This is a genomic window from Streptomyces sp. NPDC017246 (assembly GCF_044331325.1).
Taxonomy (GTDB): domain Bacteria; phylum Actinomycetota; class Actinomycetes; order Streptomycetales; family Streptomycetaceae; genus Streptomyces.
Genome location: NZ_JBIRMW010000010.1, coordinates 1 through 57,671, shown reverse-complemented (window position 1 = coordinate 57,671; position 57,671 = coordinate 1). Strand labels below are relative to the sequence as shown.

The following is a 57,671-nucleotide window of genomic DNA, read 5'->3' as shown; positions in this document are numbered from 1 at the left end:
CTCAAGGAATATCTCCACCGCCAGGAGTTCTGGCCCGAAGCCATCACCGCGCTGACTCCCGCCCTCGAAGTGGCCCGGCGCCAGAACAACCGCCTCGAAGAGGGCCGTTGTCTACGTCACCTCGGGAGCATCCACGGCTACCTCGGCCATCAGGAGCAAGCCCTTCACCACCTGCGACGCGCCACCACGATCTTCGAGGAACTCGACGCGACCGGTGAACAGGCCCGAGCCCACTACGTCATGGCGTGTGCGCTGTTCCTGTTCGGCCGGGTCCAGGAGGCCGTGACGTTCTCCGAACGGGGACTGGAGCTGTCCCGGGAGACAGGTGAGGAGTTGTGGTTGGCCGAGTGCCTCGTGGAGCTCGCCTGGTTCCACTCCAACCTGGGGCAGCTCGAGAAGAGCCTTCTGTACAACGAGGAAGGCATCGCCTTGTTCCGACGCCTCGGCGCGCCGTGGCAGCTGGCCCAGGCATGGGACATCCTGGGCCACAACCTCCGCATGCTCGGCCGTTACGAGGAATCGGTGGCCACCTACCAGCGGGCGACACGGGCGTTCGAGGAGCTGGGCGACCACAGGAACGCCATCGGCACACTGATGCGGCTGGGCGACACCCGGTTGGCCCAGGGCGACCGGGAAGGCGCGCGGGCGGACTGGGTCCACGCCCTCGGCAGCGCCGACGAGCGTGCCATGTCCCACAGCGCCCAGCAGGTCCGTGACCGGCTCACCGCCCTGGACCTGGACGCGGACCCCACACCCACCGTGCCGGAGAGAGCGGCAGGCAGCCATAGCCATAAGCTCCCGGTTCCGAGAAGTGGAAATCCTGCGGCCTAGGACTCCGAGGGAAACGGTTCAGCGGGTGGTCACCCGCCCACGTATCCACTGAGCTCCAGCGGGAGCGCACCTCTTCTCACCTGCGGGACCGGAACACGGGCCGGAAGCCGGTCGACTCGTCGTCGTGCACGCACAGAACGCCGGTGGAGCACTGACCCGGTGGCACCATGTGGTGGCTGTGGCTCTCGTCCCGATCCATCGGACGGTACGGTCGGTCCGGTTCCGGACCGCGCCGGGTCGACGGATCCGCGGGATGCGCAGCGTCGAGTTTCCGACATCGGGAGGGCCGAGCGAACGAGTGTGGCCCGCGGCCGGACAATGGACAGTCCCCCCGAAGACGGCGCCCCGTCACCGTCGAACGGTGACGGGGCGCGTGCGGGGCGCCGTCCGGCCGGTGAGAGGCCGGCCTCCGCCCTTACTTCGCGAGGAAGGCGAGGAGGGCGTCGGTGACCTCCTCGGCGTGCGTCCACAGCAGGCCGTGCGGGGCGCCCTCGACGACGACGTAGTCGGCCTGCGGGAGCGCCTTGTGGAAGAGCTCGCCGGTGGCTTCGATGGGCAGGATGCGGTCGGCGGTGCCGTGCAGGATCAGCGCCGGCACGTCGACCTTCCGGATGTCGGCGCGGAAGTCGGTGGTCCACGTGGAGACGCAGGCCAGTGAGGCGTACCAGGAGGCGCCGGCGGCCACGTTCCAGCTGTTGCGGACGGCCTCCTCGCTGATCCGGGTGCCGAGGTTCTCGTCCAGGTTGTAGAAGTCCTGGTAGAACGCGCTGAAGTAGGCGTACCGGTCGGCGGTGACGGCCTGCTTGATGCCCTCGAAGACGCTCCCGTCGACACCCTCGGGGTTGTCGTCGGTCTTGAGCAGGAAGGGCTCAAGCGAGGCGAGGAAGGCAGCCTTGGCGACCCGGGCGGAGCCGTAGGTGCCGATATAGCGACCGACTTCGCCGGTTCCCATGGAGAAGCCGACGAGGACGGCGTCGTGGAGGTCGAGGGCCTCCAGGACGGTGTTCAGGTCGGCGGCGAAGGTGTCGTAGTCGTAGCCGGTGGTGGGCTGGCTGGAGCGGCCGAATCCGCGCCGGTCGTAGGTGATGACCCGGTAGCCGGCCTCCAGCAGGGCCGCGGCCTGCTTCTCCCAGGAGTGGCCGTCGAGCGGGTAGCCGTGGATCAGCACGACCGGCTGCCCGGTGCCGTGGTCCTCGTAGTAGAGGTCGATGGTGGTGGAGTTCTCCTGGCCGACGGTGATGAACGGCATGGTTGTTGCTGCCTCTCGATGTGGGTTGTGGTGCGAGGTGGTGGCTCGGGTGCGGTGGCCGGTCCGTACCGGCATCGACCTGGGGTTTCCGGCGTCGACACCGCGCTCACCTCGTCACCCTGGAAACGGTGACGGGGTGAGCGCGGTTCACGGTCTGGCAGAAAAGGGACTACCTACGCGGCCGGAAGGCAGGGGGCTCGGTGACCTGCTGGGCACGGATCCGCAGCAGGCCGTGCGGGGGCGTACTCGACCGGGTGTTCGGCCTGCGGGAGCGCCCGTCGGAACGGCTCCCCTGCCTGGATCGGCAGGTCCGGTCAGCGGACCGTACGGACCGCCTTCTCCACGATGCGCGCGACGGCGTCGGGACGCGAGACGGACACCGCGTGCGAGGCGTCGATCTCGGTCGTGCGGGCGTGTGCCCGAGCCGACATGAAGCGCTGGGCCGCCACGGGGATGTTCCGGTCCTCGGTGGTGACCAGCGACCAGGAGGGAATCGTCCTCCAGGCGGCACGGGTGGAGTTCTCCTCCAGCGCGGCGGCCGCGATCGGACGCTGCCCGGTGGCCATGAGCCGCGCCTTGTCCGCGGGGACGTCCGCGGCGAACTGCTGGTGGAACTTGTCCGGCTTGATGAAGACGTCAGCTCCGGAGGCTCCGTCGGGAAGCGTGTAGTTCACCGGGGCGATGACCTGGCCGAGGGTGCTGCCGGGAAACTTGTTCGTCAGCCCCAGCGAGTTCTCGCCCGTGTCGGGCAGGAACGCGGCGATGTAGACGAGAGCCTTGACCTTTCCCTCCAGGCCCGTGGCGGCCTGGCTGATGACGGTGCCTCCGTAGGAATGGCCGACCAGGACCACCGGGCCGTCGATGTGCTCGACGACGCTGCGCAGGTAGGCGGCGTCGGTGGCCGGTCCGCGCAGCGGGTTGGCGGCGGCCACCACCGGGTAGCCGGCCCGCTGTAGCCGCTCGACGACCCCGTCCCAGCTGGAGGCGTCGGCGAACGCCCCGTGCTCCAGCACGATCGTCGGCCGGACCGGCTGACGGGGCGTCGCGCCGGCCGTGCCGGGCAGGGTTATGGTCGTGACGGAAAGGCCCACGGCCGCGACGCCGAGCAGGGTGACCAGACGGGCGGGCCTGGTCGGTCGGGGGATACGCATCTTCGATGTCCTTCTGTATGAGGGCTGTCGCCTGGATGGGGCGGGGTCGGCAAGGCGAACCCGGCTCCGACGAGGGACACGGCACAGCGTCAAGCTGCAGTCGATTGGGTTGTGTACAGATGAAATTGGCGTGAAGGCCCCGTCCTGACTGATCGGACGGTGGCGGCCCTGGGGCCTGAACGGTCCTGTCGGCTGCCGCCACAACCGCCGACAGGACTGACGTCCGGTCAGGGCTCTCATGCGCCCGGACGTCACTGCTTCCTACGAGCGATCCCGCACCGCGGTTCACCGACGGGGGTGGCCTCGGCACCTGTTCCGGCAGGTCGGCCGGGCCGACCCTCGGACACGCCCAGCCCGCTTTCGCCCGGGCCGCCGCACTCCGGGTGGGACGGGCACGGGACGGAGGCTTCGGGCGCCGGGGGTCAACGGGTGACGTCGAGCGTGGCCGCACGGGGGCACGGACTTCGAGCCGCCGGCCCTGGCGGCCACCAGTACCGACCCATTCCAGGTGCCGTCCGCCAGGTCGGCCGATTCCTGCCGCGTCACCTTCACCGACGACCGGCTCCTGCCTCTCACACTGCTCGGCGCCCAGGCCGCCGTGTGGCCGGGACGCACTGATACGCGGGAACGCTCCGGCGGAATCCGCACTTCTCGTGGCGATTCCCGTCGCCGGGACGGTGACGGCAGCGCTCTGCCTGCACCGTTCGAACCGGTAACCGCCCTCGTCCTGACCATCGACGCGACACGTTCACCACCGTGCTGTGCGTGACCGCCCTCGGCTCCTGGCAGGCCCTGTACGGCCTCACCCTGGATGGGTTCAGCAGCCGCGACGGACTCGAACTCGTCCTCCGGGGGGCCGGAGTGTCGCTCCGCCCCCCGGAGAGGGCGGTGACTACTTCTCGAGCCTCTCGTACACCTCGACGGCTGTTATCAGATGGCCGACGGCGTTGGGGTGGGCGGATCCAGACGTCCGCGGCAGCAGCGGGGCGATCCACTGCTCGGACGGGGGCCGGCACATGTCGTGGCCCCGGAACACCGAAGAGGTGTCGACGAACTCGGCCTGCCTCAGGAGAGCCGACATCTCCAACATCAGGTTCAGCCGGTTCGTGGTCTGGTGGAGCCAGGTGACGTCACCCTTGGCCAGCGGCACCGAGGAACCGCAGGCACTCCCGTCGACAGGGAACGGGTTGGGGTACCCCACCACGACGACACGCGCTCGGGGGCTGCGCCGCTTGATGTCGGTGAGCATGTCGGGCAGACGCGTGCTCAGCCTCGCGAAGCCCGCATCGACCTCCTTGGCCGCCACGTCCCGGCAGGGAGTTCCCTCCCGGGTGATGAGACCGGCCAGGACGCATCTGGTGAGCACGTCGGAGAAGCCGAGGTCGTTGCCGCCGAGCGTGACGGTCACCAGGTCGGTGTCCTGGGTGAGGACATTGACCTGGGGTGCGGCCGACCCCTCCTGATTCCACAACGAGCGCGTGGTCGCTCCGCCGCACGTGACGTCCTTGAAGTCGGAGGGCTTGTACGTCTCGGCGATCCACGCCGGGTAGCTGCCCGTGGAGCGCATGCATTTCGTGTCCGTCTGCCCAGGCAGGCCCGTTCCTGCGGCGTAGGAGTCGCCGAGGGCAACGTAGTGCCTGACGGATCCCTGCCCGGAGACACCGGCCTCGGTGGCCGACGCGGCCCCGGAGGCCAGCAGCGAGGCGGCGAGGGCGGCAGTCGTGGCCACCCCTCTGCGAATCTTCGAGTACGGGTGAGAACGGGCCATGAAGTCCCCTTGAGGTGGAAGGAGGCCACACGAGTCGGCGGCCGGTCCTTGGGCACGCGACGCGTACGGACGTGTCTCTCGCCTCTACGACCGCGGCACGCACCGGGTTCAGGTCCTGCAGATGCCGGCGCCTTCACGATCCGCTTCGGTTCGCACCGGCGGTAGGAGCTGTTTCTGTCCGAGCTCGGCGAGCCATCGCTTCACCGGGTTCGGACGGGACGACGCCGTCGGCGCGAGATGCCAAAGGGCGTCCGGAAGTCCGGTGTGTCCTCACGCGACAACCGGTTGGTTCTCGGCGACCGCGCAGAACATCATGCGCGCCGAACTGACCCCCACGCCGCGAACGTGCCGGCCGGGCCCCACTCTTCGGAAGCGGGACCCCTGAACGCTGTCGGTGCCGCGGAACACCTCCCGGGCGGAAGCGACGACATGCCGAGAGGGGCGGCAGGGGTCGGCAAGCGGCGCGACAAGGAGACGACAAGGTTTGGCAAAGGGGTCCCGCCGAGTGTTGTGCCACTCCCCCACGCAAGCGGGAGAGGACGCCACGGAACACTTGAACAGAATTGGGCACCACCCATGAACGGAATCATGGAGGCGGGGACTGCCGTCCTCGCTCCGACTCGGGCGCATGCCCGGCACGTCGTTTCGGACACCGACTGCGACGCCTTCATACGAGACATCTACGAGCAGTACGGCCCTCTGCTCGTCCGGTACGCCGCGCGGCTGCTGGACGGTGACTGGCACAAGGCGGAGGACATCCTCCAGGAGACCGCGGCGCGTGCCTGGAAGCACGCCCGGCTCTTGAGGGCCCGCGGCGAACACGTGCGGCCGTGGCTGTTCACCGTGGCCAGGAACCTGGTCATCGACCACCACCGGGCCCGGCGAATCCGGCCAATGGATCTGATGGCGGTCGAGGACCTGGACACCTCCTGGGACGGCACGGAATCCACGATCACCTCCCATGCGGTGCTGGAGGCACTACGGGAGCTGAAGGACCAGCATCGGACCGTCATCTGCCTCATGTACTACCTGGAATGCAGCGTGGCCCAGGCGGCCGAGCACCTCGGCATCCCGCAGGGCACCGTCAAGAGCCGTGCCTTCTACGCCGTGCGGGCACTGCGCAATGCCTTGGAGAGGCAGGGCGTACTCGGCATGTAGACACGGCACGGATGGACGATGCCGGCTTGTTCCTCCGCGGTCCGCGCCGCGGCCATCAGGCGTGCCGGCCGCGTGCTGCGTCCGGGGGTAGGACGTGTTGTGCCCCGGTTGCGACGGCACCAGGAGCACCACCGCCATGGGTCGTCTACGCGTGACCCAGGTGCGGCTTCAGCCACACCACCCCGAAGCGGGGCTACTCAAGAGGCAGCCGGCCGGGCGGGACACGGGTCCGGAGGTCTCTGCGGATCGGCGGCTCGGCCGTCCTCCTGGCGCGGCCGGCCGCCGTGCAACACGCGTTCAGCCTTGTCAGGTCCTGTTCTCCGCCTGGAACATCCAGCTCTGCTTCTCCAGTTCAGCCGTCAGTCCGATGAGGAGATCCTGGCTCACCGCGTCCACCGGACCAGTCTCCTCGATTCGTTCCCGCACCCCCCTGATGACCGCGGAGAACATACGCACCAGGGTGTCGACAGCGTCGCCGTCCTTCGTCCAGCCTGACGGGAAGGCAGGCACACCGCTGGTGCCCGCGATGGTGACCGCCCGTCCATCCGGACTCACTCCCAGCGCAGCCGCGCGTTCGGCCACTGTGTCCGCGTGGTCGCGTGCGATCGTGGCAACCTCGTCGAGCTGAACGTGGACTGATCGAAAACGCGGGCCGTACAGATTCCAGTGCGCCTGCTTGGCCACCAAGGACAGGTCGAGCAGGTCGACCAGGGTCGCTTGGAGGGCCGCGCCGGCGATTTCGCGGGCGCCTTCCGGCAGTGGACTGTTGATCATCATCATGGGTCTGCGGTCCTTCGGGAGTGGCGTTGGCATCCTGGCAAGGAGGCCGACGGGTTGGCCGTCTAGATGAACACCGGCCGTCACACGCACCCGCCTGGAGCGCCGACGGCCTCGACGCTGTGGACGGTGGCAGGCGCCGAGGGGTTCAGCTCCTCCGGGTACGAGATGCCTCTGATCGCATGCGCCCGGAGCGGCGGAGCAGCCACCTCCCCGCGCATGAGCACTCCGCGTTGCTCACCGCGACCCAGAAGCTTGGGGTACATCAGCGCGTTCGGCACGGCCGAGAGTGCACCGGCACCACATCGCCGCCGCCACGGCCCTCCCCACTTCACCATCACAGCCCAGGGCCGGAGACGCGATTTCCTCGTCCTGCAGGAAAGGGACCGCACCGATCACATCCCCCACGAAGAAGGAGCTCGCGGATGCAGCGAAGCATTCCTGGGTCGGGATTCCCCGGTACGACCACTCCCGCAGCGAACGCCTGAGAATCTGCGTCAGCGGCCGGTTGCAGCACAGGGCGGCGAGTGGGCCGATACGGCCGCACGCCCCCTTGACTGATACATCGGGCCTGTGCGACGGGCGTCAGATGCCCAGGGTGTCAAACGAGCGTCACTGCGAACATGGGCCGCGAGCCGGGCTCTCGCTCCCGCGTCCAGGAGTCCCCGAGGCGGTGTGGACCGGCTCGGGGAGCTCCGCTCGCTCCAGTGGACCGAACCGAACGGACGGGCCGACGGAGGGACCAAGGACGCCCCCGTCGGGTTTCGGCCACTGGGCGACGATGCGCGCAGGCATGAGCAGGACAGCGCATCGCGCCCCAGGCAGCTCCCACGGATCGAACTCGCTCTGCTCGTGTACTTCGCCGGCGGCGACCAATGCCGGTACGCCGCCTGGAAGGGAACCGCGCTCGAAGCCTCCGTGGAGTCCGTGGTGGCCAAGGGCGGCGGATCGGGCGGAGGCAGCACGGGCCATCACATCAAAAGCCCCCTCGTGTACGACGCGTGCTTCCGCCGCGGATCTCCTCGATGGCCCTGTTCATGGACGCGGGCACGACGGCGCCGGCGCCGTTCATCGTGAAGGCGGGGCCGTTCCACGAGGTACGGCTGACGTCCGCGGCCGAACCGAGCCGGACTCGGTCGGCGGCTGCGTGGGCGGCCTGCCGCGCGGTGAGGGACATCGTCAAGGTCAGCAGGGTGACGGCCAGCGCCGGGGCGGATCTGCGGGTGGCGGGTGACGGGTGACGGGTGACGGGTGACGGGTGACGCCATGATGCGCTCCATGGGGATGGTGGCGGTGTCGAGGTCGCCGAGCGCCGAGCGCCGAGCGCCGAGCGCCGAAGAGATGTATCGGCCGGAGTGCGACCTCCGGGATCCAAGTTGGTAGCGGAACTTACAGATAGTTCAGCTCTGGCGTAAGATGTACGGCCCGTTTTCCCTCTCCCTCGATTCGTGGTGACCCAAGAACAGGGCCTGAACTGCCGGAAAGGCCTCGCCGCACGGTGCAGTGGACGGCGTTACATCAACGTAACGCGCGATACATCTAGCCAACTTGCTCTTTGGTCTGTAACTTCCGTGCTGTGACCGGCGGCTTGAATCCCGTCGGCTGAAATCCCCGAGAGGTTCGACCGCGATGAACGCTCGCGTTACCCGCTGCCTTGCGGCTGCCGCCGTCACGACCACGGCCCTTGCCACGCTCGCCGCGTGCGGAGACGCCGATCCCGCCCCCGCCGCAGGCGGAACGGTCACCGTCGACGGTGTCGAGATCAAGAAGGACCCCGCCCTCCACGCGATGCTGCCGGACAGCATCAAGAAGACGGGGAAGGTCCGCGTCGCCACCGACGTGCCGTACCCCCCGTTCGAGATGTTCGTGAAGGAGGGCGAGACCGCGCTGACCGGGCTCGACTACGACCTGGGTCAGGCTCTCGGCGGAAAGCTCGGCGTGGCCTTCGCCTTCACGCCGCAGAAGTTCGACGGCATCGTCCCCGCGATCCAGGCGGGCAAGTTCGACGCCGCCATGTCGGCCATCACCGACAACAAGGAGCGTCAGCAGGTCGTCGACTTCGTCGACTACTCAAAGTCGGGATCCGGCATCCTCGTCGCCAACGACAACCCCGCCAAGATCGCCAACCTGGACGACCTGTGCGGCAAGAAAGTCGCCGTCCAGGCAGCGACCAACCAGCTCGACCTCCTCAAGGCCCACCAGGCCAAGTGCGCGAAGGCCGGCACGGGCGCCATGGAGATCCAGACCTTCCCCAAGGACTCCGACGCCCAGCTCGCGCTGCGCTCCGGCAAGGTCGTGGCCCAGGTCCTGACGAAGCCTGCCGCCGGCTGGGTCGCCAAGACGGCGGACGCGGGCAAGGCGTTCGACCTGGTCGAGGACCCTGCCGCGCCCGGCGGCTACAACGCCTCGCCCAACGGCATCGCCGTCAGCAAGCAGCAGCCCGAACTTGGCGACGCGATCCAGAAGGCCCTCCAGGCCCTCATCGACGACGGCACCGTCACCAAGATCTACACCAAGTACGGCGTCGCCTCGATCGCGGTCAAGGAAGCCACCAAGAACGCGGCGGTCGACTAAAGATGATCGACACCACGGCCTCCCCCAAGACCACCTCCACCCCCGAGCCAGCCGCACAGGACCTCGAAGTGGTCCCTGTCCGCAACTACGGGCGCTGGATCGCCGCGACAGCGTCGATCCTGGCACTCGTCGGGCTGATCGGCTCCCTGGCGAAGAACGACAACCTGCACTGGGACGTCGTGGCCACATACCTCTTCGCCGACCTGATCTTCGACGGCCTCGCCACGACCCTCTGGCTCACCGCCGCCGCCATGGCCCTCGGACTCGGCCTCGGCACCCTCATCGCGGTGATGCGACTGTCCACCAGCCCCGTGCTCTACGGACTCGCGAACGCCTTCGTCTGGGTGTTCCGCGGCACCCCGCTCCTCGTCCAGATCATCTTCTGGGGCTACGCCGCAGCCCTCTACAAGTACGTGAAGATCGGTGTCCCCTTCACCGACATCACCTTCTTCCAGGCCGAGACGAACTCCCTGCTCACCCCCGCGATCGCAGCCCTGCTCGCGCTCGGCCTGAACGAGGCCGCCTACGCCTCCGAAATCGTCCGCGCGGGCATCCAGTCCGTCGACCACGGACAGGCCGAAGCCGCGCACTCCCTGGGAATGCGCCCCTCGCTCACCATGCGACGCATCGTCCTGCCCCAGGCCATGCGCGTCATCATCCCGCCGATGGGCAACGAGACCATCAACATGCTCAAGATGACCGCCCTCGTCTCTGTCATCTCCGCCCACGACCTCATGTCGAACATCCAGGACGTGTACGCGCAGAACTACCAGGTCATTCCCATGCTGGTCGTCGCCAGCCTCTGGTACCTCGCGCTCGTCACCCTGCTCAGCATTCCCCAGGCATGGCTGGAACGCCGCTACGGACGCGGGACCGCCCAAGCCGGCCACGTGTCCCCACTCCAGCGCATGCTGGGAGGAGCCACGGGACTGATCGGCAGGAAGAACAAGGAGACGGGCCGATGAACGCCCCCATGGTGCGCGCCGAGGGCGTGCGCAAGAACTTCGGAAAGCTCGAGGTCCTCCAGGGGATCGACCTCACGGTCGAGCGCGGCCAGGTGTGCTGCCTCCTGGGCCCCTCGGGCTCCGGGAAGTCCACCTTCCTTCGCTGCATCAACCACCTGGAGAAGGTCGACGGCGGCAAGCTCACCGTCGACGGCGAGCTGGTCGGCTACCGGCAGCACGGCAGCAAACTGCACGAGCTGCGCGAGCGGGAAGTGGCCGAGCGTCGCCGCGACATCGGCATGGTCTTCCAGCGCTTCAACCTCTTCCCCCATATGACGGCGCTCGACAACGTCATCGAGGCCCCGGTCAAGGTGAGCAAGGTGCCGAGAGCGACAGCCCGGGAACAGGCGCAGCAACTGCTGGAGCAGGTCGGCCTCGGTGACCGCGCCGGGCACTACCCGGCCCAGCTGTCCGGCGGCCAACAGCAGCGCGTGGCCATCGCACGGGCCCTCGCCATGAAGCCCAAGCTCATGCTGTTCGACGAGCCCACATCCGCCCTCGACCCCGAGCTCGTCGGCGACGTCCTGGACGTCATGCGCCAGCTCGCCGCCGACGGCATGACCATGGTCGTCGTCACCCACGAGATCGGCTTCGCCCGCGAGGTCGGAGACACCGCCGTCTTCATGGACCAGGGCGTCGTCGTCGAAGCGGGCGACCCGCGACAGGTACTCGTCGACCCGGAGCAGGAGCGCACCCGCGCCTTCCTGTCCAAGGTCCTGTGAACGCGCCCCCTCGTCAGCTCCTCAGCGCGGAGCTTCTGACCCTGGCGCGCGCCCGCCACGTCCAGTACCTCACGGATCTTCGCGACCTCGTCTCGATCGACTCCGGCTCCTACAGCCCGGACGGCGTCAACAAGGTTGCCGACTGGGTCCAGGAACGCCTGATCCGCAGCGGGTTCGAGATCGAGCGCGTCCGGTTCCCGGCCGACCACCGCTACCGAGCCGGTGACGCAGTCATCGGCCGCAAACGCGGCAGCCTCGACCCCGCCGCGGACGGCCGCAGGATCCTCCTCGCCGCACACATGGACACCGTCTTCGACGACGGCACCGCCGCCGACCGACCGTTCCACGTGAACGGAGCCATCGCCTACGGTCCCGGAGTCAGTGATGACAAGGGCGGACTTCTGGCCGGCCTCACCGCTCTGGAGATTCTCCAGGAGGCATCCGTCCAGGACTTCGGCGAGCTCGTGTTCCTCGCCACCCCCGACGAGGAGATCGGTTCCCTGGTCAGCAGGCCGCTGATCGAACGGACCGCGCAGGGCATGCACTACGGTCTCGGGCTCGAGTGCGCCCGTGAGAACGGCGACCTCGTCATAGCCCGCAAGGGCGTCGCCGACTTCCGGCTGACGGTCACCGGCCGCGCCGCGCACGCCGGCATCGAGCCCGAGCGCGGCGCCAACGCCGCCCTCGCCGCCGCGCACCTCACCGTGGAACTGCAAGGACTCAACGGACACTGGGACGACGTCACCATCAACGTCGGAGTCGTCCGTGCGGGCACCCGCCCCAACATCGTCTGCGCCGAAGCCGAACTGCACATCGAAGTCCGCGCCGCCACCACGGCCGACATGAAGCGGGTCACCCGAGCCATCCATCAGGCCGCGGCATATCCCGCCGTGCCCGGCACCGCCGTCACCGTCGAGCAGATCGACCTGTGCCCCCCGATGGAGGACACCCCCGCCTCACGACGGGTCTTCGAAGCCGCACGCAAGGCCGCCTCCACCTACGGTGTGCAGCTGGGAGCGGCCGCTACCGGAGGCGTCGGCGACGCCAACCTCATCGCCGGTGCGGGAGTGCCCACGCTCGACGGCCTCGGCCCTGTGGGAGGGGCCGACCACACCCCCGGTGAATGGCTCGACACCTCCAGCGTCCCGCACCGCGTCGCGATGCTGGCCTCTCTGATCGCCTCGCTCGGCAGCGCCGGCAACGATTCCTGACCCGTACGACACGCCGGGCCGAGCACTGTCCTCCGCCTCGCCGACGGCCCCGGCAGAGTTCCCCGTCGCCCTGCCGGGGCACCGATCAGGGCCTCCCGGCCGACCGCCGCGAGGCCCTGATCCCACCTCACTCACACCGCCCACGGAGGCATCATGCGCGCACACCCCCGGCCCGCCCGCCGCGTCATCCTCGCCGGCAGCACCGCACTCGTCCTCGGTCTTCTCACCACCACGCCCGCGGCGCAGGCCGCTCCTGCCCGCCCCCACCACGCAGGCTCCCTCGTCCTGGTGGGCGGTGGGCTCAAGGACGACAACAGCCAGGTCTACGGCGAGATCATCAAGCGCGCCGGCGGCACGAAGGCCCGCATCGGCGTCATCACCGCCGCATCCGTGCCCGAAAGCCAGGACCCCGACGCCGGCGATCCTGACCGGTGCAGCAACTCCGCCTGCAACGGCGGCTACTACGCGAACCTCTTCAAGAAGCACGGCGCCGCCGACGCCCAGTGGATCCCCATCGACCTCGACCACATCGCGAACGCCGAATCCGACAGCGTCGTCGCCCAGGTCAACGAGATGACCGGCTTCTTCTTCGGAGGCGGAGATCAGTACCGCTACGTCACCACCCTTCTGAACGGTGACAGGCACACCGACTCCAAGGTCCTCGCTGCCATCCGCGCCAAGCTCGCCGCAGGAGCCGTCGTCGCCGGATCCTCCGCCGGGGCCCAGATCGCCTCCGGACCCGACATGGTCAGTGGCGGCGAGTCCTACGAGGCCCTCCGCGACGGCAGCAGCCCCGGTTACTTCGACGACGCGACCCGCCTCGGGTACGTACCCCGGGGCGGCTTCGGCTTCCTGCGCTCCGGGCTCATCGACACCCACACAGGCGCCTACGGCCGTGAGGGCCGCGCCCTGCGACTGGCCAGTGACACACGCCACGACCGGGTCTACGCCCTTGAGGAGAACACCGCCCTCGTCGTCGACAACCCCGGCACCCCCGACGAGCGCCTGTCCGTCCTCGGCCCCAACGGCGTCGCCGTCCTGGACCTCCGCCGCGCGCACGCCCGCACCACCACGGCCGGCTGGTCCCTCAGCAACGCCCGCTACACCTACCTCACCCACGGAGACCGTTACACCGCCCGCACCGGGACCCCCCTGCCTGCGCCTGGCAAGAAGCCCGTGATGCCCAGCGACACCACCCCCGTTCCGGTCAACAGCGACGTCTTCCACTCGGCCGCGAATCCCGAAGGCAGGCCCTACGCGTTCCGGACAACCGCCCGCGAACTCGCCGCCCGCCTCCAGACCCGGGCCACGGCGACGACGTACGAGACCCAGCCCGGCTTCACCGTCACCTTCACCGAGCCGCGTGGCTTCACGGCCTGGTCCGACACCGCCGGCAGCCCGCAGACCATGATCGGACTGCGTATCGACATCGCGCCCGAGTAGCCGCCGCGCTCCGTGGGAACGGCCGTGCCGATCCCACGGAGCACTCCCCGCCGCCCGGCGCGTCGGCGCACACGCCCCCCGGGCTCTGAACGCCCGGACGTCACTACGCACGAAGTGGACGGCATTCCGCATGGCCCGACGCCCGCTCGCCGACGACATCCGGCTGAAACTCGGCACCCTCAGCCCGGCGGAACGCCGAGTGGCCCGAGTGCTCCTTGCCGCCTACCCCTCCGCCGGCTTCGAGACCGTCGCCGCGATCGCCGAACGAGCGGGCGTCAGCGCGCCCACAGTCCTCCGATTCGTCGGCCGCCTCGGCTTCACCGGCTTCCCCGACTTCCAGGGCGCCCTCCGCCGCGAGCTCGACGCACGTAACGCATCACCCATCTCGCTCTACGAAACCTCGGGAGACTCCTCTTCCGCGGACTCCACCGACGGACTGATCAGCCGTACCAGCGAGCTCCTGAGCGGTGCTCTCGTCAAGACCCTCGCGGAGGTACCACCCCACGACCTGCGGAGCGCCGTCGCGCTCCTGTCCGACAGGAAGCGCCGAATCACCCTGCTCGGGGGCCGCTTCACCCACCTGCTGGCCCAGTACCTGGGCCTGCACCTCATGCAGCTCCGCCGAGACGTCCGTTTCCTGCCCGACCGTGACGTCGAGCGAACGGCCGCCCTCGCCGCCCTGAGCCGAAGAGATGTCGTCGTCATCTTCGACTACCGGCGCTACGAGGAGACCAACCTGGCTGTCGCCCAGCTGACGCAGGAGAGCGGCGGCAAGGTCATCGTCTTCACCGATACGTGGCTGTCGCGGGCCACCACCCACGCCGAGGTCGTCCTCTCCAGCCGGGTCGACAGCCCCTCTCCCTACGACAGCCTCGTTCCCACGCTCGCCGTCATCGAGGCGATCGTCGCCGGACTCGTCGGCACCCTCGGCACCGACGCTCACGAGCACATGAAGCACAGCGAAGACGTCGCCCGCCGGGTCAGCCTCGTCTGACCTGGCCGGCGCGTGAATCCGGACCCGCCCACCGTCCCGCTCACCAGGAGAACTGCATGCCCGCCCGCCGTCTGCCCCCCGTCCTCGCCCTCGCCTTGGCCGCCGTGATGCTCAGCGCGTGTACCGACGGCGCAACCCCACGCGGCGAATCTCCCGCCAAGAGCGGCCCCGTCAGGGTGCTCCCCGGACTGACCATCAAGCCCGACCCGGCTCTCCACGCCAAGTTGCCCGCGGACATCCGCTCCTCCGGAGTCGTCCGGGTCGCAACCGACGTGCCCTACCCTCCCTTCGAAATGTACGAGAGCGAGGACAGCAAGCAGATCACCGGCATCGACTTCGACCTCGGCCAGGCCCTCGGAGCCAGACTCGGCGTCAGGTTCGACTTCCGGGCTCAGAAGTTCGACGGCATCCTGCCCGCCGTCGAGGCCGACAAGTTCGACGCCGTGATGTCCGCCATGACCGACAAGAAGGCCAGGCAGCGGTCGGTCGACTTCGTGGACTACCTCAACGCCGGTCCCGGATGGCTGGTCAAGAAGGGAAACCCCGAGAGGATCACCGTCGTCACCGACGTGTGCGGGAAAGCAGTGGGTGTCCAGACGGGCACCAACCACCAGAAGCTGCTGGAGCAGCGGCAGGACCTGTGCAAGTCCAAGAGCCTTCCCCCGATCAAGATCCTCACGTTCTCCAAGGACTCCGAAGCACAGCTCGCTCTGCGCAGCGACAAAGTCGTGGCCGACTACCTCGACGAGGTCACCGCCGGATACGTCGCCGCCAAGGCGGACGACGGGGCCACCTTCTCCACCGTCACCGGACGTGCCGCAGTCGGCGATTACAGCGCGTCGCCCATGGGAATCGGAGTGTCCAAGAACAGCCCGGGACTCAAGGAAGCCATCCAGGCCGCCCTCCAGTCCCTGATGGACGATGGCTCCTACAAGAAGATCCTGATGAAGTACAACGTGCCCGGAATCGCCATACCCAAGGCCACCATCAACGCAGCGCTGGACTGACCCCGACGCATCGCATTCTCTCGACGCGGGGGCCTCCGACTGTGATGTGACGGATGAGCCCGATTGAGCAGGGAAGCGTGCCGCAGGCGGCGAGCGGGGTCAGGAATCCGGCGGCGAGGAGCAGACCCGATCCGATCTGGCCACCGCCCGCCGCCAGGGCGGTGACGATCTCCATGACCGCGCCGTACGACTCCTGACGCGCCCAGTCGCGCTGCAGCTCCAGGAGCACCTGCACCCAGGTCACCGGGACAGCCCCGGCCGCGATCATCCGCTGGAGCGCGTGCTCGTGGGCGGCCGGGCTGACGCCGCCGGAGGCGTCGGAGACCACGTACACCTCGTAACCCTGCTCCAGCGCGGAGAGCGCGGGCAGCACCAGGCAGACCTCGGTCCACAGACCGGACAGGGTGATCTTCTTGCGCCCGGTCGCCTTGACCGCCGCCACGAGCGCCTCGTCCTCCCAGGCGTTCATGGTCGTACGGTCGATGACGGCGTTGTCGGGCGTGAGCAGATCCTTGCTCGGGGCGGCCTTCACCTTGGTGATGTCGAACATGAGGGGTCCACTCGAAGCAATCGGTAACGTGCCCGCCGCGTCCGCGGCCCGGCACTTCTTCAGGCTACGAGCGACCCGACCTCCCGTGTTGACCTCCAGCGCCCAGGAGTTGGCACGGCAGCGCACAACCGGTCAAGGACCGGAGCCGCGCGGTGTCACCGGCGCGAACGCGCAAGGCCGGGCCGTCGGCCGGCACACTCGCCCCGAGACTCCTCCCCAACGGTGCGTCACCACACCCCAACCCGACGAAGGACCGCCCCACCAGAGGAAACACGGCCAGGAACGGGCCGCGGCCGGGGAGAATCGAGCCACCTCGGGGAGCGGCTGGGAGAGACGACCGCTCAGGACGGCGTCATCGTGAAGGGCCCGGAAACGAGCAAATTCGCAGGTCGGCCCGGCGCCTCTGATCCATGCTCAACGGGGAGCCGGCATCGGTCGCTCGTTCGAGCGATTCCTTGCAAAGCACCCGCTGTTCCCCACCAACGCTGACAACATCCGCCTCGCCGATGCCAGGTACGAGTCAAGGGCAGGTCATTGGAACGGCAGGTCGATGAGCGGCAGCTCTCGGCGCTGCAGTGCGTGGAAGCCGGGTGTCCTGCCGGCGCCTGGGAGACCAGCTCGTACAAGACCACGTGCCAGGCACTGCAGAACCGAGGCCTGGTCAAGGTCTCCCGGAGGGATGGGCAGTGGAGCGCCGGCTGGCCCTGTCTGGCGCACGGCACATACCCTCCCCGTGGGTCGCGCTCGCGGAAACCCCGAGCAACAGTTCCGCGACCCCCGCCCACCCGAGCGCAAGAAGCCCCGGCCACTACGCGAAAGCCGAGTCCTTCCCCACAGCCTCGCATGACGTTCACGGAGCAGCTGCTGCAAGAGCTCGCGGAGGCCCGCGGCCGGATCATCAAGAGCGGCAGCGGTCCGGACTTGGAGAAGTGGCCCTCCTGCGTCGCCGCGGCACGCAGGTCCGGAAGAATCCCGGAGACGAAGGAGCTGTAAGGGGGTTGGTGCCGCGGCGGGTATGAGATCAAGCTCGTCGACGTCCCCGCCTGGCGTCTTACCGTCCCCGTGCCGTCGCGGCTCGCGCGGCGGCACACCGTGGTCCGGGGCATGCAGAACGAACCCCAGCCGCTGGGCCTGACCAAACCGGCGGGCGAATGGTCCGACACCCCCGGGCGCTCCCTCGAAGACCGGCTCGCCGAGATCGCGCAGCAGGTCACGCTTCGCGGCGAAGCCTCCGAACGCAGACGTCTCGACGAGATCGAAGCAGCGCGTCAAAAGCGAGTCCGCCGGGAAGCCGCCATGGATGAAGCGCGCGTCCAGTACGCCGAGACGTACCGCGCCAGGCACTTCGAAGCACAGGAAGCGGCATGGCTCCACGCCACCCGACTGACGGAATACGTAGGACCGAGGCCGAAGCATGGATCAACTGGGCAACAGCCCGCGTGGAGCACCTCGACCCGCCGAACACACCTCCCCGGCTGCTGCCCCACATCCCCGAACCACGAGCCGACGATCTCAGTCCCTTTCTCAGGCACTGGAGTCCCTACGGCCCCTGGCACAACGCTGACCGGACACCCAACCTGGCGTCACGGAACGTCACTACCGAGAAGCGGATGGGGCTGGGTGGCCAACAGCTCGGCAGCCAGCGCTCCAGCCACTTCCGGACGCCTCCGACCACACAGCTGACGGCTCCACCGGCGGCCTCCAACCATGCGTGACGACCCATCAGAAACGCCACTGCTCGCGTCACAGCCGACAATGACACCGACATCCCTCCCGGCGGTTGAGCTCTGACCAGCCGCGGCACGGCAGGTGAAGGGAGCTCAAGCGCCTCGCACGCAACGTAGCCGAGCTGATGGCATGTCCGTATGCAGCTCGAACTCCTCACTGGCCAGCTCACCGGCATCTACGGCCCCAACGGCATCGACGCCACGCATTTCGCCGTCCTTTCCGTGGGGCGGGGCGGATCGAGCGCGGCTGCATCCGGGAGTAGCCCCCGAAGTTCGGCCGACCGCGTCGGCCGAAGGCGACCACGCTGCTCTGCTGCGTTCGCCTTCGCGGCCGGCACGGCCGAGCCTACGGCTTCGGGCGGTCGGCCGAGGCTCGGTGGGTGTCCGCGCCGGAGCTGACGTGCCGCTGCGTCTCCTGTGGGCCATGCCAGTCCAGGCACATCACGGTGGCGTCGTCCTCGAGGCGGCCGCCAGCCGCGTCCCGTACCGCTGAAGTCAGCATCAGAGCGGTCTCCCGGGGGTGCAGGTTCCGGGTGCGCTCCAGCAGGTCGGCAAGATCGACCTGCTCCCCGTGGCGTTCGAGCATGCCGTCGGTGAACATGAGCAGGCGGTCACCGGGGCGCAGGTCGATGTCCTGGGCACGGTAGGGGTGGGGCATGGGCACGGACAGCCCGAAGGGGTGATCCACCTCGAAGGTGATCGCCTTCGCGACCCCTTGGCGCAGTCGCAGTGGCCAGGGGTGGCCGGCGTTGACGAGCTGGGCCCGCCCGGTGTGCAGGTTGATGCGCAAGAGCTGCCCTGTGGCGTGGCCCTGGCCGTGGTCGGCCAGGGCCTGGTCCGCCAGATGAGCCTGCTCCACCAGGCCGGCCCCTGCCCGGCGGGCGCCCCGCAGGGCCCCGACCAGCACGGTGGCGGCCAGGGCCGCGTTGACGTCGTGCCCCATGGGGTCGGTCACCGACACGTGCAGGGTGTCACGGTCCAGGATGTAGTCGAAGGTGTCGCCGCTGAGGGCTTCGGAGGGCTCAAGGCTCCCGCACAGCGTGAACTGGGCCGCCTCGCACGACAGGGACGGCGGCAGCAGCTGGTACTGGATCTCCGCTGCCAGGGTGGGCGGCCGGGAACGCTTGCCCCAGGTGAAAAGGTCGGTGAAGCGGCCGTTGGCGATCACGACGTAGGCCAGGACGTGCGCGGCTTCTCCGACCGCGGCGAGGGTGTCCTCGTCGGGTCCGGTCGGCAGTTGGAGTTCCAGGAGTCCGATTGCGTCCCCCCGGTTGGTGACGGGCGCGATCACGCGGTGTCCGCGGTGGGTCGCCTCCTGGTGCAGCCGCTGGGTACGGATCACATGTTCGTACACGCTGCCGAACAAGGGAATCCGTTCCGCTTCCCGGTCGCCTCCCCCCACAACGGTGGTGGACAGCCGGGCCACCGACTTCCCCGTCAGGTCCACGATGAGAAAGGAGACCTCCACGGCCTCGAACCTCCGCTGCAGGTCCCGCGCGACGACGTCGACGACATCCACCGGCGCGGCCGTCTCCGCTGCGGTCAGAAGCCGAGGAAGCTCACTCCGCCTATCACTCACGGCCACGGTCCCTTCGACGAGCCCCTCCTGCGCCGATCCGGCGATCCGGCGATCCGGCGATCCGGCGATCCGGCGATCCGGCGATCCGGCGATCCGCCAAGGTAAGCGCCATCAGCCAGGCCCTTCACCTACACATCATCCACCAGGAGAGCGCCGACCACAGGTCTGCCGTGTCGCGCCGCAGCACGGCGAGGCCGGTTACTGGCGTGCAGGGCCTCGGTCAACGTTGATGCAGCTCTGGCGACCGGCGCGCGCTCACCTCGACCAGCGCGTCCTGCGCCAGGTCCCCTCGGCCTTGCTCATTCCGCCAGTTCCACGGTGGCGACAAGGCATAGCGGGTTCCGGGGACACTCAACCCGGAACGCGCGGAGCAGCCGTGTGCTCTGAGTCCGGTGCCCCCGGTTCCGCCGGTGGGGCGGGTCAGGCGAGGTTGATGTTCTCCGCCTGGGGGCCCTTCTGGCCCTGGGTGACGTCGAACGTCACGGTCTGGCCTTCCTGGAGCTCACGGAAGCCCGTGGAGTTGATCGCCGAGTAGTGGGCGAAGACGTCCGGGCCGCCGCCGTCCTGGGCGATGAAGCCGAAGCCCTTCTCCGCGTTGAACCACTTCACAGTTCCCGTAGCCATGTTCCATGCCTTCCAGTCGATGAACGCCTCCCACACACGTGGGAGGCGGAGGTGATCGCCCTGGCTCCTGCGGCACAGCACAGCAAAACGCCCCCGCCGAAGACGTGGGCAAAGGGGAACTTCCGAACCACGACAGCTAACGGGGACGGTACACGTCTGCACACCCCGTCACCAGAGGTACTCCTCCAAGTGGGGGCGGGCCCGCCGAGATACAGCGGGCCAGGACCGTCTCAGGCCGCTGCCGCCGTCTGGGCGGCGCGGTGGAATTCAGCGTTGATGCGCTGGGCTTCCTCGAGCTGGTCTTCGAGGACGATGATGCGGCAGGCGGCTTCGATGGGGGTGCCCTGGTCGACGAGTTCGCGGGCGCGGGCGGCGATGCGCAGCTGGTAGCGGGAGTAGCGTCGGTGGCCGCCCTCCGAGCGCAGCGGGGTGATCAGGCGGTGTTCGCCCAGGGCGCGCAGGAAGGCGGGGGTGGTGCCGAGCGTGTCGGCGGCCCGGCCCATCGTGTAGGCGGGGTGGTCGTCGTCGTCGAGACGGCCGTAGGAGTCGTCTGCTGTCATCTGCACCTCTCTCTGGAACGTGTGGAGGGGCCCGGGTGCCGTACTGGCACCCGGGCCCCGAAGGAACTTCTACACCACGTGCCGGCCCTGATACTGCGCCGGCCTTCTGTGTCCGCCTACCCGACCCAGTAGCTGTCGGGAGTGCGGGGATCGCGGTTGCTTGACCGGAGACCACCTCACTATCGATGTCCTGCGGTACCCGGGCTCAGGCTGACGCCCGGGCGATCCCGATGGTGCTTCGTTCCTCCGTTATTCCTCGGTGATCAACTACCTACTACGGGATACTGCGTCCTGCGGGTACTGCTGGTGATGCGACCTGCTCAGTGGCCTGTGGCAGCGCCACTCTTCGGCAGCCAGCCCCGTTGCCCGTCCTGCGTCTGCTCTGGCTTAGAACCCCACTGCCGAACTTCCCGGTGCGCGCGTCCGCAGCCGACGCCTTCACCAGGGGTACCGCTCACTGACTTCACTGCTGGGTACTGCGCACTGCACTCGCGGGTACCGCACCTGCCATGACCGCGGTCCCGCTGCGGCGGCCCCTGATCACTGCGGGCCACCCGGTCCGGCCGTCAGTCCCGTCGCCGTCCCGCAACTTCCCTGGCTTCGAAACTCCACTGCCGCACCGTCCTGCGAACTGCAACTACCTGCACTGCTGGTACTGCCTGCCGGCAGTTCGTCTCTGCCAGGCCCTGCTGTCCTTCTCGGCTACGGGAGAAACCATAGCGACGCCACTACCCAATGTCTACTCCGGCCGATATAGATTTCTATGTGTCCAGCGACGAGGTAATCGGCCTCGAACAGTGACGCAGGCGAGGCGCAGAGCGGTCGCACCGGGGTAACCGCCGCTTGCTGGGGCATAGGCGGCGGGGAGGGGAGAACGGGCATGGGTGGTTCAGCGACCAGGGGGACCTGATGGACACGATGACCGTCGACGTCGCGATCGACCACCCCGCGGGTTCCGTCGCATGGGCGCGAGACAGGGCCCGGACCTTCCTCGACGGGTTCATGCCGGCGCCCGCGCCCGAGGCCGCCGACACCGTGGTCCTGGTGGTCTCGGAGCTCGTCACCAACGCCTTGCGCCACGGCGGCGGCACTGCACCCTCGACCTGGCCGCCCGCCCGGACGGCATCGAGGTGGCCGGGCACGACACCAGTCCCCATGCCCCGCGCATGCGCACCCCCGACCTCAACGGCGGCACCGGAGGGTTCGGGTGGCCCATGGTCAACCGACTCGCCCGCTCCACCCAAGTCACCGCAGCACCGAGCGGCGGCAAAGCCCTACGCGCCTTGCTGTCCCGGTAGGCAGATCGCAGCGCAACGCTCGCCTGGCGGCATGGCCGCGATGAGCGGGCAACTTTGAAACGGGAGCCTCCGCACCAGGTATGGGTAGCCGGGGACCGTCTCCAAATTGCCGCCGTCCAACACGCCCTCTTCACGGCTTCGTGGCCCCCTGCGGAAACAGATCTGCACCGCCCGACGATGCCGATCCTCTAGCCGAAGAGGGGAGGCGCCTGGCTTGAAGCCGTCCCGCACGAGCGGCGTGAGTACTGATGGTCAGCGGGCGTGGAGGAAATGGCGGTCCGCATCAGCCAGGGCCTGGCCGAGCAGATCGACGACATGGTCGAGTTCGTCGCGGGTGGCGATCAGGGGTGGTGCGATCTGCACGACCGGGTCGCCGCGGTCGTCCGCCCGGGCCAGGAGTCCGAGGGCACGCATGCGTGCGGGTAGGAACTGCTTGACGAGTTCGTTCTGGCGGTCGGGGGTGAAGCGTCGGCCGTCCGCTCCGGCGACGAGCTCCAGCGCCCAGAAGAAGCCGTCGCCGCGTACGTCGCCCACGATGTTCAGTTCGGTCAGTTCGGCGAGCCGCTTGTGGAGGTGACCGGTCAGGCCGCGGACGTTGTCCAGGACGCCGTCTCGTTCGAAGATGTCGAGGTTGGTCAGGGCGGTGGCGGCGGCGACCGGATGCCCGGCGAAGGTCAGCCCGTGCAGAAGGGTCACGCCGTCCTTGAAGAAGGGCGCGGAGACCTCGTCGGACACCAGGACGGCGCCAAGCGTCGCGTAGGACGAGGTGAGGCCCTTGGCTGTGGTGATCATGTCGGGGACCGCACCGTACTTGGTCACGGCGAAGTATTCGCCGATGCGGCCGAAACCGGTGATGACCTCGTCCGCGACCAGGAGGAAGCCGTACTTGTCCGCCATCGCCCGTAGCCCCGCCCAGTAGCCCGCCGGAGGCGTGAGGCAGCCTCCGGAGTTCTGCACGGGTTCGGCGATGAGCATGGCCACGTTCTCCGGGCCGGCCTCCAGCACCGCCGCTTCGGTTTCGGCCAGCAGCCGCCGGGTGAACGCGTCCTCGTCGGTGTCGGTGGTGCGGTAACGGTTGGTGTTGGGTGCGTGGGTGACCTCGAAGGCAGGCGCGCCGAAGGGTTCCTTGAGCGCGGGGATTCCCGTGAGGGCGAGGGCGCCCATGGTCAGGCCGTGGTAGGCGGTGCGGCGGGCGATGGCTTTGGTGCGCTGGGGCTGGCCTTGGGCGACGTGGTACATGCGGGCGAGTTTCCACGCGGACTCCACGGACTCCGAGCCGCCGGAGGTGAAGAACACGCGGTTGATGCCGTCGGGTGCCAGAGCGGCAAGTCGCTCGGCCAGCTCGATGGCGGCGGGGTGCGCGGTGTTCCACAGGGTGCTGAACGGCAGTCGGTTGAGTTGCTGTTCGGCCGTCTTGGCGAACTCGGGGCCGTAGGAGTAGCCGAGCTGTGCGGAGAACAGAGCGGACAGGGCGTCGATATAGCGGGTTCCGGCGGCGTCGTAGACGTAGACGCCGTCGGCCCGGTCGGGCAGGAAGATTCCCTGACCGTTGCGCAGGTTTGCGTGTTGGCCGAAGTGCAGGAGCAGGTGCTTGCCGGCTGCTTCGCGCAGCCGGTCGGCGTGGTGTGGGGTGGCGGGGTGGTCGGGCACGGTGTTCTCCGGGGAGGTCGGCGGGCACATGGGGGCAGGCGACGGGCCCGGCGGAGCGAGGGGGCGGCCCCAGGCGCAAGAGTCGGCCGCGCTTCGTGAGTAGTTGCCGGCCGCTGGAGCGGTGTCTGAAGGGCGGCTCCGAAAGGGCTCGGCAGCGGAGACCTGACGCCCGCTAAGGAGAGGGGCCTCAGGCGCGGGGCTGTCGGTCGGGACCGCGGGACCGCTGGGTGTCTCAGGCTCCTGTCGATCCGGCCCGGGCGGGATGCAGCGAGCCGAGGCCGGTCATGATCTGGCCCTTGTCGTAGCCCTCGCTGGCAGGCGGGAAGGGGGGCGGGGAGTCGCGCAGTTGCTTCCACAGGGGGTTCAGGCCGAGGGTGCCGTGTTCACGGGTGGTGGCCACGAGGTCGAGGTCGAGGTGGAAGGTGAGGAACTCCTCGCCTGCGCCGCCCTGGGCCAGCACACGGCCTTCGGGGTCGGTGGCGATGCTGCGGCCGGTGCCGAAGAGCCCGCCGATGTTCGGGTTGAGAACGTACACCTGGTTGGTGATGGCGTTGGCGCGAGCGAGAACGAGTTCCTGCTCGCGGTCGGATGTGCGGGTGTAGGTGGGCTGGATGATGACCTCGGCGCCCATCCAGGCGAGCGTGCGGGAGATCTCCGGCACCCAGCCGTCGTAGCAGATCGCCAGGCCGAAGCGGCCTACCTGCGGGATGTCGAAGGTGACGTAGGTGTCGCCGGGCACGGAGGTCTCGTACGGCATCCAGGGGAAGATCTTGCGGTACGAGGCCACCACTTCACCCTGCGGGGAGATGGCGACGGCCGTGTTGTGGACGCCCTTGGCCGACCGCTCCGGGATGCTGCCGGGGACGATCCACAGCCCGGTTTCGACCGCGAGCCGGCACACCGCGTCGGTGGTGGGGCCCGGGATCGGTTCGGCGAGGCGGTCGAGGTAGCCGGCCGGGTGGCGGGCGTCGAAGCTGCCGAAGGCGCTCAGGTACAGCTCGGGGAAGACCACCAGGTCGATGGACGGGGAGAGGGCCTTGAGGGAGCGCACCTCGCGGCTGAACTTCGCGAAGGTCGCCTGGGGGTCGCCGGTCACGGGTGCGACCTGGGCGAGGGCGACGCCGAGGATTCGGCTCACTGGACGGCTCCTTGTGCGGTGGCGGCTGCGGGTGTGCTCGGCGGGGTCACGTCCGGTGGGTGGATTCCGGGGACGGCGTCGAGCAGCCTGCGGGTGTAGGGGTGCTGGGGGGAGTCCAGGACCTGGGCGGTGGGCCCGGTCTCGACGAGTTCGCCGTGCAGCATGACGCTGACCCGGTCGGCGATGTGCCGGACCACGCCCAGGTCGTGGGTGATGAGGAGGAAGGCGAGGTCGCTGTGCTCGCGCAGGTCGAGCAGCAGGTTGAGGATCTGGGCCTGGACGGAGACGTCGAGGGCGGAGGTGGGTTCGTCCAGCACCAGCAGCGAGGGCCCGACGGCGAGGGCGCGGGCGATGGCGACGCGCTGGCACTGGCCGCCGGAGAGCTGGTGGGGGTAGCGGGTGAAAACGGTCGCGGGCAGGCCGACGCGCTCGAGTTCCGCGGCGGCGTCGGTCACGGGGCGGCCGGCCTCGCGCAGGGGCTCGGCGATGAGTTGCCGGACGGTCATCCGGGGGTTGAGGGCGGCGTATGGGTTCTGGAAGACGATCTGTACCTGGTGGCGCAGCCGCCGCAGCTCCTTGCGGCGCAGCCCGGTGAGCGGGCTGCCCGCGATGTGGACAGTGCCGGAGGTGGGCTGGATCAGGCCGAGCACGCAGCGTGCGAGGGTGGTCTTGCCCGAGCCCGACTCACCTACCAGGGCGTGTACTTCGCCTGCGGTGATGGCGAGGTCGACGCCGGCGACGGCGGTGTGCGAGCCGAAGGTCTTGACGAGCTGGCGTACGTCGAGGATCACGCGGGAACTCCCTTCGGCTGGGTGAGGTGGCAGGCGCTGGCCCGCGCTCCGGCGGCGTGGAGAGGCGGCGGGGCGGTGCATGCCTCGGTGGTGTGGGCACAGCGGTCGGCGAAGGGGCAGCCGGTGAGCAGGTCGGGGCGGTCCGGCACGCTGCCGGGGATGGCGGGCAGCGCTCTGCCGGGGGCGGCCCTGTCGGGGAGGGCGGCGAGCAGGGCGCGGGTGTAGGGGTGGTCGGGGGTGTCCAGTACGTCGGTCACCGGGCCTGATTCGACGACCTGCCCGGCGTAGAGCACGTACATCCGGGTGCACAGTTCGCGGACCTCGCCCAGGTTGTGGGTGATGTACAGGACTCCGAAGCCGTGCTCGGCCTGCAGGCGGCGCAGCAGGGAGCGGATCTCCTTGGCGACGGTGACGTCCAGGGCGGTGGTCGGCTCGTCGGCGATGAGCAGATCGGGCCGGCACAGCAGAGCGGCGGCGATCATGACGCGCTGCAGCATGCCGCCGGAGAGCTGGTGGGGGTAGGAGCGCGTGACGCGCTCGGCGTCCAGGCCCACTTCCGTCAGTGCTGTGCTGACCTCCTGGGCCGCTTCGGTCCGGGTGCCGCCCTGGTGGAGGCGTACCAGCCGGGCGAGTTGGCGGCCGAGCGGTGTGACGGGGTCGAAGGAGGCGGCGGGGTTCTGGAAGACCATGGCCACCTTCCGGCCACGGACCGTGTGGAAGCCGGCGGCCCGCAGGTCCTGGCCCTGGAGCCGGATGGCGCCGGTGGTTCCGGCTCCGGCGGGGAGCATGCCGAGGACGCTGAGGGCGGTCAGGGACTTGCCGCAGCCGCTCTCGCCGACCACCCCCACTACCTCACCCGCGCGCACTTGGAGGGAGACGTCGCGTACGACGGCGGCGTCGCCGATGGTGACGCGCAGCCGGGAGATCTCCAGCAGGGGTGCCGCCTGGCCGTCTGCGGGCTGCTCGCCCGAGGCGGGCGCGGTCTCATTCTTGCCGGCGGGCAGGGGGCTCACCGCGTCGGTGACCTTCCCCTCCGGCCGGCGCCGCAACAGAGCGGCGGCCTGCCCGGCCAGTGTGCGAAGGCCGCGTCGTGCGGCGGCGGAGCGGGCTTCCGTACGCGGGTCGAACACGTCACGCAGAGCGTCGCCGAAGAGGTTGAAGGCCAGCACGGTGAGGAGGATCGCCAGGCCCGGGAAGAGCGCCGCCCACCAGTGGGTCTGGAGGTCGCCGCGGGCCTCGGCCACCATCAGGCCCCAGTCCGCCTGCGGCGGGCGGGTGCCCAGGCCGAGGAAGGCCAGTGATCCTGCGGCCAGGATCACCGTGCCGATGTCGACGGTGGCCTGCACCAGGATCGGTGAGACGGCGTTGCGCAGGATGTGCCGGACCATGACGACTCGGTCCTTGAGCCCCAGGGCGCGCGCTCCCTCGACGAAGGGCCGCTCACGCATGGATGCGGTGATGCCCTGGACCAGCCGGGTGTACCAGGGCCACCAGGCGATGGCCAGCGCGAGGGCGGCGTGCTCCAGGCCGGGGCCGAGGGTGGCCACGATCGCCATGGCGAGCAGCAGGGGCGGGAAGGCCAGGAACATGTCGCACAACCGCATGATCGCCTCGCCCACGCGCCCGCCGCGGAAGCCTGCGATCAGCCCCAGCGGTACGCCCACCAGCACGGCGAGCCCGACCACGAGGAGCGGTACGGTCAGCGCCGGCCGGGCGCCGTAGATGACGCGGCTGAGCACGTCGCGGCCGAGGTTGTCGGTGCCGAGCAGGTGGTCGACACCGGGTGGCAGGTGGCGGGCGGCGACCTCAGCGGATCCGGCGCCCTGATCCGGGTGCGGGGCGAGCCAGGGGCTGAGCACGGCGGCGGCGACCAGGGCCACGAGCAGCACCAGGCCGATGACGGCGAGCGGGTCGCGGAGCAGGGCGGTGAAGCGGGCGCTGCGCGGGGGAATGGTCTGCGGGCTGTGGCTCATGCCGGCCTCACTCGCGGGTCGAGGCGCGCGTGGACGAGATCCACCGCGAGGTTGACGAGGACGTAGGCGACGGCGCCGATGAGGGTGACGCCCATGACCGCCGGGTAGTCCAGGCTCAGCAGGCCGGAGGCGGCGTACTGCCCGAGGCCCGGCCAGTCGAAGACCACTTCGACGAAGAAGGCGCCGGTCAGGGCGTAGGCGGCGGTCAGACCGAGCACCGTGACGGTGGGCGGGAGGGCGTTGCGCAGGGCGACGCCCCAGACGAGGGTGCGTTCGGGGACCCCGTAGGCGCGGCCGACGCGGATGTGGTCCTGCTGGAGCGCCTCCAGCATGCTGGTGCGGGTCATGCGGGCCACGACGCCGAGCGGGTAGGCGGCCAGGGTCAGGGCCGGCAGGATCAGGTGCGCCGCGGCGCTGGCCAGCGCCGCGCCGTTGCCGGTGAGGAGCGCGTCCACCGTGTTCAGTCCGGTGATCGAGTGGATCGGAGCGGTGAACTCCAGGTCGCTGTCGATGCGTCCGGTGGGCGGCAGCAGTCCCAGGCGGCCGAAGACCAGCAGCTGGAGCAGCAGCCCGAGCCAGAAGGCGGGCACCGAGACGCCCGCGATGGACAGCAGCCGCACCGCCTGGTCGATCAGCCTGCCGGGCCGCACCGCGGCTATGCAGCCGAGCGTGACGCCCAGCACCAGCGCCACCGCCATGGCGGCGCCGACGAGTTCGAGGGTGGCGGGCAGCCGGTCGCCGAGCTCACCGAGGACCGGCTGCTTGGTGGCGATCGAGGTGCCCCAGTCCCCGGTCAGCACGTTGCGCAGATACGACAGGTACTGGACCGGCAGCGGCTGATCGAGGCCGAGGGCGTGGGTCACCCGTTCGACCTCCTCAGGCGTCGCCTTGGCGCCGACATAGGTGAGGGCGGGGTTGGAGGGGATCACTCGGGCGAGGACGAAGGTGATCGCGCTGACCCCGAGCAGGACGAGCAGGGAGCCGCGCAGCCGGCGCAGCAGGAAGCGCGGCATCAGCTGGCTCCGTGGCTCAGCTGGTGGAAGGGGATGGAGAAGGAGTAGTTCGGGTTGCACGCGAAGCCCTTGACCTCGCTGTTCATCACGACGGGGGTGCGCACGTCGTAGAGGAACGCGCCGGGGGCCTGCTCAAGGAGTCGGCGCTGCGCCTTGCCGTACAGCTCGGCGGCCTTGTCCTGGTCGGTGGCGGTGTGGGTGCCGGCCTCGTCGACGAGCTTGTCGTACGTGGCGTCCTTCCAGTAGCTGAGGTTGAAGAAGGGCTTGTCGCTGCTGCGGAAGAACGAGACCAGGTTGTCCGAGCCGGCGTCGGAATAGGTCGGCCAGTACATCAGCAGGAAGATGTCCTGCGCCGTGGCCGGGTCCGCCTTGGCCTTCTCCCACTGCTGGTTGAACAGGATCGGCTGCAGCTCGACCGTCACGCCGACCTTGGCGAAGGAGTCCTTGATCAGCGGGGCGTACTTGGCCTGCTGTGCGTTCTCCGCCGCGTAGCTGAGGGTCAGCTTCAGGCCCTTGCCGCCCTCGTATCCGGCCTCGGTGAGCTGCCGACGGGCCGCCTCCAGGTCGTACGGCGTCTGCGGCAGCTGCGCGTCGTGAGGGAAGGCGCCGGCCGGTACGGGGCCGCGAGCGCGGGCGCCGAAGCCTTCGGTGCCCACCTTGACGATGTCGTCGTACGGAATGGCCTGCGCCAATGCCTGGCGTACCTTCACGTTCTTCAACGGGCCCTTGGTGGTGTTGAAGAAGGCCGTGTGGCTCTGGAAGGTGGGACACTCGGTGACGGTGTGACGCTTGTCCTTCTTGAACCGGGCGATGTTCTCCAGGGGCAGCGAGCCGGCGTAGTCGACCTGTCCGGACTCGAGCATCTGCTGCTGCGCGGTCGGCTCGGCGGTGATCCTGGCGACGACCGTGCGGTAGCGCTCGCCCTGCCAGCCGCCCCAGTACTTGTCGTACGCCTTGAGGACGACCCTCTTCTTCGCCTGGTACTCCGAGACCCGGTAGGGGCCGGTACCTGCGTCGACGCCCTTGGCGAAGTAGTCCTCGCCCTTGGTCAGGGCCTTGGGGCTGACGATCCACGCCCCGTACATGGACGAGGCGATCATGTCGACCGGGGCGGCGCTCTTCAGCTTGAGCACGACCGTGTGCTCGTCCGGTGTCTCGATGGTGTCCAGCGCCGACCAGATGAAGGCAGCTCCGCCGTCCTTGGCGGAGGCTTCCAGGGACGCCTTGACCGCCGCGGCGTTCATCGGCTCGCCGTCGTGGAAGGTGACCCCCTCGCGCAGATGGAAGGTCCACGTCCTGGCGTCGGCGGAGGACTCCCAGCGCTCGGCGAGGGCGGGGCGGAAGCGTTCCTTCGAGCCGGGCGGGTTCATCCACAGCAGCGGCTCGTAGACGTTGCTGAGGTAGTAGACCTCGGTGGAGAAGGACTTCACCGGATTCCAGGTCGTGACCTCGGCAGTGGTTGCCACATTGAGGATCTGACCGGCGCTGTCGGTACCGCTGTCGGTACCGGTACAGGCAGACACGAGCAGACCGCAGGCCACCAGAGCGGCGGCGGCAGGGGTTCTTCGGGGCGTGGCCATGAGTTCGCTCCTCGGGGAAGGCGCATTCGCCGGCTGTTCAAAGTGAGACAACAATGGGCCCGGTGAGCTATAACCCTCCAATACTTGATTGGGTTGACTTTCATGCCTGCGAGGCATGGGCAGGAGGTTCGCTATGGAGCTCAGGGTGCTGCGCTATTTCCTGGCGGTCGTCGAAAGCGGCTCGGTGACCAGGGCGGCGGCCGAGGTCCATATCGCCCAGCCCTCGCTCTCCCGCCAACTGCGCGGACTCGAGACGTCCCTGGGAGTGACACTGTTCGACCGCACGGGCAAGCGGATGGAACTCACGGCGGCCGGCCGCCGTTTCCTGCCCCTCGCCCGGGACCTGGTGACCCGCGCCGACACCGCCCTCGCCGCCGCCGGCTCGCTGGCGTCCGGGCGGGCGATGCGGATCACCGTGGCGGCCCCCGCCACCACCATCACCGACGTGATCGCCCCGTTCCTGGCCACCTGGGGTCCGGAGGACCCCCTGGTCACGGTGCAGGCGGAGAGCCCGGTACGCGCCTACCAAGCCCTCACCCGGGGCGCCGACGTGGCGATCTCCTCAGCCCCGCCGCGCAGCCGCTACGCGGGGCTCCCCGTGGCCCGGCTGCCCGTGTGGGCCTACGTGCCGCCCTCGCACCCCTGGGCAGACCGGGACCGGATCACCATCCAGGAGCTGACCGGTGAGCCGCTGATCGTCCTCACCCTCGCGCACGGCACCCGCCGCATCCTGGACCAGGCGGTACAGGACGCGGGCAGCTACCTCGACATCGTCCTGGAGTGCGACACCCCGCAGGTCGCCCAGGCGATGACGGCCTCGGGACACGGCATCGCCGTCGTCTCCGACGACCCCCGCTTCGGGCTGCACCCCCTGCTGATCATCGACCAGCACGGGGAGCCCCTGCACATCCGGCTGCACGCGGCCTGGGACGCCGGCCACTACGCGCTGCGCACCATCGAGTCCTTCGCCACCGGCCTGGCCCGCTTCTGCGTCGAGCAGTACGGGCCGGACGCAGCGGGGAGCTGAACCGGCCGGAACCGGGCCGGTCGGCCACGAAAGCCGTCCGGGAGTCGCGGCCGCCCGGGACGGTGTCCGGTCCGGCCCACGACAGGGGAGCCGGCCCGACCGGAACACGGCGCGCTGCGCGCAGACCCCTCGCCCGACCTGATCCACGGAGTCAGGCACGCGCTCCGGTGCGCGAGCTCGTCGAAGACGCCTACGGCCGGCGGCCCGAGCCGCTCGGCGACCCCATAGGCGGGCGTGGCCCTGCCCGGACGTCCGGAGCGGGCGATGTGAGCGGCGTCCGACCAGGGTGGCAGGTCGGCTGTGGCGTTCTCGGCACGTTCACGCAGACCTGGTTTGCCGTCCACCGACCATGACGACGCGTCGCACTCCGCCGGAGCACCTGCCCCGATGCTTTTCAGACACCGTGGCCAGTCCTGACAGGCATTGGACAGCTCTCGCCGCACGCACCCACCATGCCGCAACAACAGACCCCGCCCGAAAGAGGGACAGCCATGACCTCCCGTCCGCCCACCCGCCGCCCGCGCGGAATGCGATGTCTCGCGACGGCCACGGCACTGCTCACCGCACTCCTCACCGGCATGCTCACCGCTCCGTCCCCCGCGGTCGCCGAGAGCGCGCCCCCGGTACCGGGCGACCCGCTGACCGGCAGCGGCGCCGTGCCCCGTACGGTTCTCACCGCGGCTCAGCTCTCCAGCGCCACCCCCACCGACACAGTCGCCGACAGCGCGTTCGTTCTGCCCGCCGAGGCGGCCCCGCCCGCGCACACCTTCGAGGGCACGCTGACCCTCAACGGCACCGCCACAGCCGGCGGCTACCGCAAGCTGAAGGACCCCTACGGCTACTCCGGCACCGAGGCCACCAAGCACCTCCCCCCGTTCAGCGCCGCCCTCGTGCAGAACGGCAGCCACCTCATCCCCATCGTGCGCGGGCTGCGCTACACCGGGAACGCCTCCTGGAACCTCGCCGTGGGAGCCGGCCGGGCCTGGCAGGAGGACGGCGACGGCGGCCGCACGCGCGCCGCGCTGCCCTTCGCCCTGGTCGAGCGGAACGCCAACTGCGTGCACAACGGGGTGCTCTCCTTCCTCTTCGACGCGTCCTCCGTCTCCCAGGTCCGCTACCAGATCACCGCGGAAACCTGCGCCTACCACCAGTTCGACATGTGGGGCCAGGTGGCCGCCACCTACCAGCCGGGCGCCGTCCCCGGCGGCGAAGCCGCGCGCGACGCCTACGCGGCCGAGGTCGCCGGTCGGCTGCCCACCAAGCCCATCGCGCAGCTCGCCACCGATCACCCCGGCTCCGGCGTGGACACCTCGAAGTTCGGCGCGGGGATCACCCCCACCTCGCTGAGCACCTACGGCTTCTTCTACGACGGTGTGAACTACGTCGGTGGCTGCCAGACCAGGCAGGGCCAGTACGCGTTCTGCGGGGAGATGCTGCTGCCCTCCTACTCCACCGCCAAGTCCGCCTTCGCCGGTACCGCCCTGCTCCGGCTCGCCCAGCGCTACGGCACCGGAGTCGCGGACCAGCGCCTGTCCGACCTGATACCGGAAACCGCCGGGAAGAGTGCCTGGTCGAATGTCACCGTCGACAACGCCCTGGACATGACCACCGGCAACTACACCTCGGCGGGCTTCGAGGTCGACGAGGCGGGCAGCACCATGACCGACTTCTTCCTCGCCGAGCCCTACGCCACCAAGATGGGCAAGGCGCTGTCCTTCCGCCGCAAGACCACCCCGGGCAGCAAGTGGGTCTACCACACCTCCGACACCTTCCTGGCAGCCCGCGCCATGAACAACTACCTCCAGAAACGGGCGGGTTCCGGCGCCGACCTGTTCGACATGCTCCGCGACGAGGTCCTCACCCCGATCGGCATCAGCCCGGACGCCCGCGTCTCCTCCCGTACGGACAACAGCGCGGACGGCGTCCCCTTCGGCGGGTACGGGATGTTCTGGACCAAGGACGATGTCGCCAAGTTCGCCAAGTTCCTGAACAACGACGCCGGCGCGGTGGCCGGCACCCAGGTGCTGCACCCGGGCCTGCTGGCCGACTCCATGCAGCGGAACCCGTCACAACGCGGCGCCACCACCACAGGCAGCGCACCGATGCGCTACCAGAACGGTTTCTGGGGACAGGAGTTCACGTCCGCGGACAACCCCGCCTACACCCAGCCGTTCCACGTGCCGTTCATGTCCGGATACGGAGGCATCACCATCGCGATGATGCCCAACGGCTCCACGTACTACTACTTCAGCGACAACAACGAATTCTCCTGGAACGCGGCGGTGGCCGAGTCCAACAAGCTCGCTCCCATGGGCTGAGACGGTGGCGGAGGCGTCTGCGCACTGGCACGACCCGCTCGGCACCCCGCCTTCGCAACCGGTATCCCGGACACCGTGGTTGGCCCCGCCAGGAGGCGTGGCCAACCACACCTTTCTCCTACCCGGCGCACGACGCCACTGTCCGCGTCCGCCGACACATCCCGTCAAGGGGCGGCTGCCGAGCTGAGGCATCCCTGATCCGTGCGCGGCCGCCGCGCAGGGTCGACCAGTCGTCGCGGTCAGAGGTCAGTTCCCGTACGGGCGCCGGGGAGCGGAGCGCCACCGCGACCACGAGAGCGTCCATGGCGCACTCACGGCCGCGCAGGCTGTCGGCTACGCGGGGCCCGGGGGCAGATGGACAGTCATGATCAGGTGGCAGGTCTCGGTGCCTGTGCCGCGGTAAGCATGGGTGGTGTCGGCGTCGAAGGTGGCGGTCTGCCCTGCGGTGACGGGGTATTCGGTACCGTCGACGACGAGGGCCATCTCCCCGGTGATGACGCTGACGGTTTCGGTCACGCCGGCCTGGTGGGGATGGCTGGGGTACTCCTCGCCGGGTTCCAAGGTCCAGCGCCAGACCTCGGTGGGTGCCGGGCCGCCGGTGGTCAGCATCAGCCGGGCTTCGCTGCCGCGCTCACCCTTCCACAGGGGCATGACGGCGTCGGCGCTCACCACGCGCACGCGCTGTTCGGGGCCGCCTTCCATCAGGGCCGAGACCGAGATGCCGAGGGTGTCGGCGAGGCGGACCAGGGTGGCGAAGTTGGGGTTGCCCTGGGCTTTCTCCAGGCCGACCAGGGCGCCCTTGCTGACCTTGGCGCGGCGGCCGAGTTCATCCAGGGACAGACCCGCGCGGGTGCGGGCCGTGCGGACGTTGTGCGCGAGTGTCCGCAGCGCCGCCTCGGTCTCGGCCATCGGTAGATCCCTCCAGCAGCAGGTCGGTACACTGCACCGTGCGGTCGTTCGGTTGACGACCTACGGTCGGTGCGTTGTACGGTGTAGTCGTTCCATTGATAGTAAGGGATGTACGTACCGTGATCGCTCTTCTGCTGGCCCTGGGCAGTTCCCTGGCCTATGGGTGCGCCGACTTCCTCGGCGGCCTGGGCGCCCGCAAGGCCCACGTCCTGCGGACGGTGATGATCGCAGCGCCGGCCTCGCTCACCGTCGAACTGCTGCTGTGGCCCTTCCTCGGCGCCTCTTTCGCTACCGCCACCCTCGCCTGGGGCGCGGCCTCCGGCGTCGCGTCGACCGCCGCCTTCGCCCTGCTCTACAAGACCCTGGCGATCGGCCCGATGAACGTGCTGTCCCCGATCACCGCGCTGGTCTCGGCGATGCTGCCGGTGGGCGTCGGCCTGCTGCAGGGCGAGCACCTGGGTCCGGCCGGGCTGATCGGCCTGCCGCTGGCCCTGGCCGCCGTGGTGCTGGTCAGCGCCGGACACGGCGCGAAGTCGGCCCGGCCGTCGCGCACCGCGCTGCTGCTGGCCCTCGGCGCCGGGGCCGCGATCGCCCTGCAGCTGGTCTTCCTGCACCAGACCCCCTCCGACAGCGGGGTGGGCCCACTGATCGTCGGCCGCGCCGTCTCCTCCGCCGTCACCCTGGCCGCCGCCGGAGTGATGTTCCGGCGGCTGGGCCCGGAGAAGCCCGCGTACGCGATCTCGGCGACGGCCGGCGTGCTGGACTCGGTGGCCAACCTGCTGTTCCTGCTCGCCTCCCGCAACGGCGACCTCGCCGTCGTCGCCGTGATCACCGCCCTGTACCCGGCCGGCACCGTCCTGCTCGCCCGCAGCGTCCTGGCCGAACGCATCCACCGCGGCCAGCTGATCGGCCTGGGCACCGCCGCCGTCGCCGTCAGCCTCCTCGCCCTCACCTGACCGTCCCGCCGCCGCCCTCTGGAAGGACCCACGCATGGTCATCCAGCCCTGGGCACCGCCGAGTAGCAGAACTGGACCGCAGGCGGCCACGGCTTCGGCGCCCTCAGCGTCTACAGCCTTCCAGGGCAGGCACCCGTGCCCGATCACTTCACCCCGGACGACACCCTGCTGCTCCACTTCACCTGGCACAACCCCGCCTGGAAAGCGGTCAAGGCTGCCCTGGACGTCACGCTCACCGTCCCCGCCTTCCCCCGCGGTGCCGGCTCGCCAAGCGTGATCGCCCGCCCGCCGCGTACGGGGGCGATCAGCGCGGCCGCACAGTTCACCTGCCGGGCCACCATCACCAACGGTCCCGCCCGCACTCCGCGCGCGGCCTCGGATCGGGTGGCCTGCCCCCGCTCGACGGCCTGCGGACCGCATCCGCCCCCGACAGCCCCGCACTCGAAACCTCCCGCGCACTACCTCCGGAACGGACCACCGATGACCTTCTTCCGTATCTCCCCCAACGTCGCCGATGCCTTCCCCGACACCCTCATCGCCGTTGTCACCGCCACCGGCCTGCGCGGCCACGAGTCATGGCCGGCCACTACCGCCGCGCTGGAGGAGCTGGAGATCCAGCTCGCGGACGGCGCCTGGGCCCCGGCCGACGAGAACGACCCGCGCATCGAGGCGTGGCATGCCGTCTACCGCGACTTCGGCACCAACCCCCGCCGCATCCGGCCCAGCGTCGACGCCCTGGGCCGCCGCCTGGCGAAGAAGGGCGCCCTGCCCCGGATCAACCCGGCCGTCGACTCCTACAACGCAGTCTCCGTCCGCCACGGCCTGCCCGCCGGCGCCTTCGACCTCGACCACGTCACCGGTGACGTCGAGATCCGCCACGCCGACGGCAGCGAGACCTTCACCCCGCTCGGCGAACCCGGCACCGTCGAGAACCCCAAGCCCGGCGAGGTCGTCTACACCGACACCACCGACGTGCTCACCCGGCACTGGAACCACCGCGACGCCCACCGCACCCGCGTCACCGAGGACTCCACCCACGTCGCCTTCGTCCTAGAGACCGTCGCCGCCACCCGCGACGGTCATCTGCTCAAGACCGCGGCCGGCGATCTGCGGACCCTCCTGCAGCCGCACTGCGACACGAGCACCGTCCACTACCTCAGCCCGGCACACCCCGACACCACCGTCTGACCGCCCGTCTGTCCGCACAGCGGCATGCCGGCGGGGCCACGGTCCGCCGCCGCTGAAGGTCCGCCCCTTGGAGGCCCGCCTTGTTCACCGGTCTGAGCGCCTTCCCGCTCACTCCCATCCCCGGCAACGGCAGCGTCGACGAGAAGGCGTACGCCGCGCTGGTCCACAGGCTCGCCGCCGCCGGCGTCGACTCCATCGGCGCCCTGGGCTCCACCGGCTCCTACTCCTACCTCACCCGCGAGGAACGCGCCCGCGTCGCCCGCCTCGCGGTCGAGCACGCCGACGGCGTGCCGGTCATCGTCGGCATCGGGGCCCTGCGCACCCGCCAGGTCCTCCAGGCCGCCGAGGACGCGCAGGACGCCGGGGCCTCCGGCGTCCTGCTGGCGCCGGTGTCCTACCAGCCGCTGACCGACGAGGACGTCTTCGGCCTGTTCGAGGAAGTCACCGCGAACCTGTCGGTCCCGCTGGTGATCTACGACAACCCCCGCACCACTCACTTCACCTTCACCGACGAGCTGTACACCCGCCTGGCCTGCCTGCCGCAGGTCGCCTCCATCAAGATCCCCGCCCTCCCCGCCGATCCAGCAGACGCCCGTGCCCGTGTCGAGCACCTGCGTCGGTTCCTGCCCGAGACGGTGACCGTGGGCATCAGCGGAGACGCCGCCGCGGCCCGGGGGCTGAACGCGGGATGCGACGCCTGGTACTCGGTGATCGGCGGCACCTTCCCAGCAGCGGCCCTCGCCCTCACCCGCGCGGCACAGGCCGGCCGGCACGAGCAGGCCGAACAGGAGTCGAAGCGGCTGCAACCCCTGTGGGACCTGTTCGTCCAGCACGGAGGCTCCCTGCGCGTCGTCGCAGCGGCCGCAGCCCAACTGGGCCTGACCGCCCACCGTAACCTCCCGCTGCCGCTGCGCGGCCTGGACGCCAAGGAACGCGACCACCTCGCCACGGTGATCGAGCAGCTCCAGCTCCGCACCTGAAACCCCGCTACCGCCCTCCCCGCAGACGGGAGGGCGGCGGCGCCCCGGACCTCCTTCCTCCCCCCATTTCCCGCAGGAGAACGCGCGGCCATCCGTGGCGGCCAGGGCGGTGCCCAGGACTGCGAGGCCAGCGACCCGCAGCCGATGCCGTCGACATCTGGTGGATCGCGGTGACCGAGTAGCGGTCGTGTGGAGCGGAGTGTGGTCATCTACGAGGGCCTGCCGCGAGGGCGAGTACGGCGATGACGATCTTTCCGTTCTCGGTCTCCTCGACCGACCAGGCACTGGCGAGACTGTCCACGATGAACAGGCCGCGCCCACTTGCAGCCACCGTCCCCTCGTCAACAGACGAGTTCGAAGGCCGGACGGGGACGGCGGTGATGTCCGCCCCGCGGTCGGCGACGCCCAATGCCGCACCGAACTCGTAGGCCTCAACCCTGATGAGGACCGCACCGCTGCTGTGCTGGATGGCGTTGGCGATGAGTTCGCTGGCCACCAGCATGGCGTCGAAGAGCTGGTCCTCCGCCTTGCCGTCCAGGACGTCGGCCAGGACGGTACGGGCGGCGTGGTGCGGAGCCTCGAGTCCGTCGAGCACCACATCACGCTGGATCAGCAGGTCTCCGAGGGCCCGGTCATGCACCAGTTCAGCAGTTGTCGTGGGCATCGTCGTCTCCTCGCATCGGGAGGGGATCGCTACACGGGGGCTCTGTCCGTGACCGCGGTGTCGTCGTCGAAGGTCATCTCCGGTGCGGGCCGGCGGAAGCCCTTGGTCAGGACGGCCAGGTAGACGACACCGATCGCCAGCCAGACGCCACCGATCTGGAGTGCGACGTGATCAAGCCTCGTGAGCAGGTAGAGGGAAACGACGACGCCGATGGCCGGCATCACCAGATACGAGAAGAGGTTGTGGGTGTGGCCGCGCCTGCGCTCCCGGACCAGGTGGGCGATCACGCAGACGTTGACCAGGGCGAATCCGAGGAAAGCACCGAAGTTGATGAACGAGGTGGCCGTGGTCAGGTCGAGCTTCATGGCGATGACACCAGCGACCGCGGTCAGCAACAGGTTCAAGACGGGCGTGCCGGTCTTCCCCGACAGTTTGCCGAAGATCGGCTTGGGCAGTGCGCCGTCACGTCCCATGACGTACATGAGGCGGGCGGCGGAGGCCTGCAGGGCGATACAGGAGGCGATGGATCCGGCGATGGTGACGAAGTTGATCATCTCGGCGTACGTCTGGCCGCCGACCTGGACCTTCAGGTGGTAGGCGGCCGCGTCGACGTCGACGAACGTCGCGCCGGGGTGAACCAGCTGCATCACGAAGGACAGCACGATGAAAATCGCTCCGGCTGCGATGACACAGCCGATGATGCCGCGGCCGATCGTCCTCGCCCCGCCCCTGGCCTCCTCGCCCAGTGTGGAGACGGCGTCGAAGCCGAGGAAGGAGTACGCGGCGATAGCAGCGGCCGCAGTGACCGCGCCGATCGAAGTGCCGGAGTTCCACAGAGCATCCGTGGCGGGGGCGGACGAGCCCTGTTTGCCAAGGAAGACGACACACAGAGTGGCGAAGAGGACCAGCGACCCCAGAGCAATGAACATCAGGACCTTGTTGACGCGGTCCGCGAGCTTCATGCCGAAGACGTTGATGGCGGTGGTGATGCCCACCGAGACGATCAGCCAGACCCACTTGGGTATGTCAGGGAACTGGGCGTTGAAGTAGATCGCCGTGATCAGCCAGCCGACCATCGGGATGAAGAAGTAGTCGAGCAGCATCGCCCAGCCGGACAGGAAACCGATGCGGCTGTCGAGCATCTTACGGGCGTAGGTGTAGACCGATCCCGCGCCGGGCACGGCGCGTGCCATCTTCGCGTAACTGAGCCCTGTGAGCAGCATCGCGAGGGTGGCGACGGCGAACGCCGTCGGGGCCACGCCGCCACTGGTGGCGGCGACCACGCCGAACATGGTGACGACGATGCCAGGGGAGATGTACGCCAGGCCGAACAGGACGACGGAGAAGAGGCTCAGGTCGCCCTTCAGTCTCATGCTGTTTCCGGTGGTCTCGCTGTTCATCGTGGGGGCTCCTCGGTGGCGGGGGCGGCATTCCAGGTGGCGGGGTCGATGCGGCCCCCGTACAGCGGGAGTTCGAGCGCGGGGTCGCCGGGGCGGAACTGGTCCCAGATCCGGTTGAGGCCGGCGGTGCCGTAGCGGCGGACGTTGCTGACCTCGTCGAGGTCGATGACGTCGGTGAGTGTGGAGTCGCCGGCATCGACGGTTTCGGCGCGTACCGTGCCCTGGGGATCGATGACGAGGCTGCGGCCGATCCCGGAGGGGGCAGCGGAATTGACGCTGGCGACGAAGACCTGATTGGCGATGGCGTTGGCGCGGTTGAGGACGACTTCTTGTGCGCGGTCGCTCGTCGGCGTACGGACCACGTTGACGATCAGCTCGGCGCCCATCCAGGCCAGGTGGCGGGAGATCTCCGGGAACCAGGTGTCGTAGCAGATGGACAGTCCGATGCGGCCGACCCCGGCGAGGTCGACGACCTCGAACCGATTGCCGGGTGCGGTCGTCTCGTACGGGCGCCACGGGCAGATCTTGCGGTACGCGGCGAGGCGCTCACCCTGTGGCGAATAGACCGGTGTCGTGTTGTGCACGCGGTCGCCGGTGCCTCGCTCGTAGACGCTGCCGGGTACCAACCAGATGCCCAGATCCCCCGCCAGCTCGGCGAAGACCGCATCGCGTTTGCCGTCGAGCGGCTCGGCCGCCTGCACCGGGTCCGCCGGGACGCCGGGGGCGCTCTCGCCGAGGTGCAGTTCGGGGTAGACGACGAGGGCGCCAGGTGCGCGCAGTTTCACGCGCCGCTCCACGTCGGCGGTAAAGCCTGCGAGGTCGTCGGCCGGGCGACCGGGCGCCTGGGCGAGGATCAGGGGCAGGGGGCGGGCCATGCGGGAACACCAGCCAATCGAAGGATGCATTTTACCCGGAGAAGTCGACGGAGATTCGGTCTCCGATAACCAAGAGTTCCGGTGAAATAAGAATGCGACCCATCAGCCATAGCCTCAAATACTTGGAAGGGTTGATTACCATGCCTTCGAGGCATGGCGGCGTCACGCCTCCCCCGTCTCCCGAGGGACTGACGGCAGTCGGCCAGCTCCCCCTTCCCTGGTCCGCGACCCGGCCGCCCGCGCGGACACCACCGAGGCCCAGTGGATGCACTGACCACCGGATGCGCCATGCGGATCAATGCGGCGGCGCCGCCACCATCACCGGCATGCTCACCCGTTTCCGGCCGCCTGAGATTCGGGGGCGCCCGCCTCAAAATACCGACGAGTAACTCATAGATTGCAGGGTGTAATCGGTAACGATCTCAGCGCAGGCCTTGCGTCGCGGCTCGTAACCTCTAGCCTCCGTGCATGCCATTTCTCTCAAGTCGCCGCAGACGGGCGCGTATTGCCCTGGAACTCGACGACGCTGCTCTCGGCCGGCTGCTGAAGTCCCTCCAAGCGACGCCGAATACGGGCGCGATCGGGACGACAGACCTGTACATGGCCCAGATATCCCGTCTCCTGAACCAGAGCCGGGCCGACTGGGACCGCCGCACCCATCAGCTCTCCGTGCTGGCGTACCGCCTGTCCGAATCGCACGGGCCCCGCGCCTGGGCCTCTCGTGAGCCGCGCAACGCGACCGCGCTCGTCCTCTCCGCTTGGGCGCAGCTCGAACGCGGACACTCCCGGGGACGCCTGGAGGACGCGGCCGGCATCGCCGACGGCTGCCTACGCGCCGCCGAACTAGCGCCGGAGGACCCCACTCCCTGGGTGGTCATGCTGGGGCTCTCGCGGCTGGAGCGCCGCAGTCAGCCGGAGGTGTTCGGCCTGTGGAACGAGGTGCTGGCCCGCGACCGCTGGAACCGCGAGGCGTATCTGAGCATGCTGCGCTATCTGGGGCCGGAGGAGATGGGATCACGCAGCCAGGTACTGGACTTCGTCGACGCGATCCGCGCCCGTATACCCACGAACGCGCCCTGCGCGGCCACCGAGCTCACCGCCCAGGTTCTGCAGTACCACTCCGTCCTCGCCCGGGGCGGAGTCGAGGCGCTGATGGCACGCAACCACTGGTCCCGCGCATCGGCCGCTCAGGCCCTCGACCGTGCGGCTCACACCTGGGCCCAGCCCGGGTTCTTCCACCACGCGGCAACCCTCGCCGACCTGAACCTGCTGGCCTACGCACTGATGGCCGCCGAGCGGCGCGGCGAGGCCCGCCCGGTCTTCGAGGCGATCAACAGTATCGTCACGGCCTGGCCCTGGAGCGTCGGAGGCGACCCGGTGTCCGAGTTCGAGAAGGCACGGAGCAGGAGCGGGGTCGGCGTATGAGTTGCGGGGACCCCCACTCCTCGGCGAGGCGGTCCGGACAGCTTTTGACAGCGGAGCAACGTGTGATGTTCACGAGTTCCGGCTCTGGCCCAACTTCCGTGAACCTCCGCCGGCCCGATGCGGGGCCACTTCGGAGCATGCCGTTGAACCGCCGGTTCCGCACGACCGCCGATCTCTCGAACGCCACGGCACCCCCACGTCGCTACAGACCCCTCCCGCACAGCACGACAACGGCCCGAACCCCCCTCGGACACGGGAGCCCCTACGCATCTGAACGCGGCGTTCGCCCCACACCCACCGAGCGTCACGGAACGTTACGGCCAAGAAACTGCGGGGCGGGGCCGGCCAGCCCCGCGGCAGCCAGCCTCAGCACCCCATCACGGGGGGCACCTCCACACAGGCGAGCGTCCGCCCAGCAGCCTGAAACCGAACGTGACGGCCCATCAGGGAACGAGCCGTTCGTGCGTCAAACGTGCGTCACGTGCGTCAGATATGCGTCAAGATATCGCCCGTAACGCACGTAACGCACATAATGAACACCCGGCAAAGTCGCAGGTCAGCGACCCTTTTCGGCAGGCTCAGGGATCGCCACGCACTCGACGTGGTGGGTCATCGGGAGCAGGTGCGAATCGGGGGGTTAGGGAGTAAAGCAGCAGTTCAAAGGCCATATGGATCGCCATTCGCAGCCCCTCGTGAGGGTCCGTGCGTCAAACGAGCGTCACCAGTCCTGGTGTCGGCCCCGGCCGCCCCGGGTCTCGGCACGTCGCGTGTCTCACCGACCGCACGTCCTACTCAAGGTCTGCCAGTAACGAGTCCAGAACAGCCTCCTCCTCTATACGCACACCGTGCTCAGCGAGGGCAGTCGCCAGATCCGGATCCCAAGGCGACAGGGCCGCCATCCCGGCCAGCGGCGGGGGAGCGGGGCTGGCAGCGGCTACCGCCGCACGGTATTCGTCGGCTGTGTAGCGCCATGGCTGCCACGGCACGTGCTGGTGCAGCGTCGTGGCAATGCGCAGGCCGCCCCAGTCGAAGTCGCCGTGGTAGCGGAGTGCGGCACCGAGCTCGTGGAGGTGTGCCAGGAGGGCCAGGGCAGCAGCCGACGGCTGGCCCTGGAGGCAGACCAGCGGGAGGGCGTCCGGGCCGTAGGTGTCAGCCGCGGCCGACAGGACGGCGGGATTCTCACAGATGTGGACCACCGGCGGCGTGGTCGGGGGCGGACGGTGGGCGAGCTGGCGAAGGGTGAGTACGCACGGCTCCCCCACATCGGCCATCCAGTCCAGAGCGGGGGTCCCCCGGAGGTTGAGGGTGAGGACCGTGGAGGAGACGTCGTCACGGAGCAGGCCGGCGGAGGCCCAGGCGGCCCGTCGCCAGGCAGCGCCCGCCCCGTCCGGATGTCCGGTGAGGGCACGGATGCCGGAGAGGCAGAGCGTCGCCGGGGGTGTCCCGTCGTCCAGTGCGTGGGCGCTGCCCAGGATGTCCGCGGCGAACACGGACAGGGAGCGCGGCGGCTCGGCGGGCAGTTCCCGCAGGACACGGGCCGCCTGATCGAGCAGCGGTCGGGCGACCTCGGGCGTACGGGCGAGACGCCGCACAAGGCCGTCTTCGCGCACCCGGCCGGCCCATTCCGCGAGGGACGGAACCTCTCCGGCGAGCGCGGTGAGGGGAGCGTAGGCCTCCGCCCAGGCCTGGTCCTCGGTCCGGCGGACCTCTTCGAGAGGGACGACGGGCCCGGTGAGCGTCGCCACGGCCGCCCTCAGGCCCTCGGGGCTGATACCCGATCTGACCAGTACGGCGTCCACGGCGTCGAGCCGGACCGTCAGCGCCCTGCCGCCACCCGGGGACCGGCCCAGCAGCCGCTCGGCCGCGGCCCGTTGGGCTGGGGTCGGCGCGGCCAGGGAGACGGGTCCGGTGAGGGACTGCCCGCGCTCCAGCCGGCGGCGTACGCGCGCCAGCAGCCAGGCCAGATCGGGCCCGCCGAGGAGGCGGCGCAGGCGGGCTTCGTCGATCGGAGTCCTGTTCACGTCCACAGGGGCTCCGGGTCCGGCGTGCGCACCGGGTCCTCGTGACGGGTACGAGCCGTGCCGTCCCATTCCCAGCGGGTGACCAGAACGGCGGCCACCTCGTCGACGCGGGACAGCTGGGCGATGGCGATGCCCGGTACCTGCGGATAGCAGGCCCATTCCCGTTCGCTGGTCATGACCACATCCAGGTCGAAGGCGTGCAGGAGGCCGAGGCACTTGGCGCGCGAGTCGTCGTCGACGCCGGCGAACGCCTCGTCCAGGGTGACGAGTCGTGGTGCGTACGGGCTGGCCGCGCTCGCGTAGTGCGAGGAGGCCGCGGCGAACAGGGGTACGGAGACCGCCAGGACGCGTTCGCCTCCAGAGGCAGGACCGGTGGCGGGTACCCAGCGACCGTGTTGCTGCCGCTCGACGGCGAACTCGTGCCAGGAGCGGTAGTCGAGCGCCGCCGTGAGGTGTTCCAGCCAGCTGCCGGCCGCGTCCTCGGTCTGCTGGCGGGCGATCTGCGTCTGCAGGAACTCCCCGACCGCGGCCCGGTCCTCGGGCGTCCAGGCGTCGGCGGTCTGGAGCAGTCGGCCACGGGCCTGGGCAAGGCCGGCGGGTGCCTTGCGGGAGGCCCGCCACACCAGGCGCAGGGTCATGCCGGTTGAGGTCGGACGGTCCTCCAGCTCGGCGTTCATGGCGAGGACTTGCCGTTCGGCGGTGGCGATCAGTTCCTGAAGGGTGCCCGCGACCTCGGTGATGAGGTGGGTTTCGAGGATTTCGCGTTCGTTCGCGGAGAGGATGCGGGTGAGTTCGCCGACCTCGACCGCCAGTGCCTCGGCGAGTTCGGGTACGGCGCGCTCGCGGCCCTGGTAGACGATGTCGACGACCATCCCGTCCTCGACCATCCGGGCCGAGGCAGTATGGCCGTGCCGGGACAGCGCGTCCTGCAGGGTTTTGAGCTCTTCGCTCAGACGCCGCTGTACGCGCTCCCAAGCACCGTCCGAGTCGTCCGTCGTCGACAGTTCCGCTTCGAGGGAACGGGCGAGGGCGATGGCCGGGGTGGCCGCCCACGGGCCGTCGGCGGCGGCCGGTACGGCGAGTTCGGGAAGTGCGACCGTGATCAGCCCGGTGGCGGTGAAGCGCTGGAGCGCGGCGATGGCCTCGGAGCGCGCGGAGGCAGCCTCGGTGACGGCCTTCTCCAGCTGTACGATCCCGCCTTCGGCCCGGTTGGCCCGCCGGTCCGCCTCCGTGCGACGGTCCTGGGACGACCGCCGATCGGCAGCGCAGCCGCGCAGGGCCTCCGCGGTCTCCGCCAGCCGCCGTTCCAGCTCGGCCACGGCCGCGCCCACGGTCGAGCGCAGCGTGGCGAGCCGCTCGTCCGCGGCTGCCGCCTCGCGGGCGGCCTCCTCTGCACGCAGAGCGAGTTCGGCGGTACGCTCCCCTGCCCGGCCGGCTTCCTCACGCTCCTCCTGCGCCTGCCGTGCCGCTTCGGTCCGCTCTCGCAGGGCGGGCCAGAGTGCGGCCAGGACGGCCGCGAGTTCGACGAGGGCCTGCCGTACGACGGCCAGCGCCGGCCGGTCCGGGGGCAGCCCCAGATCGGCGGCGGCCTCCTGGAGCTCGGCGCTCGCCAGCTCCGACCGCTCGGCTGCGGCCAGCGCGTCTGCGGCCCGTCCCTCACGACGGGACCTGGCCCGGCACGCGGTGTCGGCGGCGGCCGCCGCGCGGGCGTGCGCCCGGGTCAGCGGCCCGTCGTCGGGCACCGCGGCCAGTTCGGCGTCGAGCGTACGGCGCCGGGTCCCCAGAGCCTGCGCGTGCACGGCCTCGGATGCCGCCTCCCCCTGGAGAAGGGAGAGTTCGGCACGCAGGGTGGTGATACGGCTGCGCCGCGCGGCTTCACGGGCGCCCTCGCCAATGTACTCGGCCGCAGGTTTCGCCCAGCGGCCGATGAGGACGCCTACGCGGTAGCGTCCGTCAGGAGCAGCCCACGTGCCCGCTGTCGGCTCGGTGCCCCCTTGCCCGGCGCCCGCCTCCGCGTTCCCGGCAACCTCGCCCAGGCCGATCGCCGAGAGGAGTCGGCCCACGGTCTCCTCACCCACTCGGGCCGCCTGGGCATCTCCGTGGTCAACGGCCGGGCACAGCACGTCGGCGAGCGATGGCCCGTCGACCGGACCCGTCCGCGCGTCGAGGAGTACGTCGTGACCGTCCGCCGCCAGGGCCGCGCCGTCGGGGCGCACCCACGCGTCCAGCAGCCCGGCCGCCTCCAGGGCTGCCTCCAGGCCCGCGCGCTCCCGGTCCGCGACCTCGTCCCGGAAGTCGACCAGCCGCCACAGCGGGGCGCCGGGCGCCTGATCGCGCAGACCGGGGTTCCGGGTGTACGGGGCCAGCGGTCCACGGCGGCCGCCGGCCTCCAGCTCGGCGAGCTCCTGCTCCGCGTCTCGGGCACGGGCCGCCAGGGATGCCCTGCGCTGCGCTGATTGCGCCGTCTGGTCGGCGAGTACCGCTGCCGTGGCACTGTGTGCGTCCGATCCGTGCCGGCGTGCCGGGTAGGGCCCGCCCTGGTGCCGGGTCCACTCCTGGAGCTCGTCCAGCAGTCCGACCGGGTCGGCGTACGCGAGCTCCTCGCACCGGCCCGCGTGCTCGCGTACGGCCTCCACCAGGGCCCGGCCCGCGGCCGTCACCGTCTCGTCGGCCGCGCCCTGTTCCTCGGCGGCGTGCGCCAGGTCGGTTTCCGTCTCGTCGAGTCGCAGTGCGGCGGCCCGGCGCTCGGCCGCGGCCGCCTCGGCCTGGTCCGCGAGCTCCTCGACGTGCGCGAGGGCGCGGTGTCGGCGGTCGGTCGCCTCGGTCACAGCGGCGCGCAGTTCGGCCGCTGTCAGCCCCTCGTCCCCGGGCAGGTCCAGCCGGGCCGCCTCGGCGGTCTCCCGCGCGAGGCGAAGCGTGTCGTCGACCTGGTGCCCGGCGGCCTGAAGCCGGTTCTCCGCCGCCGTGAGGCGACCGAGCGCCCGTGTGTGCAGCAGCGCGGCCTCCTCCCGGTCGGCGCGCGCGCGTGCGCTGTCCTGCCCGCACCGCTCCAACGCCTTGGCAGCCCGCTCCAGTTCATGAGCGCTGCGCATCTCCGGGCCCTCACGCAGAGCCGCGTCGACGGCCTCCAGTCGGGCCTGCGTCTCGGTGAGTGCGGCGATCCGCTCATCGGCCGCCGCCCGCTCCTCCTCGGCCGCGGCCTTCTCGGCCTGTGCCTCGGCGAGGTCGCGCAGCAGGTGCTCGTACTTCGAGTGCTCGCTGCGCGGGAGGCGTGCGCGGCGGCGGGAGGCGATGCGTGCGTAGCGGCGGTAGTGGTCGAGGAACGCGGACGCCGCGCGCTCGGCCGCGCCGGCGGCCCGTAGCTCCTCCTTCTCCTCGTCCAGGGAGCGGAAGGCCTCGGCCACATCGGCGATGACGGCCTGGTCCATGGGCGGGAGCGCTTCGGTGAGGGCGCGGGAGAGGGCGGCTTCGTTGGGGCGTTTGGACAGTTGGGGCTGGCGCAGCTGGATGAGCAGGTCCACCAGGGCGCCGTAGCGCTGCTCCCCAAGCCCGAAGAGCGCCTCGTCCACAGCCCGGCGATAGGTCTTGGCCTGGTCGTAGACCATTCCGTGTCCCGCGACCGCCTCGATGAGCCGATCCCGGGACAACACCGTGCCGGTGGCGTCGAGGAGGCTGAGCGACCTCTCTGACCTCGCCCCGGCCGGTGCGTGGTCGATCCGCTGGGCGGTCACCGCCCACCAGTGCCGGGCGATGCCACGCCCGCTGACGGCCTTGAGCCCGCAGAGGAGCGTACGGAACTGCTCCTCGCCGCTCACCTCGTCGCGGCGGCCGAACTCCACCCAGGTGTAGCCGAGCCGTTCGGAGTGGGGGTGCTCTCCGCCGAGCAGCAGATTCCACTCCATCCTCTTTCCGGCGTCGCCGTCGGGCTCCACCCGGCGTGCGCTGAGGTCCCCGTCGAGGAGGAAGGGCAGGGTCAGGGCGAGCACTTTCGACTTGCCGGTGCCGTTGTTCCCCCGGAGCAGCAGCCGCCCGTCGCGGAAGTGGAACTCCTCCACGTCGTAATGGAAAAGATCGACGAGACCGATCCGCAGGGGCTGCCAGCGGGCGCGCGCGGGGACCGGGAGTACGGCACGGGGGGTCAACGCTGGTGGGCCTTTCGCTGTGCGGGCACCTGAGCGGTGCCGACTGTGCGGGGTTCGAGTACGACGGTCTCGCCGACCGCGTACCGGGCGAGCGCCGGGCGCGGCACCACCCCGTCAGGAGTACGGGAGACCAGGCCGAGGGCGGCGAGCCGGCTGACGGCCTGCTCCACGAGCTCCCCCTCGGCTCCCGGCTCGCGGGCCGACTTGGCCCAGAAGCCTCCGTGTTCGGCGGCCAGTGCGGCAACGCGGCGCTCAAGGTCTGCCGTGGAGACGACCGGACCTTCGGCCCTCGTGAGGTACTCGGCGAGCAGCAGGGTGACGTGACCGTGGGTGCCGGATTCCGGCATGCGGACGTCGGTGAGGTCGTCGTCGGGGTCGACCATGGCGATGCCTTCGGCCCTGACCTCGGCCACCAGGCCCGTCAGTTCGGTGATGCGTGCGGTGAGGAAACCGCGCTGCCGGGTGAGGTAGCCCAGCTCGGCGTCGGTCAGTTCGTCGTAGTAGAGCACGGGGTCGTCCAGCAGTCGGCGGGTCAGCGAGCGGCGCATCGCGCGGAAGCGGAGCTCGTCACTGTCGAGGGCCGTTTCGGCGGTGAGCCCGACGAGCCGCTCGTCCAGGGTCGCGGCCCGGATGGTGGACGGGCCGCGTCGGGTCGCGAGCAGCCCGGCGAGCACCCGCCGTTCGACGTCGTACAGGACGTCTCCGGCGCCGCTGACGTACGCCTCTTCGTCGCCGGCGACGCGCCGCAGTACTCCGAGGCCGATCAGGAGGCGTACCACCGCGGCGAGGTCGAGGCGCTCATCGCGGCGGTCCAGGGTGAACTGGATGCCCGTCGCGGCCAGCTGCGGATCAGCGGCGTCGAGGACGACCTGGTCGGCGAGGCGGCCGAGCGCGATCTGCGCCTCACCGCGTTCGAGGGCGGCGAGGGCGAGGCAGAGCAGGACGTACCGGCGGCGGGTGAAGGGAGCGGCGCTGCGCGTGGCCTCGCGAGCGGGGTGGGTGGCGTCGGCGAGGTGGGCCGGGATCTTGCCCAGCCGGGCGGTCTCGGCGTCGACCTGGAGGGACCAGCCGGTGTTGCGGTCGAACCACTCGCGCAGGTCGGAGGCGTGCCGCCGGACGAGACGGAACTCGTCGGCGTACGCGCCGCCGGCGAGCAGCAGAGGCTGCTTCAGCAGAGCGCGGGCGGCCCTGCGCAGTTCCGCGGCATGCTGCCCGTCCAGCACTTCGGCGAGCGGAGTACTCACAGTCCGTCGTCTCCTTCCGCCAGATCGATGATCTCGATGGTGTGGTCAGGGCCGCGGAAGATGCCGCCCGGTGTGCGGACCTCGGCCACGGATCCATCGGCCAGGGCGGTGAGTCGGATCTCCATGGACCCGTCGTTGCTGGTGGCCACCGTGTGCGTCATACCGGGCCGCCAGGTGGCCAGGGCATCCCCGAGGAGCTGGAGGAAGAGCCGGAAGCTGACGGGGTCGAGCTCCCCGAGCCCGGACAGCCGGGTGATGCCGTCGGTGACGAGCCGGGCTCGCGCGGCCGCGATCTCCGCGGCCTGCTTGACGGCCACCTCGGCGAGCCTGCGGCGCGCTTCCTGGCGGTCCTCCACCTTGCGGGGCTTGCCGCGCCGCTCGTAGCTGCCGGTGCGGCGCAGCTGCGGGCTGATGCGCAGCGGCTCGGCGTCGGCCCATGGGGTGGACGCGGGATCGGGACGGGCGGCGCGGGCGGCCAGCGTCTCGGCGTCCACCGTGAGGTGCCGCGCCGGGTACAGCCCGAAGGCGGTGCGCCACAGCCGGTGCCGGGACTCGTCGTCGGGGGCCTCGGCGAACCAGCGGGCGAGCGTACGGAAGTCGGCGGACCGGTCGGAACGCCCTGCCCGCCGCTCGTTCAGCGACCGTACGACGGCGAGCAGCTGGGGTACGGCCCCGAGCGCACGGCCGCGCAGCAGCCGGGCCTGCGATTCCCGGCCGTCCCGGCTGAGGAACCAGGCCGCCAGCCCGGCCCACCGTCCGGCCCACCGCTCGTACGCGGCCTCCTCGGCGTACGTGGACTCCTGCGGCGTGGCGTCGGCGGCCTCGCGGGCGGCGGCGGCCCGCAGCAGGAGGTCGATCCTCCCACCCCCCTCCAGCTCCAGGATCAGCCGGGCGATGCGGCCGCCGAGGGTGATCAGGTCCTGGATGAACCGCTCCAGGTACTGGATGAGCTGGTCCTTGTAGGCGAGGAAGACCTCCTCCCCCACGTCGTGGAGGTCGATGGTCCGCTGCAAGGACCCCATGAAGGCCCGCGCGTTGTCGGCGAGCGCCCCGAACCGACTGGCGAGCCCGTCCAGCGCGAGATGCGTCTTGGCCGGATCCGGTACCTCCTCGGCCGCCAGCACGAGGAGGGCGCGGAGCTGGGTGACGATGTCGTGCAGTGCGACGGCCTGGAGCGCACCCCGCCGCCCGAGCGCCTCGTCGTAGGCGGACAGGGCCTCCTCGGCCGCCTCGCCCTCCCGGGTGAGCTGGTAGATGTACCGCTTGCGGTAGAAGTCCTCGACGGCCGTGACCCGCCCGGTGTCCGGGTCGGCCCGCAGGTTCCCCCACTCGACCAGCTTGTCCAGGGCTCCGACGACCCCCTCCAACTCACCGGGCCGTACGGCGGCGGGCAGCCCGGCGTACACGTCCTCGGGCCGCAGGTGTACGGCGAACCGCTCCTTGGCCACGAGGAAGGCGCGCATCACCGAGCGGTAGAGCACCACGTTCGGGGCGGTGAGATGCGCGAAGGGCCCGTACCCGTCCGGAGGGCCCGCCGGACGGGAAGAAGTCATGTCCATCGCCTGCCATCCTCGCGGACCGTTCTCCGTGATCGGCAGGGACTTAAGTACTTGACCGATTCGCACCGCTCTTGATCGCGCCTGCCCTGCACTCGCGGCGTCCGCAACCCCGGGCGCTGCCCGCTTCGTCGCAGGTGCCCCGGATGTCAAGGCCCACCGTTAGGATCTCCCGAGAGCTTTGTCTACCGCCGGATGGCCGAGCCAATCAGCTCTTCAGCACGCAGCGACGAAGCGGGGGCCGCACATGCGGGAAGGCCGGTGGACCACGGTCACCGAGTCCGAGTACGAGCACGAGCACCGCGGCCTGGAAGCCATCCGCGAGAAGCTGCCGGACTCCGATCCGTGGCGGGCCTGGTCGAACTTCACCTTCACCGCGAACACCGGGCACGTCCGCGAGATCGATCTCCTCGTCATCGCCCCCGGCGGCGTCTGCATGATCGAGCTGAAGAACTGGCACGGCTCCGTGACCAGCGAGAACGGCACCTGGGTCCAGACCGCGCCCAACGGTCGTCGCGTCCTGCACGGCAACCCGCTGCACCTCGTCAACAAGAAGGCCAAGGAGCTCGCCGGGCTGCTCGGCCAGAACGGCAAGCGCGTCTGGGTCGCCGAAGCCGTCTGCTTCACCGACGGCGGCCTGCGCGTACGGCTCCCCGCTCACGACGAGAACGGCGTCTACACCGTCGACGAGCTGATCGCGATGCTGCACCAACCGCCGCACGACGAGCGCCGACGTATCACCGCCGTCGACTCCCGCGAGATCAAGGCCGCCCTGGAGCGGGTCGGTGTCCGCCCCAGCGATGCCAAGTACAAGGTCGGCCCGTACGAGCTGAAGCGGAAGGCCTTCGACTCCGGCGAGACCTGGGCCGACTACCTGGCCGAGCACACCGAGCTGCCCGAGGTCGCCCGCGTCCGCATCTACCTGCGCGAGCGCGGTTCGGACACCTCGATCCGGCAGTCCGTGGAGAACGCCGCCCGGCGCGAGGCCGCGGTCCTACGCCGCTTCCGCCACCCCGGCGTCGTCCAGCTCAAGCAGTACGACCCGTCCGGGCACTCCTCCGGCCCCGCCCTGATCTTCGACTACCACCCGCACACCCTGCGTCTGGACGAGTACCTCCTCCAGTACGGCGAGAAGCTCGACATCCTCGGCCGCATGGCCCTCGTCCGGCAGCTCGCCGAGACGATGCGCTCCGCGCACTCGAGCCGCATCCACCACCGGGCGCTGGCCGCCCGCTCCGTCCACGTGCTGCCACGCAACCGGGGCCGCGAGGGTCAGGCCGTCGGCGAGGACGCGGCCTGGCTCTCCCCGCACCTGCAGATCTCCGACTGGCAGATCGCCACCCAGCGCAGCGGCACGGGCGGCTCCGGGGGAGGGATGACCCGGTTCGCCCCGACCGCGCTGTCCGCGATGCACCTGGCGGAGGGCTCCGACCCGTATCTCGCGCCCGAGCTGACCGCCCTGAACGCCGACCCGGTCTACCTCGACGTCTACGGCCTCGGCGTCCTCACCTATCTCCTCGTGACGGGCAAGGCACCGGCCGCGAGCCAGGCGGAGCTGCTCACGCGCCTCGAAGCCGGCGAGGGCCTGCGTCCCAGCTCGCTGGTGGACGGCCTCTCCGAGGACATCGACGACCTGGTCCAGGCGGCCACCGCCTACCGGCCCGGCCAGCGCCTCTCCAGCATCGACGAGTTCCTCGAGATGCTGGAACTGGTCGAGGACTCCCTCACGACCCCCGCCGCGCCCCCGGTACCGGAAGCCCCCGAGAAGGACCCGCTCGAAGCCGTGGCCGGCGACGTACTGGGCGGCCGCTGGCAGGTCCGACGCCGCCTGGGCACCGGCTCGACCAGCCGCGCCTACCTCGTGTACGACCAGGACCACGTGGCGCGCAAGACGCGCCCGCTCGCCGTCCTCAAGGTGGCGCTCTCCGACAGCCGGGGCGAGATCCTCGCCCACGAGGCCGCGGTCATGGGGCGCCTGCGCGCCGACTCCCGCGTCATCCGGCTCGTGGAGCCGGAACCGCTGAAGATCGCCGACCGCACGGTCCTCGTCCTGGAGTACGTGGGCGACGAGCGGGAGGAGACCGGCGAGGGCGAGGAATCCGGAACCCCCCGTACCCGCCGCCGCGAGGAGACGGTCGCCCGCCAGCTGCGCGAGAGCGGCCGGCTCCAGATCGACCAGCTGGAGGCGTACGGCGACTACCTCTTCGGCGCCGTGGACTTCCTGGAGGGCGAGAGCGTCTGGCACCGCGACATCAAGCCGGACAACATCGCCATCCGCATCCGCCCGAACCGCACCCGCGAGCTCGTCCTCATCGACTTCTCCCTGGCCGGATACCCGGCGAAGGACTACGAGGCCGGCACCGAGGGCTACCTCGACCCGTTCATCGGGACGCTGACCCGGACCGCCTACGACTCGCACGCCGAGCGGTACGCGGTCGCGGTCACCCTGCACCAGATGGCCTCGGGCGAGCTGCCCAAGTGGGGCGACGGCTCGGTACTGCCCCGGATGACCGACCCGAAGAAGCACCCGCACCCCACCATCGCGAAGGACGCCTTCGAACCCGGGGTGCGCGACGGCCTGGTCGCCTTCTTCGAAAAGGCCCTGCACCGGGACGCCGCCCAGCGCTTCCCCGAACTGAAGCCGATGAGGGACGCCTGGAAGAAGATCTTCCTGGACGCCACGCAGACCGTCCCGTCCAGCCACCGCTCCCGCCACCCGGAGCCCTCCGAGACTCCGTCCCTCGACGCCGGCCAGGCCACCATCGCGGACGCCGAGCCGCTCACCGCGGAGCAGCAGCGCGAGCAGCTGGCGGCGGAGGTCACCCGCGACACCCACCTGTCGGCCGCCGGCCTCACCCCTGCCGCCGAGGCGTTCCTGTACGGGCTGGGCGTCACGACGGTCGGGGAGCTCCTCGACTACAGCCGCCGCAAGCTCCTCAACGCACCCGGTCTGGGTGCGAAGACCCGCAGCGAGGTCCAGCGTCGCCAGCGCGAGTGGGGCGACCGGCTCCGCGAGACCCCGATCTCGCCGCTCACCCCGAGGGGCCGGGCCGAGGCCAAGGAGGAACTGGCCCAGCTGTCCGCCACCGAGTCGGCGCTGCTCGGCACCCTGGCCGGTGGGGACGCCGCCGGGGGCCTCACCGGCTCCGCGCTGCGCGCGGTCAGCCTGGACACGCTGGCCACGATCTTCGTACCGGAGCTCAACAACAACCGCTCGAACCACAAGAAGGTCGAGACGGTACGCCTGCTCCTGCGTCTTCCCGACGCGCAGGGCGAGCTCCCCGACATCGGGGTCTGGCCCAAGCAGAAGGACGTCGCGGACGCGCTCGGCCTGTCGGCCGGCCGGATCCCGCAGCTCCTGAAGGAGGAGCGCAAGCGCTGGAAGAAGCACCCGGCGGTGCAGGCCCTCCGCGCCGAGATCATGGATCTCCTCTCCGACCTGGGCCGGGTCGCCTCCGCCGCCGAGATCGCCGACGCCCTCGCCGTGCGGCGCGGTACGCAGCTGTCCGAGCGCGAGCAGCGGCGCGCGCTGGCGCTGGCCGCCGTACGGGCCGTGGTGGAGGTGGAGCAACTGGAGCCGGAGGAAGCCGAGTTCCAGCACCAGCCCAACCGCAAGGCCACCGAGGAGGCCCTGGGCGCGGGCCTGCTCGCCCTCGACGTCCGCGAGGACGACGCCCCGGACACCCCGACGGCGCCGGGCCTGCTCGACTACGCGACCCGCCTGGGGAAGACGGCCGACCGCCTGGCCAAGCTCGAAACCCTGCCGACGGCGACCACCGTACTGACCGAGCTCGGCTCCCTCACCCCTCCGCCCGGCTCGGTGGAGTGGGACGAACGCCGCCTGGTGGAGCTGGCAGCCGCCGCTTCCCTCAACGCGGCGGCGACGCCCCGCCTGGAGATCTACCGGCGCGACCTGTCGCTGGTACGTGCCCTGCGGCTGACCCAGGCCGGGCTGGTCCGGCTCATCCCCGGCGTCCCCGAGGCCCGCCAGCCGGGCGTGACGGGCGAGGACGTCCACGAGCGCGTCCGGGCCCGCTTCCCCGAGCTGGTCCTGCCGGACGCCCGCGGCGGCTTCTCCCACGGCCTCCCGACGGCCGGCCCCCTGACCAAGGCCCTGCGGGACGCGGGCTTCGACCTCACGCTGTCCACGCGCGAGGACACCAAGACCCTGCGCTACCTCCCGACCCGGATGGACAGCGCGTCCAGCTACCTGACGACGGGTGCGTGGCGGCAGGCCACGGATGTGGGGGCGGTGACGCGGTACGCGGACGACCCGGCTCTGGCTGGGGCGGTTCGCGCGCAGGAACGCCTGGCCGCTTCGGCCCGCCGCGACGGCTACCGGGTCCTGACCGTGCACCACCACCGTCCGGAGGAAGCGGTACGGGCGCTGGGCGCGGCACCCATCGGCGCCCAGGCCGTATCGGTGACGGCACTCTTCCTGGAGGCGATGCACGCGCTGGCTCCGGAGGGGTCGAAGCCGACGTGGGAGACGCTACTGAAGGCGGACGTGGCGGAGGCGGGCTCGCGGGGCGCGGTGAAGTTCGCGGAGTACGCGCGGACGGCGTGGGGTGCGGTGGAGCCGCAGGTACGCAGCCTGCTGGACCGCGCCGCCGGCTCGGGCCCGGTCCTCCTGACGGAGGCCGCGGTCTTCGCCCGCTACGACGCGATGGGTGTCCTGGACCGCCTGGCGGAGGCGGCCCGGCAGGGCGGTCGCGGCCTGTGGTTGCTGGTACCGCAGGGCGACCCGTCCAGAGAGCCGAAGCTGAGCCAGGTAGCGGTGGCGTACCAGGCGGGCCTGGGTGAGTGGATCGAACTTCCGGACTCGTGGGTCAAGGACGCGAGTACGAGCAAGGCAGCAGTGACGGACGGAACCGAGGGAGAGACCAAGTGATCGACCGCAAGGCCCTGTTGAATGACCTGAAGCAGCAGGTCAAAGCGGTCGAGACGGACCTCGGCAAGCAGGTCAAGGCCGTCACCGAGGTGGGCACCCGCCTGCGCGCCGAATACGACCAGGCCCGCAAACTGGGCCGCACGGCGGCGACGTGGAACTCATGGCTGGATGAGCGGATCACCCAGGTCGCGGTGGCCTGGGTCCTGGGCACGGTCTTCGTCCGCTTCTGCGAGGACAACGAGCTCATCCCGGAGCCGTACCTGACGGCCCCGGACCCGGACCGCCGCGACCTGGCCCTGGCCCGGTACGAGGAGTACGTGGCGAAGGACGCGGACCCGACATTCCGCGGCTGGCTGGAGCGCGCGTTCGCGGACCTGGGGGCTGGCCAGGCGGGCCGGCTCCTGTTCGACCGCAAGCACAACCCGCTGTTCCAGATCCCGCTGTCGCACGACGGGGCGCGGGAACTGATCGCGTTCTGGCGCGAGCGGGATGAAGCGGGTGTGCTGGTCCACGACTTCACGGACAAACTGAACGAGGACGGCACGGAGGGCTGGGACACCCGCTTCCTGGGAGACCTGTACCAGGACCTGAGTGAGGCGGCCCGAAAGACGTACGCGCTGCTCCAGACCCCGGAGTTCGTGGAGGAGTTCATCCTTGACCGGACTATGGACCCGGCGGTTCGGGAGTTTGGTTATGAGGGCCTGAAGATGATCGACCCGACGTGCGGGTCGGGGCACTTCGTGCTGGGGGCGTTCCGGCGGCTGGTGCGGCTGTGGGGCGAGGGCCAGCCGGGCAAGGATGTGCACGAGCGGGTGCGGGCCGCGCTGGATTCGGTGCACGGGGTGGACCTGAACCCGTTCGCGGTGGCTGTTGCTCGGTTCCGGCTGCTGGTTGCGGCGATGGCTGCGAGCGGTGTGCGCACGATGACGGGGGCCGCGAAGTACGAGTGGCCGATTCACCTAGCAGTGGGCGACTCGCTGATCAAGCACCGGCACCAACAGGGCAACCTTTTCGAGGAAGCGGAAACTGAAGGCACGGACGAGCTGGCCGAGTTCAAGTACGACACCGAGGACGTGCACGAACACCCAGACATCCTCAGCCAGGGCCGCTATCACGTAGTAGTGGGCAATCCGCCCTACATCACGGTGAAAGACAAGAAGCTTAATGCGTTGTACCGGGAGCTGTACGACGCTTGCGCAGGGACATACGCACTGTCTGTCCCTTTCGCTCAACGATTTTTCGAACTGGCGAAATCCGGGAGTACGGAAAGCGGACGCGGCTACGGAACGGTCGGACAAATCACATCCAACTCGTTCATGAAGCGAGAGTTCGGAACCGCACTCATCGAATCCTACTTCGGACACACAGTAGAGCTAATGGAGGTCATCGACACATCTGGCGCATATATTCCCGGCCACGGAACGCCAACCATTATCCTAGTCGGCCGCAAACGCGGTGGGTCCAAACGATCCACAACGATCCGTACAGTGCGTAGCGTTCAAGGTGAGCCCACAGCACCAAAGAATGCCGCAGAGGGATTCGTCTGGAGAGCGATCGTCAACCAGATCGACCAACCGGGGTCGGTTAGCCTCGATCTTTCGTGACGGCCCGTCGGCTTCTTCGGCGGGCCGTTTCGGTTGTTCGGGTCGGTGGCGGGCACGCTGATGGCCCGGCTGTCGCGTCGGGTGGGCGCCGGGTTCCAC

The 57,671-nt window shown here is 70.0% G+C and carries 40 protein-coding genes and 3 pseudogenes (1 of these 43 running past the window's edge); 20 read left to right on the top strand and 23 right to left on the bottom strand.

Annotated features, from left to right (window positions below):
• Positions 1–831: the 3' portion of an AfsR/SARP family transcriptional regulator gene (locus ACH4MY_RS23250; RefSeq protein ID WP_398005637.1), read on the top strand. 2,313 nt of this gene lie to the left of the window's left edge; 831 of the gene's 3,144 nt are visible here — the last part of the coding sequence; the start codon falls outside the window, past its left edge; the stop codon is at positions 829–831.
• A gap of 415 nt (positions 832–1,246) precedes the next feature.
• On the opposite strand, the gene ACH4MY_RS23245 is transcribed toward ACH4MY_RS23250, so the two are convergent.
• The 3 genes from ACH4MY_RS23245 to ACH4MY_RS23235 form a co-directional block, all read right to left on the bottom strand.
• On the bottom strand, positions 1,247–2,080 hold the full coding sequence (locus ACH4MY_RS23245) for an alpha/beta fold hydrolase (protein ID WP_398005636.1): 834 nt from the start codon (positions 2,078–2,080) through the stop codon (positions 1,247–1,249).
• A gap of 314 nt (positions 2,081–2,394) precedes the next feature.
• A complete protein-coding gene (locus ACH4MY_RS23240) occupies positions 2,395–3,231 on the bottom strand; it encodes an alpha/beta fold hydrolase (RefSeq protein ID WP_398005635.1) in 837 nt (278 codons plus the stop codon).
• An 892-nt stretch (positions 3,232–4,123) separates the two neighbouring features.
• Entirely contained in the window at positions 4,124–4,960 is an 837-nt protein-coding gene (locus tag ACH4MY_RS23235) for an SGNH/GDSL hydrolase family protein (protein WP_398005634.1), read from the bottom strand.
• A gap of 615 nt (positions 4,961–5,575) precedes the next feature.
• On the opposite strand from ACH4MY_RS23235, the gene ACH4MY_RS23230 reads away from it, so the two are divergent.
• Positions 5,576–6,157 carry a sigma-70 family RNA polymerase sigma factor gene (locus ACH4MY_RS23230; RefSeq protein WP_398005633.1) on the top strand — a complete coding sequence of 194 codons (582 nt, stop codon included), beginning with the start codon at positions 5,576–5,578 and terminating at the stop codon, positions 6,155–6,157.
• 306 nt (positions 6,158–6,463) lie between these two features.
• Here ACH4MY_RS23230 and ACH4MY_RS23225 read toward each other — a convergent pair whose 3' ends face one another.
• Positions 6,464–6,937: a Dps family protein gene (locus tag ACH4MY_RS23225; protein ID WP_398005632.1), complete on the bottom strand. Its 474-nt coding sequence runs from the start codon at positions 6,935–6,937 to the stop codon at positions 6,464–6,466.
• Positions 6,938–7,959: 1,022 nt separating this feature from the next.
• Here ACH4MY_RS23225 and ACH4MY_RS23220 point away from each other — a divergent pair.
• The 8 genes from ACH4MY_RS23220 (at position 7,960) to ACH4MY_RS23185 (ending at position 15,889) form a co-directional block, all read left to right on the top strand.
• On the top strand, positions 7,960–8,175 hold the full coding sequence (locus ACH4MY_RS23220) for a hypothetical protein (protein ID WP_398005631.1): 216 nt from the start codon (positions 7,960–7,962) through the stop codon (positions 8,173–8,175).
• Positions 8,176–8,563: 388 nt separating this feature from the next.
• A complete protein-coding gene (locus ACH4MY_RS23215) occupies positions 8,564–9,508 on the top strand; it encodes an ABC transporter substrate-binding protein (protein ID WP_398005630.1) in 945 nt (314 codons plus the stop codon).
• A 2-nt stretch (positions 9,509–9,510) separates the two neighbouring features.
• A complete protein-coding gene (locus tag ACH4MY_RS23210; RefSeq protein ID WP_398005629.1) occupies positions 9,511–10,473 on the top strand; it encodes an amino acid ABC transporter permease in 963 nt (320 codons plus the stop codon).
• A gap of 8 nt (positions 10,474–10,481) precedes the next feature.
• Positions 10,482–11,234, top strand: a complete 753-nt coding sequence (locus ACH4MY_RS23205) for an amino acid ABC transporter ATP-binding protein (RefSeq protein WP_398005828.1) — start codon at positions 10,482–10,484, stop codon at positions 11,232–11,234.
• Positions 11,231–12,445 carry a M20 family metallopeptidase gene (locus ACH4MY_RS23200; RefSeq protein ID WP_398005628.1) on the top strand — a complete coding sequence of 405 codons (1,215 nt, stop codon included), beginning with the start codon at positions 11,231–11,233 and terminating at the stop codon, positions 12,443–12,445. The genes ACH4MY_RS23205 and ACH4MY_RS23200 overlap by 4 nt, the downstream gene beginning before the upstream one ends.
• Positions 12,446–12,598: 153 nt before the next feature.
• The gene (locus ACH4MY_RS23195) at positions 12,599–13,888 is read left to right on the top strand and encodes a cyanophycinase (protein WP_398005627.1); all 1,290 of its coding nucleotides are present in this window, start codon (positions 12,599–12,601) and stop codon (positions 13,886–13,888) included.
• A gap of 130 nt (positions 13,889–14,018) precedes the next feature.
• Complete coding sequence (locus tag ACH4MY_RS23190; protein WP_398005626.1) at positions 14,019–14,882, top strand: MurR/RpiR family transcriptional regulator; 864 nt, start codon at positions 14,019–14,021, stop codon at positions 14,880–14,882.
• Between the two features lie 56 nt (positions 14,883–14,938).
• Positions 14,939–15,889, top strand: coding sequence for an ABC transporter substrate-binding protein (locus ACH4MY_RS23185; protein WP_398005625.1), 951 nt, complete (start codon positions 14,939–14,941; stop codon positions 15,887–15,889).
• Here the strand turns inward: ACH4MY_RS23185 and ACH4MY_RS23180 are convergent.
• Positions 15,870–16,439 carry an isochorismatase family protein gene (locus ACH4MY_RS23180; protein ID WP_398005624.1) on the bottom strand — a complete coding sequence of 190 codons (570 nt, stop codon included), beginning with the start codon at positions 16,437–16,439 and terminating at the stop codon, positions 15,870–15,872. The genes ACH4MY_RS23185 and ACH4MY_RS23180 overlap by 20 nt on opposite strands.
• Before the next feature lie 843 nt (positions 16,440–17,282).
• Here ACH4MY_RS23180 and ACH4MY_RS23175 point away from each other — a divergent pair.
• Entirely contained in the window at positions 17,283–17,432 is a 150-nt protein-coding gene (locus ACH4MY_RS23175; RefSeq protein ID WP_398005623.1) for a hypothetical protein, read from the top strand.
• A 1,080-nt stretch (positions 17,433–18,512) separates the two neighbouring features.
• Here ACH4MY_RS23175 and ACH4MY_RS23170 read toward each other — a convergent pair.
• From ACH4MY_RS23170 to ACH4MY_RS23160, 3 genes are all read right to left on the bottom strand, one after another.
• Entirely contained in the window at positions 18,513–19,685 is a 1,173-nt protein-coding gene (locus ACH4MY_RS23170) for a PP2C family protein-serine/threonine phosphatase (protein WP_398005622.1), read from the bottom strand.
• A 480-nt stretch (positions 19,686–20,165) separates the two neighbouring features.
• The gene (locus ACH4MY_RS23165; protein WP_055603386.1) at positions 20,166–20,369 is read right to left on the bottom strand and encodes a cold-shock protein; all 204 of its coding nucleotides are present in this window, start codon (positions 20,367–20,369) and stop codon (positions 20,166–20,168) included.
• Positions 20,370–20,599: 230 nt separating this feature from the next.
• Positions 20,600–20,929, bottom strand: coding sequence for a MerR family transcriptional regulator (locus ACH4MY_RS23160; RefSeq protein ID WP_398005621.1), 330 nt, complete (start codon positions 20,927–20,929; stop codon positions 20,600–20,602).
• A gap of 909 nt (positions 20,930–21,838) precedes the next feature.
• Between ACH4MY_RS23160 and ACH4MY_RS23155 the strand changes: the two are divergent.
• A pseudogene (locus ACH4MY_RS23155) lies at positions 21,839–22,227 on the top strand (ATP-binding protein).
• A gap of 252 nt (positions 22,228–22,479) precedes the next feature.
• On the opposite strand, the gene ACH4MY_RS23150 reads toward ACH4MY_RS23155, so the two are convergent.
• The 6 genes from ACH4MY_RS23150 to ACH4MY_RS23125 all read right to left on the bottom strand — a co-directional run bounded on the left by ACH4MY_RS23150 (position 22,480) and on the right by ACH4MY_RS23125 (position 30,372).
• Positions 22,480–23,877: an aminotransferase class III-fold pyridoxal phosphate-dependent enzyme gene (locus ACH4MY_RS23150; protein WP_398005620.1), complete on the bottom strand. Its 1,398-nt coding sequence runs from the start codon at positions 23,875–23,877 to the stop codon at positions 22,480–22,482.
• A 232-nt stretch (positions 23,878–24,109) separates the two neighbouring features.
• Positions 24,110–25,015: a carbon-nitrogen hydrolase family protein gene (locus ACH4MY_RS23145; RefSeq protein WP_398005619.1), complete on the bottom strand. Its 906-nt coding sequence runs from the start codon at positions 25,013–25,015 to the stop codon at positions 24,110–24,112.
• Positions 25,012–25,806, bottom strand: coding sequence for an ABC transporter ATP-binding protein (locus ACH4MY_RS23140; RefSeq protein ID WP_398005618.1), 795 nt, complete (start codon positions 25,804–25,806; stop codon positions 25,012–25,014). Before ACH4MY_RS23140 ends, ACH4MY_RS23145 begins: the two co-directional genes overlap by 4 nt.
• Entirely contained in the window at positions 25,803–27,779 is a 1,977-nt protein-coding gene (locus ACH4MY_RS23135) for a dipeptide/oligopeptide/nickel ABC transporter permease/ATP-binding protein (protein ID WP_398005617.1), read from the bottom strand. The genes ACH4MY_RS23140 and ACH4MY_RS23135 overlap by 4 nt, the downstream gene beginning before the upstream one ends.
• Positions 27,776–28,792 carry an ABC transporter permease gene (locus tag ACH4MY_RS23130; RefSeq protein WP_398005616.1) on the bottom strand — a complete coding sequence of 339 codons (1,017 nt, stop codon included), beginning with the start codon at positions 28,790–28,792 and terminating at the stop codon, positions 27,776–27,778. Before ACH4MY_RS23130 ends, ACH4MY_RS23135 begins: the two co-directional genes overlap by 4 nt.
• Positions 28,792–30,372: an ABC transporter substrate-binding protein gene (locus ACH4MY_RS23125; protein WP_398005615.1), complete on the bottom strand. Its 1,581-nt coding sequence runs from the start codon at positions 30,370–30,372 to the stop codon at positions 28,792–28,794. The genes ACH4MY_RS23130 and ACH4MY_RS23125 overlap by 1 nt, the downstream gene beginning before the upstream one ends.
• Before the next feature lie 133 nt (positions 30,373–30,505).
• Between ACH4MY_RS23125 and ACH4MY_RS23120 the strand changes: the two genes are divergently transcribed.
• Entirely contained in the window at positions 30,506–31,399 is an 894-nt protein-coding gene (locus ACH4MY_RS23120; protein ID WP_398005614.1) for a LysR family transcriptional regulator, read from the top strand.
• 491 nt (positions 31,400–31,890) lie between these two features.
• Positions 31,891–33,717 (top strand): hypothetical protein, encoded by a 1,827-nt coding sequence (locus ACH4MY_RS23115; protein ID WP_398005613.1) that lies wholly within the window; start codon positions 31,891–31,893, stop codon positions 33,715–33,717.
• Positions 33,718–33,907: 190 nt separating this feature from the next.
• Here the strand turns inward: ACH4MY_RS23115 and ACH4MY_RS23110 are convergent.
• Both ACH4MY_RS23110 and ACH4MY_RS23105 read right to left on the bottom strand, forming a co-directional pair.
• Positions 33,908–34,027: pseudogene (locus ACH4MY_RS23110) on the bottom strand (DNA-binding protein); the annotation flags it as partial.
• A gap of 23 nt (positions 34,028–34,050) precedes the next feature.
• Positions 34,051–34,626 carry a helix-turn-helix domain-containing protein gene (locus ACH4MY_RS23105; protein WP_398005612.1) on the bottom strand — a complete coding sequence of 192 codons (576 nt, stop codon included), beginning with the start codon at positions 34,624–34,626 and terminating at the stop codon, positions 34,051–34,053.
• 119 nt (positions 34,627–34,745) lie between these two features.
• Here ACH4MY_RS23105 and ACH4MY_RS23100 point away from each other — a divergent pair, with 119 nt between their 5' ends.
• The 3 genes from ACH4MY_RS23100 (at position 34,746) to ACH4MY_RS23090 (ending at position 37,750) form a co-directional block, all read left to right on the top strand.
• Positions 34,746–35,582, top strand: a complete 837-nt coding sequence (locus tag ACH4MY_RS23100) for an EamA family transporter (protein WP_398005611.1) — start codon at positions 34,746–34,748, stop codon at positions 35,580–35,582.
• A 480-nt stretch (positions 35,583–36,062) separates the two neighbouring features.
• Positions 36,063–36,770, top strand: coding sequence for a B3/4 domain-containing protein (locus tag ACH4MY_RS23095; protein ID WP_398005827.1), 708 nt, complete (start codon positions 36,063–36,065; stop codon positions 36,768–36,770).
• Positions 36,771–36,850: 80 nt separating this feature from the next.
• On the top strand, positions 36,851–37,750 hold the full coding sequence (locus ACH4MY_RS23090; RefSeq protein ID WP_398005610.1) for a dihydrodipicolinate synthase family protein: 900 nt from the start codon (positions 36,851–36,853) through the stop codon (positions 37,748–37,750).
• A 205-nt stretch (positions 37,751–37,955) separates the two neighbouring features.
• On the opposite strand, the gene ACH4MY_RS23085 is transcribed toward ACH4MY_RS23090, so the two are convergent.
• From ACH4MY_RS23085 to ACH4MY_RS23075, 3 genes are read right to left on the bottom strand one after another with little or no spacing between them, the layout of a single operon-like run.
• Positions 37,956–38,414 carry an ATP-binding protein gene (locus ACH4MY_RS23085; RefSeq protein WP_398005609.1) on the bottom strand — a complete coding sequence of 153 codons (459 nt, stop codon included), beginning with the start codon at positions 38,412–38,414 and terminating at the stop codon, positions 37,956–37,958.
• A 29-nt stretch (positions 38,415–38,443) separates the two neighbouring features.
• A complete protein-coding gene (locus ACH4MY_RS23080; protein ID WP_398005608.1) occupies positions 38,444–39,814 on the bottom strand; it encodes an APC family permease in 1,371 nt (456 codons plus the stop codon).
• Positions 39,811–40,689 carry a carbon-nitrogen hydrolase family protein gene (locus ACH4MY_RS23075; protein ID WP_398005607.1) on the bottom strand — a complete coding sequence of 293 codons (879 nt, stop codon included), beginning with the start codon at positions 40,687–40,689 and terminating at the stop codon, positions 39,811–39,813. The genes ACH4MY_RS23080 and ACH4MY_RS23075 overlap by 4 nt, the downstream gene beginning before the upstream one ends.
• 600 nt (positions 40,690–41,289) lie before the next feature.
• Here ACH4MY_RS23075 and ACH4MY_RS23070 point away from each other — a divergent pair.
• Complete coding sequence (locus tag ACH4MY_RS23070; RefSeq protein ID WP_398005606.1) at positions 41,290–42,114, top strand: hypothetical protein; 825 nt, start codon at positions 41,290–41,292, stop codon at positions 42,112–42,114.
• Between the two features lie 788 nt (positions 42,115–42,902).
• Here the strand turns inward: ACH4MY_RS23070 and ACH4MY_RS23065 are convergent.
• Genes ACH4MY_RS23065 through ACH4MY_RS23050 form a run of 4 tightly spaced genes read right to left on the bottom strand, consistent with a single transcriptional unit; the run spans position 42,903 to position 51,074 of the window.
• Positions 42,903–44,135 (bottom strand): TIGR02679 family protein, encoded by a 1,233-nt coding sequence (locus ACH4MY_RS23065; RefSeq protein WP_398005605.1) that lies wholly within the window; start codon positions 44,133–44,135, stop codon positions 42,903–42,905.
• Positions 44,132–48,277 carry a TIGR02680 family protein gene (locus ACH4MY_RS23060; protein ID WP_398005604.1) on the bottom strand — a complete coding sequence of 1,382 codons (4,146 nt, stop codon included), beginning with the start codon at positions 48,275–48,277 and terminating at the stop codon, positions 44,132–44,134. The genes ACH4MY_RS23065 and ACH4MY_RS23060 overlap by 4 nt, the downstream gene beginning before the upstream one ends.
• On the bottom strand, positions 48,274–49,521 hold the full coding sequence (locus ACH4MY_RS23055; RefSeq protein WP_398005603.1) for a TIGR02678 family protein: 1,248 nt from the start codon (positions 49,519–49,521) through the stop codon (positions 48,274–48,276). Before ACH4MY_RS23055 ends, ACH4MY_RS23060 begins: the two co-directional genes overlap by 4 nt.
• Positions 49,518–51,074 (bottom strand): TIGR02677 family protein, encoded by a 1,557-nt coding sequence (locus ACH4MY_RS23050; RefSeq protein WP_398005602.1) that lies wholly within the window; start codon positions 51,072–51,074, stop codon positions 49,518–49,520. Before ACH4MY_RS23050 ends, ACH4MY_RS23055 begins: the two co-directional genes overlap by 4 nt.
• Positions 51,075–51,324: 250 nt before the next feature.
• Here ACH4MY_RS23050 and pglW point away from each other — a divergent pair, with 250 nt between their 5' ends.
• Both pglW and pglX read left to right on the top strand, forming a co-directional pair.
• Positions 51,325–55,968, top strand: a complete 4,644-nt coding sequence (gene pglW, locus ACH4MY_RS23045; RefSeq protein WP_398005601.1) for a BREX system serine/threonine kinase PglW — start codon at positions 51,325–51,327, stop codon at positions 55,966–55,968.
• Positions 55,965–57,557: pseudogene (gene pglX / locus ACH4MY_RS23040) on the top strand (BREX-2 system adenine-specific DNA-methyltransferase PglX); the annotation flags it as partial. The gene pglW and the pseudogene pglX, both read left to right, overlap by 4 nt.
• Positions 57,558–57,671: the final 114 nt, after the last annotated feature.

Excerpts from the sequence above, each read along its gene's own strand:
- ACH4MY_RS23245 (WP_398005636.1), bottom strand. The coding sequence starts at position 2,080 with ATGCCGTTCATCACCGTCGGCCAGGAGAACTCCACCACCATCGACCTC.
- ACH4MY_RS23240 (WP_398005635.1), bottom strand. The coding sequence starts at position 3,231 with ATGCGTATCCCCCGACCGACCAGGCCCGCCCGTCTGGTCACCCTGCTC.
- ACH4MY_RS23230 (WP_398005633.1), top strand. The coding sequence starts at position 5,576 with ATGAACGGAATCATGGAGGCGGGGACTGCCGTCCTCGCTCCGACTCGG.
- ACH4MY_RS23225 (WP_398005632.1), bottom strand. The coding sequence starts at position 6,937 with ATGATGATGATCAACAGTCCACTGCCGGAAGGCGCCCGCGAAATCGCC.
- ACH4MY_RS23220 (WP_398005631.1), top strand. The coding sequence starts at position 7,960 with ATGGCCCTGTTCATGGACGCGGGCACGACGGCGCCGGCGCCGTTCATC.
- ACH4MY_RS23215 (WP_398005630.1), top strand. The coding sequence starts at position 8,564 with ATGAACGCTCGCGTTACCCGCTGCCTTGCGGCTGCCGCCGTCACGACC.
- ACH4MY_RS23210 (WP_398005629.1), top strand. The coding sequence starts at position 9,511 with ATGATCGACACCACGGCCTCCCCCAAGACCACCTCCACCCCCGAGCCA.
- ACH4MY_RS23205 (WP_398005828.1), top strand. The coding sequence starts at position 10,482 with ATGGTGCGCGCCGAGGGCGTGCGCAAGAACTTCGGAAAGCTCGAGGTC.
- ACH4MY_RS23195 (WP_398005627.1), top strand. The coding sequence starts at position 12,599 with ATGCGCGCACACCCCCGGCCCGCCCGCCGCGTCATCCTCGCCGGCAGC.
- ACH4MY_RS23190 (WP_398005626.1), top strand. The coding sequence starts at position 14,019 with ATGGCCCGACGCCCGCTCGCCGACGACATCCGGCTGAAACTCGGCACC.
- ACH4MY_RS23185 (WP_398005625.1), top strand. The coding sequence starts at position 14,939 with ATGCCCGCCCGCCGTCTGCCCCCCGTCCTCGCCCTCGCCTTGGCCGCC.
- ACH4MY_RS23180 (WP_398005624.1), bottom strand. The coding sequence starts at position 16,439 with ATGTTCGACATCACCAAGGTGAAGGCCGCCCCGAGCAAGGATCTGCTC.
- ACH4MY_RS23175 (WP_398005623.1), top strand. The coding sequence starts at position 17,283 with ATGACGTTCACGGAGCAGCTGCTGCAAGAGCTCGCGGAGGCCCGCGGC.
- ACH4MY_RS23165 (WP_055603386.1), bottom strand. The coding sequence starts at position 20,369 with ATGGCTACGGGAACTGTGAAGTGGTTCAACGCGGAGAAGGGCTTCGGC.
- ACH4MY_RS23160 (WP_398005621.1), bottom strand. The coding sequence starts at position 20,929 with ATGACAGCAGACGACTCCTACGGCCGTCTCGACGACGACGACCACCCC.
- ACH4MY_RS23135 (WP_398005617.1), bottom strand. The coding sequence starts at position 27,779 with ATGAGCCACAGCCCGCAGACCATTCCCCCGCGCAGCGCCCGCTTCACC.
- ACH4MY_RS23130 (WP_398005616.1), bottom strand. The coding sequence starts at position 28,792 with ATGCCGCGCTTCCTGCTGCGCCGGCTGCGCGGCTCCCTGCTCGTCCTG.
- ACH4MY_RS23125 (WP_398005615.1), bottom strand. The coding sequence starts at position 30,372 with ATGGCCACGCCCCGAAGAACCCCTGCCGCCGCCGCTCTGGTGGCCTGC.
- ACH4MY_RS23120 (WP_398005614.1), top strand. The coding sequence starts at position 30,506 with ATGGAGCTCAGGGTGCTGCGCTATTTCCTGGCGGTCGTCGAAAGCGGC.
- ACH4MY_RS23115 (WP_398005613.1), top strand. The coding sequence starts at position 31,891 with ATGACCTCCCGTCCGCCCACCCGCCGCCCGCGCGGAATGCGATGTCTC.
- ACH4MY_RS23105 (WP_398005612.1), bottom strand. The coding sequence starts at position 34,626 with ATGGCCGAGACCGAGGCGGCGCTGCGGACACTCGCGCACAACGTCCGC.
- ACH4MY_RS23095 (WP_398005827.1), top strand. The coding sequence starts at position 36,063 with ATGACCTTCTTCCGTATCTCCCCCAACGTCGCCGATGCCTTCCCCGAC.
- ACH4MY_RS23085 (WP_398005609.1), bottom strand. The coding sequence starts at position 38,414 with ATGCCCACGACAACTGCTGAACTGGTGCATGACCGGGCCCTCGGAGAC.
- ACH4MY_RS23080 (WP_398005608.1), bottom strand. The coding sequence starts at position 39,814 with ATGAACAGCGAGACCACCGGAAACAGCATGAGACTGAAGGGCGACCTG.
- ACH4MY_RS23075 (WP_398005607.1), bottom strand. The coding sequence starts at position 40,689 with ATGGCCCGCCCCCTGCCCCTGATCCTCGCCCAGGCGCCCGGTCGCCCG.
- ACH4MY_RS23070 (WP_398005606.1), top strand. The coding sequence starts at position 41,290 with ATGGCCCAGATATCCCGTCTCCTGAACCAGAGCCGGGCCGACTGGGAC.
- ACH4MY_RS23050 (WP_398005602.1), bottom strand. The coding sequence starts at position 51,074 with ATGACTTCTTCCCGTCCGGCGGGCCCTCCGGACGGGTACGGGCCCTTC.
- pglW (WP_398005601.1), top strand. The coding sequence starts at position 51,325 with ATGCGGGAAGGCCGGTGGACCACGGTCACCGAGTCCGAGTACGAGCAC.